A 57,671-nucleotide genomic window follows, 5' to 3' on the forward strand; every position below is an offset into this window, starting at 1 on the left:
ATCTTGGCCGACACGGTTCTAGCAGGAGCTCCGTCCCATTTCAGGCGACTTGACGCAACCGCCCAAGGCTCTATCTACACGGCGTTGGGGCTAGTACGGGCAGACGCGACGAGGGCCTCGCCTCCTTCCCGGGAAGGAGGCGAGGCCCACGCCGCGTCTGCTGACTTCTCGCTGTGCTTATTTCTTGCTGTGCTTACTTCTTGTAGAGCGCCTCGACCTCGGCGGCGAAGTCCTTCAGTACGACGTTGCGCTTGAGCTTGAGCGAGGGCGTCAGGTAGCCGCTCTCCTCGGAGAACTCGGTGTCCAGCAGGCGGAACTTCTTGACCGCCTCGGCGTGCGAGACGGCCGCGTTGCCGTCGTCCACCGCGGACTGCAGGGCGGCCAGCAGGTCCGGGTCGTCGGCGAGCTCGGCGAGGGTGGCGGTGGCGGGCTTGCCGTTGAGCTCCTTCCACTTGGGGAAGAAGTCCGGGTCGACGGTGATCAGACAGGCGATGAAGGGCTTGCGGTCGCCGACCACCATGACCTCGCCGACCAGGGCGTGGGCCCGGATCCGGTCCTCGATCACGGCCGGGGCGACGTTCTTGCCACCCGCGGTGACGATGATCTCCTTCTTGCGGCCGGTGATGGTCAGGTAGCCCTCGGAGTCCAGCGAGCCGATGTCGCCGGTGGCGATCCAGCCGTCCTTGAGGGTGTCGGCGGTGGCCTGCGGGTTGTTCCAGTAGCCGGTGAACACGTGCGGGCCCTTGAAGAAGACCTCGCCGTCCTCGCCGATCCGGACCGAGGCGCCGGGGACCGGCTGGCCGACCGTACCGATCTTCGGCTTGTCCCACGGGTTGAAGGTGGTGGCCGCGCAGGTCTCGGTCAGGCCGTAGCCCTCCAGGACGGTGAAGCCGATGCCCCGGTAGAAGTGGCCCAGCCGCTCGCCGAGCGGGGCGCCGCCGGACAGGGCGTGGGTGGCCCGGCCGCCCAGGGCGGCGCGCAGCTTGCTGTAGACCAGCTTGTCGAAGACCGCGTGCTTGATCCGCAGGAGCAGGCCCGCGCCGCCGGCGTCCAGCGCCCGGCTGTAGGCGATAGCGGTCTCGGCGGCCTTGTCGAAGATCTTGCCCTTGCCGTCGGCCTGGGCCTTGGCGCGGGCGGTGTTGTAGACCTTCTCGAAGACTCTGGGCACACCCAGGATCAGGGTCGGCCGGAAGGAGGCCAGCTCGGCGGTGACGTCCTTGATGTCGGAGACGTGGCCCAGCTTGATCGGGGCCATCGCCGGGGCGATCTCGGCGATCCGGCCGAGCACGTGGGCCAGCGGCAGGAAGAGCAGGATGGAGTTGTCGCCGGTGCCGAACAGCGGGGTCAGCCGCTCGACGATGTTGCCGCACTCGGCGAGGAAGTTGCCGTGCGTCAGCTGGCAGCCCTTCGGGCGGCCGGTGGTGCCCGAGGTGTAGACGATGGTGGCGACCGAGTCGGGGCCGGCGATCGAGCGGCGCTCCTGGACCGTCGCGTCCGGGACGTCCTTGCCCGCCTCGGCCAGCGCGGCGAGCGCGCCGCCCTCGATCTGCCAGAGGTGCTTCAGCTCCGGCAGCCGGTCGCGGACCTCCTCGACCACCTCGCGGTGCTGGTCGGTCTCGGTGAGGACGGCGACCGCGCCCGAGTCGCCGAGGATCCACTCGACCTGCTCGGCGGAGGAGGTCTCGTACACCGGCACGGTGATCGCGCCGGCCGTCCAGATCGCGAAGTCCAGCAGCGTCCACTCGTAGCGGGTGCGGGACATGATGCCCACTCGGTCGCCCGGCTCGATGCCCGAGGCGATCAGGCCCTTCGCGGCCGCGTGCACCTCGGCGAGGAACTGGACCGCGGTCAACTCCTGCCAGTGGCCGTCCACCTTCCGGCTGAGCACCGCGACGTCCGGGTGCTCCTCGGCGTTCCGGTGCACAGGGTCGGAGAGGTTACCGCCGCTCGGTACCTGATAGAGGGCCGGAAGGCTGAAGTCGAGCAAGACTGCTCCTCGTTCGCGACGCTGCGGGACGGCAGGACGTTACTGCCCGGTAGGCAGCTTCGACCAGGGGGGCGGCCCCGGTGTTCGAAGTGTCACACCCGGCCGGGTCGGACCAGGCGGTGACCGGGTCGTTCGACTGGCACCCTACGGCAGGGCCCGGGTGACCGGTCGATGGCATGCCCCGCCGCCCGGCCCGTACGGCCCGGCGCCGGTGCCCGTGCGGCCGAGTGGATCGCCGGTCGCGATAGCCTGCTCCGGGCGGATCGGGTCGAGCAGGCCTCGACCGGACCGGCAGGCAGAGGGACGACACGGAGGGTCATTCCATGGCGGAGCACACCAGGTCGAGCATCACCATCGACGCGACCCCGGCCACGGTCATGGCCGTGATCGCCGACTTCGCCGCCTACCCGGCCTGGACCGGTGAGGTCAAGGAGGTCGAGGTCCTGGGGACCGGCGAGGACGGCCGTGCCGCCGAGGTCCGGCTGCTGCTGGACGCCGGCGCCATCCGCGACGAGCACGTCCTCGCCTACACCTGGGACGGTGACCGCGAGGTCCGCTGGACCCTCGTCCGCAGCCAGATGCTCCGCTCGCTGGACGGCTCCTACACCCTCGCCCCGCTGGCCGGCGGCCGCACCGAGGTCACCTACCAGCTCGCCGTGGACGTCAAGATCCCGATGCTCGGCATGATCAAGCGCAAGGCCGAGAAGGTCATCATCGACCGCGCGCTGGACGGTCTGAAGAAGCGCGTCGAGAGCTGACGAGGGCTGACACGGCGGAACGGGGGCTGACGGCATGACGGCGACGCGCACCATCCTGGTCAGCGGCGACGCGGGCGCGCCCACCGTGGCCGCCGCCACCGCCCTGCACGCGGCCGGGCGCGGCCACCGCACCTGGCTGCTGGCCGCCGACGACCCGCACCGCGCCCTGGACTCCGTCCTCGGCACCCGCCTGGAACCCGAACCGGTGCGCTACGCACCGGGCCTGACCGTCTCCCGGATCGACGAGCAGGCCGCCTTCCGCTACGCCGTCGGCGAGCTGACCGACCGGCTCAAGCCCGCCCTCGACCTGCTCGGCGCCGAACAGCTCGACCCCGAGGAGCTGACCGCCCTCCCCGGCATCGCCCGGCTCGCCCTGCTGCGCGCCCTGCCGGCCGCCGACCAGGACGTCCTGGTGGTGCTCGCCCCGCCGCCCGCCGAGCTGATCGCCACCCTCGCCCTGCCCGAGCAGCTGACCCGCTACCTGGACCGGCTGGTCCCCGAACAGCGGCAGGCCGCCCGGGCGCTGCGCCCGCTGCTGGCCGGGCTGGCCGGCGTCCCGATGCCCGCCGAGTGGCTGTACGGGGGGCGCGCCAAGGCCGCCGCGCTGCTCGCCGAGTCCCGCGCCGCGATCGACGACCCCGGCACCAGCGTGCGCCTGGTCGTCCCGGCCGACGGCCACCCGTACCGGGAGCTGCGCCGGATCCGGGCCGGGCTCGCGCTGCACGGGCACCGGCCGGACGCCGTCGTCGTGCACGGCGCCCTGCCGCCGGCCGCCCTCGCCTCGCCCGACCCCTGGCTGGCCGAACTGGCCCGCCGCCGCCGGGAGGAGCTGGACCGGCTCACCGCCGACACCGACGCCCCGGTGCTGGTCTCCGGCCAGGCCGAGGGCACCCTGGAGGCGGTCGCCGACCACCTGTACGGGGACGGGCCCGGCCCCGAGCGGCTCGCCCCGGTGCCCTGGACGGTCGAGGACCGGCTCGCCGAGGAGGGGCTGCTGGTCTGGCACCTCGACCTGCCCGGCGCCGACCGCGCCGAACTCGACCTGGTCCGCCGGGGCGACGACCTGGTGGTCGGCCTCGGCGCCCACCGCCGGGTGCTCGCACTGCCCTCCGCGCTGCGCCGCTGCACGGTGGCCGGGGCCGGGCTGCACGAGGGGCTGCTCTCGGTGCGGTTCGCACCCGACCCTTCGCTCTGGCCGCACGGCTGACGGGTCTTCCGGCTTTTCTTCGGGCACGGGGCCGTCCGGTAGCGTCGGGCCCGAGGGCCGCGGGGTGCGGCCACGGCCGAGGAGGCGCCCGCGATGACCAGCACCGACGACCGCACCGAGCCCGGCGCCGACCGCAGCGAGTCGGCCGACGGGCAGTCCCACCCCTTCGGGCCCGAGCTGGGCCCGCTGGTGGACGAGGTGCGCCGGTTCGCCACCGCCCTCGGCGAGAAGGCGCAGGAGACCAGCGCCACCACCCTGATCACCCTCTCCGGGCTGGCCGACCGCCTGCGCACCCAGCAGCCGGAGGTCTACTCCCACCTCGCCGCCGCCGGTTCCGGGATCGCCGCCGCGGGCGCCGAACTGCTGGCCGCCTACCGCGCCGCGGTGGCCGGGCACGAGCGGCGCTGGACGGCGGGGGACGGGGCGTCGGTGGAGAAGATCGACCTCGACGTGCCGGGCGGGGCCGAGGGTGCCGACGGGGCTGACGGGCCGTCCGTCAAGCAGTGAATCCGTGAATTTCGCAGCGTGATCGCTGTGCTCTCGTGCGTCACGAAGGGGGAGATTAGATACGACTTTTGAAGCGTCGCGGCCCGGCGGTCCCAGAAATGTCTTCGGATAATGTATGCGAGCCTATGTACGGGGGCAGGGTTGGGCGGTACCGTTCCGTCCGGCGGGAACGAGTGAATAGCTGAGGGACACATGGCTCTGACCATCGGCGTCGATGTCGGCGGGACCAAGATCGCGGCAGGCGTGGTCGACGATGCGGGCGCGATCCTGGCCCGGACCCGGGTGCCCACCCCGGCCGACCCGCAGTGGGCGGTCGACGCCATCGCGCAGGCCGTGCGCGAACTCAAGGAGCAGCACCCCGACGTCACCGCGGTCGGCGTCGGCGCCCCCGGCTTCGTCGACAGCAACCGCTCCACGGTGATCTTCGCGCCCAACATCGACTGGGAGAACGAGCCGCTGCGCGGCCGGATCGAGGAGCTCACCGGCCTGTCCACGGTGGTCGAGAACGACGCCAACTGCGCCGCCTGGGCCGAGTTCCGCTTCGGCGCGGCCGCCGATCACCAGGACATGGTGCTGATCACCGTCGGCACCGGAATCGGCGGCGGCATCGTCCTGGACAGCCGACTGCACCGCGGCCGCTTCGGCGTGGCCGGCGAGATCGGCCACCTCAACATGGTCCCGGACGGCCTGCAGTGCGGCTGCGGCGGCAAGGGCTGCTGGGAGCAGTACGGCTCCGGGCGCGCGCTGCGCCGCTACGGCCGGGAGAAGGCGGCGGCCGACCCGGTGCGCGGCCGGCGGATGCTGGAGCTCAACGACGGCGTCGCCGAGACCATCCGCGGCATCCACATCACCGAGGCCGCCGAGGCGGGCGACCCGCTCGCCCTGGAGTGCTACGCCGAGCTGGCCGACTGGCTGGGCCGCGGCATGGCCGACCTCGCCGCGCTGTTCGACCCGGGCGTCTTCGTCCTCGGCGGTGGCGTCTCGGACTCGGGCCGCCTGCTGCTCGACCCGGTCGCCAAGGCCTTCGAGCACTACCTGACCGGCGGCGTGCACCGCCCGCGCGCCGAGGTCGTGCTCGCCTCGATGGGCTCCGCGGCCGGCATCGTCGGCGCGGCGGACCTCGCCCGCACTGCCTGACTGTTACACCCCCTTCGCCAAGGAGCCTCAGGGGGGCACCCCCTTCGCCAAGGAGCCTCAGGGGGAGCTTTCAAGCCCGCCGGCGGCGGTGCGACCGGGCCCCGACCAATCCCGGACGCGCCGCCGCCGTCGCAGTACGGTCGGACCCGGTGACGCACGCACACAGGGGGGACCATGACCACCGCACCCGTCGAACCGCCGCCGCCCGGCCCGCGCCGGCTGCGCCTGCTCAGCTACAACGTCCGCTCGCTGCGCGACGACCGGCGGGCACTGGTGCGGGTGATCCGGGCCTGCGCGCCCGACCTGGTCTGCATCCAGGAGTCGCCGCGCTACTGGCGGCCCGAGGGGCAGGCCGCCTGGCTGGCCCGGAGCACCGGGACGGTGGTGCTGGCCGGGGGCGGCCGCACCGCCGCGGGGCCGCTGCTGCTCGGCCGGCCCGGCGCGGTGGAGGTGCTCGGCGTGCACGACCGGTTGCTGCCCAAGACCCGCGGCCTGCACGCGCGCGGCTTCGCCACCGCGCTGCTGCGGCTGCCCGGTGCGGCGCCGTTCACCGTCACCAGCTGCCACCTCAGCCTGGACGCCGAGGAGCGGTACGGGCAGTTCGAGCTGCTGCTCGACCAGCTCGCCGTCGCCGAACAGGGCATCGTGGCCGGGGACTTCAACGAGCACCCGGACGGGCCGGGCCGGCGGCTGCTGGCCTCGCGGCTGTGGGACGGCTACCCGACCGCGCCCTGGGGCGGGGAGTTCACCTCGGTGCCCGAGAACCCGTACCAGCGGATCGACGCCGTCTTCGCCACGCCCGGGATCACCGTCCTCGGCTGCGGGGTGCCGCACGGGCTGCCCGGCGTCACCGGGGCCGACCTGCGGGCCGCGACCGACCACCTGCCGGTGCTGGCGTTCCTGGAGCTTCCCGAGGGCTGAAAGGTCAGACGACCGCGCCGTGGTCCGGGTCCTCCGGCTCGTCCTCGTCGCGGTCCTTCATCCGGGCGACCAGGGTGACGAAGCCGCCGAGGAAGGCGGTGACCCCGACCCAGGCCGGCCAGCCGGAGATCTCCCGCCACACCACCGCGTCGATCAGCAGCAGCGCCGGGCCGCCGAGCACGGCCAGCCAGGCGAACTTGGCGGTCGCGTCGGCGGCGGGCAGCGGCGGGGGCTCCGGCGGGATGTAGTGGCCCTCGTCGGTCTCCTCGTCCAGCTCGAAGTCGCGCGGGCCGGCCGCGGCGGCCGGGAGGACGGGCCGGCCGGAGCGGGAACGGGGCTGCGGGGCCAGGTCGGAGAGGTCGTCCGGGTCGGCCTTGGGGCCGACGCCGTCCTTGAAGCCGCCCTTGAGCTCGTTCTGCGCCCGGAGGTTCTCGATCTCCGGCCAGTTGGGGTTGGTGAGGTCCACCGGGTCGTCGAACTGGGCCACCAGCGCGGCGAAGATCGCATCCTGCTCGGCCTGGCTGCGCTCGGGGGTGCGGCGTGCGCGGGACTCCGCGGGGGCGGGGGCGGCGTCCGGTTCGGCGGCGCCCCCGGCGGCTGCGATGGGCGCGGCTGCGCCCGCCTCCGTACCGTTCGACTCCGTGCCGCCCGTCGGGCCGCCCATGGTGCCGTCCCCCTGGACGGTGCTGTCCTTGGGCGCGCCGTCCGTCCGCGCGCCGTCCTCGCGGGGCTTCTCGTCCCCGCCGCCCGCCGTGCTGCTCTCGTGCACTTCCGGCCCTTCAGCCCTGGTGATCGTCGGATTCGGCCCTGCCCGCCCCCGCCGCGTGCGCGGGGGCCAGCCGTCGGATGAAGTCCAGGCTCGCCGAGAATATTTCCGCCGCGTCGTGGTCCAGCGTCGCGACGTGGAAGCTGCGCTGGCACAGCCGCTCCGTCACGTCGGTCGAGGATATCCGGGCCAGCACGAGTTCCGAGTTGGCCGGCGAGACGACGTGGTCCTGCGGACTGCGGAAGAGCAGCACCGGCTGGGTCACCTGCGGCAGCCGCCGCTGGACCTCCTGCCACAGCCGGGCCAGTGACCACGCGGCGTGCAGCGGGGTGCGGTCGTAGCCGAGCTCCTTCGCGTCCGGCTTCTGGATGTCGTCGACGATCCCGGGCAGGCTCGGGACGAGGTGCCGGAGCACCGGAAGCAGCACACTCGCGGGGTTGTCCGAGCGCACCGACGGGTTGACCAGGACCAGTCCGGCCACCTTCGGGCCGTGCAGCGCGGCCAGCCGCAGCGCCAGCGCGCCGCCCATCGACAGCGCGCAGACGAAGACCTGCTCGCACTCCCCGGCCAGGGCCAGCAGTTCGCGCTCGACCTCGGCGTACCAGTCCTCCCACCGGGTGACCTGCATGTCCTGCCACCGGGTGCCGTGCCCCGGCAGCAGCGGCAGCGAGACGGTGTACCCGGCCGCCGCCAGCTCCTCGGCCCACGGCCGCAGCGACTGCGGCGAGCCGGTGAAGCCGTGGCACAGCAGCACTCCCACCGGTCCGCCGCGGTGGCGGTACGGTTCGGCACCGGGCAGCAGCGGCATGGCGGACTCCTTCGCGGGCTGGTGGCGCTGGGGGAGGGACGCGGAGAGGGGAGCTGCGGGTTTTCGCATCGTCCCACGCCCTGCGCCGGGACGTACACCCCCTACGGCGGGGCCGGGCACAACGGACGGCCGCGGGGCATTAGGATCGACCGGTCCGCATAACAGGAGGCCCGGGTTGTTCTACCGACTGATGAAGATGATCGTCGCGCCACTGCTTCGGATCTTCTTCCGGCCGTGGATCGAGGGTGAGGAGAACATCCCCACCGAGGGTGCGGCGATCATCGCGAGCAACCACCTGTCCTTCTCGGACTCGTTCTTCTTCCCCGCGCTGATCAAGCGCCGGGTCACCTTCATCGCGAAGGCCGAGTACTTCAACACCCCGGGCCTCAAGGGCCGGCTGACCGCCGCCTTCTTCAAGGGCGTAGGCCAGCTGCCGGTGGACCGCTCGGGCGTGCGCGGCGCCGGCGAGGCCGCGATCCGCAGCGCCATCGCGGTGCTGGACCGCGGCGAGCTGTTCGGCGTCTACCCCGAGGGCACCCGCTCGCCCGACGGCAAGCTCTACCGCGGCAAGGTCGGCGGTCTGGCCCGCGTCGCGCTGGCCACCGGCGCGCCGGTCATCCCGGTCGCCATGATCGACACCGAGAAGGTGCAGCCGCCCGGCCAGGTGGTCCCGAACTTCGGCATCCGCCCGGGCATCCGGATCGGCCGTCCGCTGGACTTCTCCCGCTACCACGGCATGGAGAACGACCGCTTCATCCTCCGTTCGGTGACGGACGAGGTGATGTACGAGATCATGCGGCTCTCCGGCCAGGAGTACGTGGACATCTACGCGACCGCCGCCAAGCGGCAGATCGCCGACGAGAAGAAGAAGGCCGACGCCGAGCGCCGCGCGGCCGCCAAGGCCGAGAAGGCCGAGAAGGCGGAGGCCGCCGAGGCGGAGAAGGCCGCGGAAGCCGAGAAGGCCGCCGAGGCCGGGGACGGCGAGAACACCGGTAAGCCGTAGCAGAAGGGGACCGGGTCGGACCGACCGACCCGGTCGGGTCCAGGGGAGGGCTCGGGAATGGCGGAGGGCGCGAGAGCCGGAGCGCGCGGCGGCACGGTGGCGGCCGGCGGGATGTCCGTCGAACTCCCGCTGTGGAAGGCGATCTCCTACTTCCGGGTGCTGGCCCTCTGCTACGCCCTGCTGCGGTACTTCAACGCCTACCTGCACTTCCTGCACCCGGTCTCCGGCTGGATCTTCCTCGGCGCGCTCACCCTCTGGACGCTCGCCAGCACCCGGGCCTTCGCCGACCCGCAGCGCTGCACCTGGTTCGTGCTGGGCTTCGACCTCGCCCTGGCCGTGACCGGCATCGTGATGAGCGGGATGATCGACGCCCCGGCCCGGATCAGCCACGGCGCACTCACCCTGCCGACCATCTGGGCCGCCGGTTCGGTGCTCGGCTGCGCCGCGAAGGGCGGCTGGCGTCCGTCGGCGGCGGCCGGCTCGGTGATCGGGATCGCCAACATCCTCGGGCACGGCGGTCCGACCGGCGACAACATCCACAACATCGTGCTGCTGCTGGTGGCCGGGATCGCGATCGGGTACGTGATCGAGTTGGCCCGCGCCAGCGAGGCCACCCTGGCCCGGGCGCTCCAGGTCGAGGCGGCCACCCGGGAGCGCGAGCGGCTCTCCCGGGACATCCACGACGGCGTGCTGCAGGTGCTCGCGCTGGTCCAGCGCCGGGGCGTGGAACTGGGCGAGGGCACCGGCGGCGGCGCGGACTTCGCCGAGCTGGGCCGGCTCGCCGGTGAGCAGGAGCGTGCGCTGCGGGCGCTGATGACCGGCGGTCCGCTCCCGGCCCAGCGCGCCGTGGACCTGCCGGAGGCCGACGCCGCCGAGCCCTGTGACCTCACCGCGCTGCTGCGCCCGTACGCCGACGAGCGGATCACGCTCTCCGCCCCCGGCACCCCGGTGCTGCTGCCGGGCCCGGCGGCGCGGGAGCTCGCCGCAGCGGTCGGCGCGGCCGTGGACAACGTGCGCAAGCACGCGGGGGAGCAGACCCGGGCCTGGATCCTGGTGGAGGACGAGCCGGCGGCCGTCACCGTCAGCATCCGCGACGAAGGGCCCGGCTTCGCCCCCGGCCGACTCGGCGAGGCGGAGCGAGCCGGGCGGCTCGGCGTCTCCCAGTCCATCCGCGGCCGGCTGCTGGACCTCGGCGGTACGGCCGAGCTGTACTCGGCGCCCGGGGAGGGCGTCGAGGTCGAACTGCGCGTCCCGAGGGAAGGCTTCTGATGACCGATCAGCCGACGACCGACCGGCCGGTGCGGGTGATGGTGGTGGACGACCACCCGATGTGGCGTGACGCCGTCTCCCGCGACCTGGCCGAGGCCGGGCTGGACGTGGTGGCCACGGCGGGCGACGGCGAGGAGGCCGTGCGCCGCGCCCGCGCCTGCTCACCGCAGGTCGTCGTGCTGGACCTCAACCTGCCGGGCCTGCCCGGCGTCGAGGTGTGCCGTCAGGTGGTCGCGCACGACCCGGCGGCGCGGGTGCTGGTGCTGTCGGCCAGCGGTGAGCACCAGGACGTGCTGGAGGCGGTGAAGTCCGGCGCGACCGGGTACCTGGTGAAGTCGGCCGGGCGGGACGAACTGCTGGACGCGGTGCGCCGTACGGCCGTCGGAGACGCGGTGTTCACCCCGGGGCTGGCCGGTCTGGTGCTGGGCGAGTTCCGTCGGCTGGCCGCCGAGCCGGCCCCGGCCTCGGCGCCCGCCGTCCCCCAGCTGACCGCTCGGGAGACCGAGGTGCTGCGGCTGGTGGCCAAGGGGCTGTCCTACCGGCAGATCGCCGACCGGCTGGTGCTGTCGCACCGGACGGTGCAGAACCACGTGCAGAACACGCTGGGGAAGCTGCAGCTGCACAACCGGGTGGAGCTGGTGCGGTACGCGATCGAGCGGGGGCTGGACGAGGAGCTGTGAAGCGGTCCCGGGCCGGTGCACGCCCGGGACCCTTCCACCTCCTCAGCGCGCTACGGCCGCCGCCTGCTTCAGCAGGGCCGCCACGATGTCCACGCCGTCCCGGGTGAGCACCGACTCCGGGTGGAACTGCAGGCCGGCGAAGCCGGGGCCGCGCAGGGCGTGGACGTCGCCGGTGACGGCGTCCCGGGCGACCTCGATGCCCTCGGCGGCCAGCCGGGCCGCGTCGGCCTCCGAGCAGCGCGCGGTGAAGGTGTTGTAGAAGCCGACCGTGCGCTTGCTGCCGAACAGGTCGATGCTCTCCTGCGCGCCCTGGTACGGGACGGCCTTGCGACCGAGCGCGAGACCGAGCTCGGCGGAGAGCAGCTGGTGGCTGAGGCAGACCGCGAGCAGCGGCGCGGTGCGGGCGCCGGAGCGGACGGCGGCCAGGGCGTCCGCGACGATCGGGCGCAGTACCGCCATCTTGGGGTCGTCGGCGAGCGCCGGGTCGCCCGGGCCGGGGCCGAGCACCAGCGGGCCGCGGTGCGCCGCGACCAGCTCGCGCAGGCCCGGCTCGTCGAAGCGGACCACGGTGACCCGGTGGCCGAGCGAGGTCAGCAGGTGGGCGAGCATCGAGGTGAAGGTGTCCTCGCCGTCCACGACCAGGGTCGGCTCGGCCTCGGTGACCTCGGACGGCGACTGCATCCGCAGCCAGAACGGGGCGAGGTCGGCCCGGCGGGCGTCGAGCGCGGCCTGCACCCGGTGGTCGTCGGCGAGCCGGGGCCCGGTGGAGCCGGGCAGCCGGACGGGGGCGGGCCGGGCACCGATGGCGGTGAGCACCCCGGCGGCCTTGGCGTGGGTCTCGGCCACTTCGGACTCCGGGACGGAGCGGCGCACCAGGGTGGCGCCGACCCGGACGACCAGCTGCCCGGTGGCCGGGTCGATGTCGGCGGTACGGATGCAGATCGGCGAGTCCAGCAGCTGCCCGCCGCTGGCGGAGCGGCCGATCAGGGCGAGCGCGCCGGAGTAGTAACCGCGCCCGGCGGGCTCGTAGCGCTTGATCACCCGGGTGGCGTTCTGCACCGGGCTGCCGGTGACGGTGGCGGCGAACATCGTCTCGCGCAGCACCTCGCGGACGTCCATCGAGGTCTGCCCGCGCAGCTCGTACTCGGTGTGGGCGAGGTGGGACATCTCCTTGAGCCGGGGCCCGAGCACCTGGCCGCCGAGGTCGCCGACCGTGCACATCATCTTGAGCTCTTCGTCGACCACCATGGTCAGTTCCTCCAACTCCTTCGGGTCGTGGAGGAACTGGAGCAGCGAGTCGAGGTCGGCGCCGCCGGCCGGATAGCGGTAGGTGCCGGAGATCGGGTTCATCACGACGGTGCCGCCGCTCTGCCGGACGTGCACCTCGGGGGAGGCGCCGACCAGGCAGCGACCCGGCTCGCCTCCGGCAAGACGCTCGCCGGTGTGGACCAGGAAGGTCCAGTACGCGCCGCGCTCCTGGTCCAGCAGTCGCCGGAACAGGGAGAGGGCCAGCTCGGGGGAGAAGTCGTCCAGCGTGGCGTGGAAGTCGCGTCGGATCACGAAGTTGGCGCCCTCGCCGTTGCCGATCTCGTCCTCGATCACCCGGCGGACGATGGCCGCGTACTCCGCGTCGTCCACGTCGAAGGCGCCGCCGGTCAGCGAGACCGGCAGCTGCGGCAGGGCGGCGGTGAACTCGGCCAGCGGCAGGGCGTGCTGCTCGGTGACCGAGAGGGCCTGGAGCGGGGTGCCGTCGTCGTGCGCCTCGAAGCCGCGCTCGCGGATCTGGCGGTACGGGACGAGCGCGAGCAGGTCGTGGACCGGGCCGGCGGACGGGATGCCGGCGCGGACCGGCAGGTCGGCGAGGCGGTCGTAGCTGCCGACGGTGCCCAACAGCACCTCGACGGTGTCCGGGGCGTGTCGGGGGGTACGGCGGTGCAGCAGGGCGAAGGCGGGCGCGCCGGGGGCGGTGAGGCGGGCGAGCAGCTCGGCAGGGGTGGTCACGAGTACGGCTTCCTTCCGGGAGGAACGTCGAGGGCGGTGCTGGGTTCCGCTCCAGGAGGGCCGTCTCTGCCTCAGACGTCGACGGCCGCCCCGAGGGGCGGCCGTCGTGTTCGTCTAGGAACGCGCGATCTGTGGGCCACCCATGGGGGAGGCCCACCACCAGGAGTGGGTGTGGGGCGCGTACATGGGTCGAGCGTATCGGATACTGCCGAGCGGGTGACGGTGCACACGGCTTTGTCCGAGATATGTCTCATCCCTCGGGCAATCGGCACGAATCGCTCGCGTCACCCCGTAGCCTTGGCGTTGTGACCGTGACGAATCTCCACTCCTGGCAGTCCCTGCCCGCGGCGCAGCAGCCTGAATGGCCGGACCAAGAGGCTCTGCGCAAGACCCTTGCTGAGCTCGCCTCCTATCCGCCCCTCGTCTTCGCCGGCGAGTGTGACCAGCTGCGCGCCCGGCTCGCTGCCGTGGCGCGTGGGGAGGCGTTCCTCCTTCAGGGCGGCGACTGCGCCGAGGCCTTCGACGGCGTCTCGGCCGAGCACATCCGTAACAAGCTGAAGACCCTGCTGCAGATGGCCGCCGTGCTGACGTACGCGGCCTCGGTCCCGGTCGTGAAGGTCGGCCGGATCGCCGGTCAGTACTCCAAGCCGCGCTCCAAGTCGACCGAGACCCGCGACGGCGTGACCCTGCCGGTCTACCGCGGCGACTCGGTGAACGGCTTCGAGTTCACCCCCGAGTCCCGCATCCCGGACCCGGAGCGCCTGAAGCGGATGTACAACGCCTCCGCCGCGACGCTCAACCTGGTGCGCGCCTTCACCACCGGTGGTTACGCCGACCTGCGCCAGGTGCACGCCTGGAACCAGGACTTCGTGCGCAACTCGCCGGCCGGCCAGCGCTACGAGCAGCTCGCCCGGGAGATCGACAACGCCCTGGCGTTCATGAATGCCTGTGGTGTGGCGCCGGAGGAGTTCAAGACCGTCGAGTTCTTCTCCTCGCACGAGGCGCTGATCCTCGACTACGAGACCGCGCTGACCCGCGTGGACTCGCGCACCGGCGAGCTGTACGACGTCTCCGGGCACATGGTGTGGATCGGTGAGCGCACCCGCCAGCTGGACCACGCGCACATCGAGTTCGCCTCCAAGATCCGCAACCCGATCGGGGTCAAGCTGGGCCCGACCACCTCGGTGGACGAGGCGCTCACCCTGATCGAGAAGCTGGACCCGGAGCGCGAGCCCGGCCGCCTCACCTTCATCACCCGGATGGGCGCGGGCAAGGTCCGCGACCACCTGCCCACCCTGCTGGAGAAGGTCACCGCCTCCGGCGCCCAGCCGGTGTGGATCTGCGACCCGATGCACGGCAACACCTTCGAGGCGTCCAGCGGTCACAAGACCCGCCGCTTCGACGACGTGCTGGACGAGGTCAAGGGCTTCTTCGAGGTGCACCGCGCCCTCGGCACCCACCCGGGCGGCATCCACGTGGAGCTGACCGGCGACGACGTCACGGAGTGCGTCGGCGGCGGCGACGAGGTCCTGGTGGACGACCTGCACCAGCGCTACGAGACGGCCTGCGACCCGCGGCTCAACCGCAGCCAGTCGCTGGACCTGGCGTTCCTGGTGGCGGAGATGTACCGCGGCCAGTAGCGAGTGGGGCTGCCGCCCCGAGGCGCCTCCTGGAGGCGAGCGGGCGAACAACTGTGACGAAGGCCCCTCCGGATTCGGGATTTCCGAGCCCGGAGGGGCTTCTTCGTACCCGGATCCCCAGGTAAGGTGAGGCTTAGTGAACTAAGGCGAGCCTTAGTCAAGATCCACTCTGTGTGCTTCGGCCGCGCTTCACCCCGGGAGAGACCGCGATGTACGTGTGCATGTGCCATGCGGTCACCGAGGACCAGGTGAAGAAGGCGATCGACGGGGGTGCCGGCACCCCGCGCCAGATAGCGAAGGGCTGCAAGGCGGGCACGGACTGCGGGTCCTGCGTCCGCCGCATCCAGGCGCTGCTCGGTGAGCACGGCGCCCGGCCCTGCCCGACCGCCCGGCTGGCCGCGAAGCTCGGCCTCGCCGACGCGGAGGTCCAGGACGTTCCCGCGCCGGCCGCCCCGAAGCCGGTTCCGGCGGCCCCGATCGCCCCGGTGGTCCCGCTGCGGGTGGCCTAGGACTCCGGCTGCTCGATCACCTGGGCGATGTAGAGCGCCTCGCCGAGTTTCTCCAGCAGCTCCAGCTGGGTGTCGAGGTAGTCGATGTGGTGCTCCTCGTCCGCCAGGATGTCCTCGAAGATGTTCGCCGAGGTGACGTCGTTCTTGGCCCGCATCACCAGGATCCCGCGCTTGAGCCGGTCGATCGCCTCGACCTCGATCTGGCGGTCGGCCTCGAACATCTCCTTGACCGTCTGGCCGATCCGGACGTGGAACAGCCGCTGGTAGTTGGGCAGTCCCTCCAGGAACAGGATCCGGTCGGTGAGCGTCTCGGCGTGCTTCATCTCGTCGAACGACTCGTGCCGGGTGTACTTGGCGAGCTTCGTCCACCCGAAGTTCTCCTGCATCTTGGCGTGCAGGAAGTACTGGTTGATCGCGGTGAGCTCGGCCGTGAGCTGCTCGTTGAGGAACTCGATGACCTCCGGGTCGCCCTGCATGGTGCTGCCTCCCTGCGCTACGTCCTGCGGTGAGTCCTGCGCTGCGCATCCTGGCACCGTATTGGGAGGAAATTCCAGTAAGTTCACACTCACTAGGACATGTGGCGGAATATCCGATTTGGGGTGAAGTCGGAGGGCGGGCGATCGACCATTGGCCCGTACGGGCAGGGCGTGAACCGCGCGTGAAGGGGCGCGCGCCAGAGCTTGTCCGCCGTCTGTCACCATGGAGCCATGGGTCAGTCCGAACAAGAACCGTTTCCGCCGTCTGACCCGAGGCTCCCCCCGGGCCAGCGCGTGCAGCGCGGCTGGCCCGCCCTGCACTACGGGCCGGTGCCCCGCTTCAAGCCGCTGACCTGGGACCTCCAGGTGTTCGGCGCCACCGCCTCGGCGGAGAAGCACAGCTGGGACTTCGAGGCCTTCACCGCCCTGCCGCGCACCACCGTGGTCGCGGACCTGCACTGCGTCACCAAGTTCTCGCTGCTCGGCAACGAGTGGACGGGCGTGCCCGCCGCCACCCTGCTCGACCTCGTTCCCCCGGCGCCCGGCGTCACCCACGTCATGGTCTGGGCCGAGTACGGCTACAGCGCCAACCTGCGGCTGGCCGACTTCGCCGACGAGCACACCCTGCTCGCCACCCACCGCAACGGCGAGGCGCTGACCGCCGAGCACGGCTTCCCGGTCCGGCTGGTGGTCCCGCGGCTGTACGCGTGGAAGGGCCCCAAGTGGGTGCGCGCGGTGGAGTACATGCGGGCCGACCGGCGCGGCTTCTGGGAGGAGCGCGGCTACCACAACCTGGCCGACCCCTGGCGCGAGCAGCGCTACTCCTACCAGGAGGAGCCCGGCGACGGGCCGCTGCGCTGAGGCCCGGCCCCGTCAGAACAACGAGAAGGAGACCGTCACCACGGTCTTCTGCGGGCGCCGCTCGCCGGCCGCCGGGGACTGGCCGCTCACCTTGCCGATGCCGAGGGTCCAGTCGGTGGCGGCCTTCATCGTGAAGCCCGCCGCCTGCAGCGCCTTCTGCGCGTCGTCCCGGCTCATCCCGGTGACGTTCGGGATCGCCACCATGCCCTTGCTGACCACCAGCGAGACCGCGGCGTTCTCCTGCAACTGCTGTCCGGCGGCGGGCGAGCTGCTGATCACCGAGCCCTCCGGCACCCCGTCGTCGTAGGTCTCGGTCACGGTGCCCCTGGTCAGCTGGGCGGCGGCCAGCGCGGCGGCCGCGTCGTCCGCGCTCTTGCCGGTGACGTCCGGCACCGCGATCCGCTTGGGGCCCTTGGAGACGGTGATCGTCACCGAGTCGCTCTTGCGGGTGCGCGCGCCCACCCCGGGGTCGGTGGAGATCACCTGCCCGGTCGGGACGGACTCGCTGTACGCCTCGACGAACCTGCCGTGCATGCCCTCCGCGTCCAGGATCCGCTGCGCCTCGCCCCGGTCCTTGCCGAGCACGCCCGGCACCGAGCCGTACAGCCCCTCGGAGATCCCATACGTGGCGCCGCCGACCGCCAGCACCAGGGCGGTCAGTGCGGCCGCCCAGATCATCGGCTTGCGCGGGAGGCGGCGCAGCCGGCCCGGTCGGCGGGTCCGCACCGGGGTCGGTTCGTCGTACGGGCGCGGCTCGACCAGCAGCTGGTCCATCAGCTCCGCCGGGACGTCCAGCACGCTGGTGCGCTCCGGCGGCGGGGCGTCGGCGGTCCGGGGCAGCGGCTGGATCACCGAGGTCGGCTCGCTGGTCGGGTAGCGCGGGCTGGGCCGGGTGGAGGCCGGCGGTTCGGCGTCCAGCTCGGCCGGGGTGAGGGTGCGGCGGACCCGCTGGACGGCGGCGAGCAGTTCGACCGCGTCGTACGGGCGGGCGTCGGCGGCCCGGGCGCAGGCGCCGGCCACGACGGCGTCCAGCGCCGGGGCGACGGCGGGGGCGACCAGCGAGGGGGCGGGGACGTCCTCGTGCAGGTGCTTGTACATGACCTGGACGGGGTTGTCGCCGGTGTGCGGGCGGCGGCCGGTGAGCATCTCGTACAGCAGGATGCCGGCCGCGTAGACGTCGACCCGCTGGTCGGTGGGGGCGTCCGGGAGGATCTGCTCGGGGGCCAGGTAGGAGACGGTGCCCATCACGGTGCCGCCGGTGGCGGTGCTGGTCGAGGTGGGCGCGCCGTCGGCGCTGCCGAGCACCCGGACCAGGCCGAAGTCGGCGACCTTGACCAGGCCGCTCTCGGTGATCAGCACGTTCTCCGGCTTGACGTCCCGGTGGACCAGCCCGGCCCGGTGGGCGGCGCCGAGGGCGGCGAGCACCGGCTCCAGGACGTCCAGCGCGGCCCGCACCGACAGGGCGCCGCGGTCGCGCAGCAGGTCGCGCAGGGTACGGCCGGGAACGTACTCCATGGCGAGGAAAACGTTTCCGCCGTCCGCGCCCTGGTCGAAGACGTTGACCACATTGGGGTGGGTGAGCTTGGCGACCGCCTTGGCCTCGCGGATGAAGCGGGCGGTGAAGGCCTCGTCCCCGGCCAGCTGGGGGTGCATCACCTTGAGGGCGACCACCCGGTCCAGCCGGGTGTCGGTGCCCCGGTAGACGGTGGACATCCCGCCGGTCGCGATGCGCTGCTCGACCCGGTACCTGTTGTCGAGCAGGGTACCGATCAGGGGGTCGTGCAAAGCCATGTCCACCCGGGGGAGTCTAGTGGTGAAGCCGCGCGCCGGACCCGGAGGACACCTCCTCCGGGCCCGGCTGTGCCCGGCTTGTGACACGGGACACCCGGTCTCAGAAGGCGGGCCGCTCCCGGGTGTCCAGGGCGGCGCGGCCGGCCATCGCGGAGGAGGCCTCGGCGTGGAAACGGCGCGGGATGCGGCCGGCCCGGTGGGCGAGCCGGCCGGCCTCGGCGGCGTGCCGCATCGCCTCGGCCATCAGCACCGGGTCCTGAGCGCGCGTCACCGCGGAGGCGAGCATCACCGCCGCGCAGCCCAGCTCCATCGCCAGCGCGACGTCGGAGGCGGTGCCGGCACCCGCGTCCAGGATCACCGGGACGCCCGCGCTCTCCACGATCAGCTGGAAGTTGTGCGGGTTGCGGATGCCCAGACCGGAGCCGATCGGCGAGCCCAGCGGCATGATCGCCGCGCAGCCGACGTCTTCCAGCTTGCGCGCCAGCACCGGGTCGTCGTTGGTGTACGGGAGCACGGTGAAGCCGTCGTCGACCAGGGTCTCGGCGGCGTCCAGCAGCTCGATCGGGTCGGGCAGCAGGGTGCGCTCGTCGGCGATCACCTCCAGCTTCACCCAGTCGGTGCCGAGCGCCTCGCGGGCCAGCCGGGCGGTCAGTACGGCCTCGCCGGCGGTGAAGCAACCGGCCGTGTTGGGCAGCACCCGGATGCCGTTGCGGGTCAGCACGTCCAGGACGGAGCCCTGGGTGGTGGCGTCGACCCGGCGCATGGCCACCGTGGTCAGCTCGGTGCCGGAGGCGAGCAGCGCGCGCTCCAGGACCTCCAGGCTGGGCGCGCCGCCGGTGCCCATGATGAGCCGGGAGGAGAAGGTCGTCCCGGCGATGGTGAGAAGGTCGTCGGCCATGGCTCAGCCTCCCTGGACGGCGGTGAGGATCTCGACCCGGTCACCGGTGTTCAGCGGCGTGTCGGACCACGAACTACGGGGCACCACAGCCTCGTTGACGGCGGCGGCTACTCCGGTGTTGGCCTTGCTGACGGTGGCCACCAGCTCGGCGAGGGTCGTGGCGGCGGGCGTCCGGCGGGGCTCGCCGTTGACGGTCAGGGCGATCTCGGTCATGCGGAGGCCTTCGTGGTGGAGTGGTCGGGGGAGAACCGGGCGGGCGTGAACGGCGCTGCGAGGTCCGGGACTTCGCCGGTCGCCAGGTACTCGGTGATCAGGTCGGCGGTCACCGGGGTGAGCAGCACGCCGTTGCGGTAGTGGCCGGTGGCGGCGACCAGTCCGGGCAGCGGGGTCGGGCCCAGCAGCGGGGCGTTGTCCGGCGAGCCGGGGCGCAGCCCGGCGGAGGTCTCCACCAGCGGGAGTTCGGTGATACCGGGGACCAACTCGTGGGCGTCACGGAGGAGTTCGTACACCCCGCCGGCGGTGACGGTGGTGTCGTAGCCCTGCTCCTCGGTGGTCGCGCCGATCACCAGCTCGCCGTTCTCGCGCGGCACCAGGTACAGGTGCTGCCCGCGCACGACCGCGCGGACGTTGCGGGAGAGGAACGGCCGGTAGGCGTCCGGGATGCGGAGCCGAAGCACCTGTCCCTTCACCGGGCGGATCGCGGGCAGCACGCCCTCGGGCAGGCCGGGCAGCCGGTGGCTGTAGGGGCCGGCGGCGAGCACGATCTGATCGGCGGTCACCGTCTCCCCGGTGCTGAGCCGGGCGCCGACCGCGCGGCCGTCCTCGACGAGCAGCTCGACGGCCTCGGCGCGCCGACCGACGACGCCCGCGCGCTCACCGGCCAGCAGCAGTGCGGTGAGCAGCCGCCGGGGATCCACCTGGTGGTCGTTCGCGACGTGCAGGCCGCCGCGCACACCGGGGGCCAGCATCGGCTCCAGCCTGCGGGCCTCCCGGCCGGTCAGCCAGCTCGACTCCAGACCGAGCCGCTGGTGGAAGGCGTGCAGTTCGCGCAGTTCCTCGCGGTCGTCGGAGTCCAGTGCGACGGCGATCGTGCCGCACCGGCGGTAGCCGGTGTCCTCGCCGCCGCTCGCCTCGGTGAGCTCGGCGGCGAAGGCCGCGTACCGCTCGTTCGAGGCCATGCCGAGGCGCAGCAGCGGCTCCTCGCCGTACTGCAGCTCGGTGACCGGGGCGAGCATCCCGGCCGCGACCGCGGCCGCCCCGCCGCCGGGGGAGGGGTCGACCACGACCACGTTCCCCAGCCCGCGCTGCGCGGCGCGCCACGCGACGGCGAGGCCGACGATGCCCCCGCCGATCACCAGCACGTCGGCGCGGTCGCCTGATGGCAAGCGTGACAAAGCTGCTCTTCTCCCTTCGCCGGTATGACCCGGATCAGGTTCGGACGGTCGCGGGCCGTGCCAGCCCGCCTCTCAGCCCGGTACGCCGGGCTCCCGTGTGGTGCACCCACCTTAACGCCGGGGGTCGGCCCGGCCGAAGGGCCGTGTGAGGGGTGGGACGGGTGAGCAGGATGGTTGCCGCCCGCCCCGCCCCCGCAGGGCCTGTCTTCGAACTCCCGCCTGCCGGGTGCCGCCGCGGCGCTGAGTACAGTGACGGGCGTGGCAGAGCTGAGCGGAACGGATCAGGTGGTCGTCGTCGGGGCCGGGCTGGCCGGGGCGCAGTGCGCCCTGAAGCTGCGGCAGGGCGGCTGGCGGGGGCGGATCACCCTGGTCGGCGAGGAGCCGCACGCGCCGTACGACCGGCCGCCGCTCTCCAAGGACGTGCTGCTCGGCAAGGCCGACGCCACCACCCTGGACATCGACTACGGGCAGCTCGGCATCGAGCTGCTCACCGGTCGTCGCGCCACCGGCCTCACCCCGGGCGTGCTGCACACCGACGGCGGCGACCTCCCGTACGACTCGCTGGTGATCGCCACCGGCGCCACTCCGCGCGCCCTGCCCGGTGCCGAGCGCGCCCACGTGCTGCACACCCTGGACGACGCCCTGGCGCTGCGCGCGCTGCTGCGCCCCGGGCTGCGGCTGGTCCTGGTCGGCGCGGGCTGGATCGGCGCCGAGGTGTCCACCGCCGCGCGGCAGGCCGGCTGCGAGGTGACCGTGGTGGAGGCCGGCCCGGCGCCGGTGCCGGGCGCGCTGCCGACCGGGGTCGGCTCGGCGATGGCCGCCTGGTACGCCGAGGCCGGGGTCGAGCTGCGCTGCGGGGTCGGCGTGGCCGCCGTCGAGCCGGGCGCGGTGCTGCTGGCGGACGGCTCGCACCTGCCCGCCGACGAGGTGGTGGTCGGCGTCGGCGCCCGGCCCGCGACCGGCTGGCTGGCCGGCTCGGGCGTCGAGCTGGACGAGGCCGGGGCGGTCCTGGTGGACGAGCGGCTGCGCACCGGCCTGCCCGGGGTCTTCGCGGCCGGGGACTGCGTCAGCTACCCGTCGGCCCGCTCCGGTGCCCGGCTGGCCGTGCAGCACTGGGACCACGCGCTGCAGTCCGGCGAGGCCGCGGCCGCCGCCGTGCTGGGGGCCGACGCGCCGTACGATCCGGTGCCGTACTTCTGGTCCGAGCAGTTCGGCCGGATGGTCCAGTACGCCGGCCGGCACGCCGAGGGCGACGAGCTGCTGTGGCGCGGCAGCCCGCAGGACGCGGCCTGGTCGGTGCTCTGGCTGCGTGACGGGGCGCCGAGCGCGCTGCTGGCGGTGGACCGGCCGCGCGACCTGACCCAGGGGCGGAAGCTGATCGAGCGCGGGGCGGTGCTGGACCCGGCCCGCGCGGCGGACCCGACGGTGGCGCTGAAGGCTGCCACCAGCTAGGGGGCGTGTGCGTGGCGGGGGGCAGAGGTGGCAGTCTGGTGCCGTGAGTGAGATCGATGCCAAGACTGAAGCCCTGGTCCCCGAGTGGCTGTACCTCCCCGACATCTCCGAGCGGTGGGGTGTGGTGGTCACCGAGGTCCGCAACATGGTCAAGCACGGTGACCTGATCGCCGTCCGCCGCGGCCCCAACAAGTCGCTGCAGGTCCCGGCGGCGTTCGTCGACGAGACCGGCCCGGTCAAGCACCTGGTCGGACTGCTGACGGTGCTGCGGGACAGCGGGTTCTCCGACGCGGAGATCATCGAGTGGATGTTCACCGAGGACCCGTCGCTGCCCGGCACCCCGGTGCAGGCGCTGTGGGAGAACCGTGCCACCGAGGTCAAGCGCCGCGCCCAGGCCATGGCCCTGTGATGAGCGGCCTGCGCTCCCGCTTGGCCGACGCCCGGCTCTACCTGTGCACGGACGCCCGCCGCGAGCAGGGCGACCTCGCCGAGTTCCTGGACGCGGCGCTGGCCGGTGGCGTGGACATCGTCCAGCTCCGCGACAAGGGCCTGGAGGCCAAGCAGGAGCTGGCGGCCCTGGAGGTCTTCGCCGACGCCTGCCGCCGCCACGGCAAGCTGCTGGCCGTCAACGACCGCGCCGACGTCGCCCACGCGGCCCGGCCGGACGTGCTGCACCTCGGCCAGGACGACCTGCCGGTGCCGGCCGCCCGGGCGATCCTCGGTGAGGACGTGCTGATCGGACGGTCCTGCCACGCCGAGTCCGAGGTGGACGCGGCGGTCGCCGAGCCGGGCGTGGACTACTTCTGCACCGGCCCGGTCTGGCCGACCCCGACCAAGCCGGGCCGCCCGGCGCCGGGCCTCGGCCTGGTGTCGTACGCGGCGAAGCAGCCGACCGACCGGCCGTGGTTCGCGATCGGCGGGATCGACCTCGGCAACCTGGACGAGGTGCTGGCCGCCGGGGCCCGCCGGATCGTCGTGGTCCGGGCCATCACCGCGGCGCAGGACCCGCAGGCGGCCGCCGCCGAGCTGTCCCGCCGGGTGCGCGCGGCGCTCTGACCGCCTCCGGGGCCGTCGCCGTCCGTCAGTACTTGCGGACGGTGGCGGCCTCGGCCAACGCCAGCAGCACCGTACGGGCCCGCTCGTCGGCGAGCGGCGCCGCCTCCAGCGCGGCCAGCGACTGCCGCATCAGCTCCTCGATCCGGCGCTCCACCAGCTCGGGCGCGCCGCTGCGGGCGACCAGCTCGCGCAGCTCGACGACCTCCTCGGCGGCCAGGTCCGGCGCGCCGAGCCGGGCGTCCAGGTGCCGGGCGTCGGCGGGCGACAGGGCGCGCATCGCGTGCGCGACCAGCAGGGTGCGCTTGCCCTCGCGCAGGTCGTCCCCGGCCGGCTTGCCGGTGACGGCCGGGTCCCCGAAGACCCCGAGCAGGTCGTCCCGCAGCTGGAAGGCCTCGCCCAGCGGCAGCCCGAACGCCCCGAACGCCTCGACCAACTCCGGCCCGGCCCCGGCGAGCAGGGCGCCGACCTGCAGCGGTCGCTCGATCGTGTACTTCGCCGACTTGTAGTGCAGGACGGTCTGCGCGCGGTCCAGCGCGCCCTCGTCGGTCGAGTCGCCGGCCACCGGTTCCAGCACGTCCAGGTACTGGCCGACCATGACCTCGGTGCGCATCAGGTCGAACACCGGCTTGGCGGCCAGCACGGCGGCCGGGTCCAGTCCGGAGCGCAGGAACAGCTCGTCGCACCAGATCAGCAGCAGGTCGCCGAGCAGCACCGCGGCCGAGGTGCCGTACTGCTCGCGGTCGCCGCGCCAGCCGCTGTCCCGGTGCAGGGCCTCGAAGCGGCGGTGGACGGAGGGCAGGCCGCGGCGGGTGTCGCTGCGGTCCATCAGGTCGTCGTGCACCAGGGCGCTGGCCTGCAGCAGCTCCAGCGCGGCCGCCGCGTTGGCGATCCCCTCACCGGCGGCCGGGCCGCCGGCGCCGCGCCAGCCCCAGTAGCAGAAGGCCGGGCGCAGCCGCTTGCCGCCGTCCAGCAGGAAGTCGCGCAGCGCGTCGGAGGCGGGCACCAGTTGCGGCGAGATCTTGCCGAGCAGCGCGGACTGGCCGTCCATGAACGCGGCGAGGGCGGCGTTGACGCGCGCGCGGACGTCCTCCACGTCAATGGGGTTGGCCGGCCGGTTGCTGGACGAGGTCACGATGATGCTCCGCTGGTTCGCTGGGGTGCAGCAAGCGTAGCGGGGGAGCCGGGAACGGGCGTGCGAGCGGGATCCCGGGGGCGCCCGGGAGGCAAGCGCAGAGGGGTCCACCTATTGTCCCGCATCGTGGGATCGAGTTGCCCGGCCCCTTCGACCGCCGGATAACCTGCCAGCATGGCACTCGGCATCGCTTCCACGAGACCGGATCGCGCGCAGACGGTCCGCGAGCTCCTGGCGGCCGGAAAGCGCTCCTTCTCCTTCGAGTTCATGCCGCCCCGCAGCGAGGTCGGCGAGCAGAAGCTGTGGGACGCCATCCGCCGGCTCGAACCGCTGGACCCCAACTTCGTCTGCATGACGTACGGCGCCGGCGGCTCCTCCCGCGAGCGCACCGTCAACATGGTCGGCCGGATCGCCACCGAGACCACGCTCACGCCGGTCGCCCACCTGACCGCGGTGGACCACTCGGTCGCCGAGCTGCGCAACATCATCGGCCAGTACGCCGACCAGGGGGTGCGGAACATCCTCGCGGTCCGCGGCGACCCGCCCGGCGACCCGATGGGCGACTGGATCCGGCACCCGGACGGTGTCACCTACGCGTACGAGCTGGTGGAGCTGATCAAGGGCATCGGCGACTTCTGCGTCGGCGTCGCGGCCTCGCCGAACCGGCACCCGCGCTCGGACGACTGGGACGAGGACATCCGGCACTTCGTCGCGAAGATCCGCTCCGGCGCGGACTACGCGATCACCCAGATGTTCTTCGAGGTGGACGACTACCTGCGGTTCCGCGACCGGGTGACCGCCGCGGGCTGCGAGACGCCGATCATCCCGGAGATCATGCCGGTGACCAACGCCAAGCAGTTGGAGCGCTTCCCGCAGCTCAGCGGCTCGGCCTTCCCGGCGGAGCTGGAGGCCCGGCTGCGGGCGGCCGTCGACGACCCGGCGGCGCTGCGGGCGATCGGCATGGAGCACGCCACCACGATGGCCGAGCGCCTGCTCGCCGAGGGCGCGCCCGGCCTGCACTTCATCACGCTCAACCACTCGACGGCGACGCTGGAGATCTACCAGAACCTGGGGTTGCACTGCCGGTAGGGCGTGGCGCGCCGGTCGGGCGCGTTCTTGGGCGGGTGTTCACGAGCCCGTCACCGTCTCGACGGTGGCGGGCTCGGTCGTGTGCGGCCGGTGCCGTCGGCGGCGGGAACGCAATGCGGTACCCCGGCCGTTGAACCGGTACAGTCGCCGCACACGCGCGGCGCGCGCGGGCACGCGACTGGAGGTAGCGCGCGGATGGGCATCGGATTCCTGCTGCTGTACGTCGCGTTGGCGGTGGTGGCGCTCTGGCTGATCGCCGAGGTCCTGCTGCAGAACCGGGCGCCGCTGCACTGGAGGGTGCTCGCACTGATCGGTTTCCTCGGCGTCGTCGCCGGGATGTCCCTCGGCTCGGTCGTGGTGATCGGTGTCGGCGCCGGACTGTTCGCGGTGGGCCAGGCCTTCGTCACCCTGTCGGTCAAGCGCGGCTACCGGAACGGCTGGTCCCTGCGGAAGGCCGACGGCAGCCTGCCCGGCCCGCTCGCCAAGGTGCCGCTGCTCGGCGCCCTCACCGGCGGCGCGGCGGCGGTCGCGGCCGTCGCGGCGACCGAGGACCTGGTCGGCGAGGTCAGCGCGGTCGAGGAGACCCCGGCCCCGGCCCCGGCCCCGGTTGAGGTGTCGGTCACCGAGGACGTCCCGGAGGTCGAGCAGACCGCCGCCTTCGAGATGCAGGAGCTGAGCCAGGACGGCGTCTACGCCCCCGCGTACTACGAGCAGCAGCAGGCCCAGCAGCAGCCCCAGGACCCGTACGCCGCGGCCTACCAGTCCGGCTACGACCAGCAGCAGTGGCAGACCCAGCAGCAGCCCGCCTACGCCTACGACCAGCAGGCCTACGGCGGCTACCCCCAGCAGCAGGACCCGTACGGCGGCTACGTCCAGCAGCAGGACCCGTACGCCGGCTACCAGCAGCAGCAACAACAGCACCAGCAGCAGGCCTGGGACCCGAACACCCAGCAGCAGTGGCAGCCCCAGCCCGAGCAGCCCCACCTGGACCAGCACGGCCAGGGCATCCCGCAGCAGCCGATGTACGACCAGAGCGGCTACGGCTACCAGCAGCAGAGCACCTGGCCGTCACACGGCTGAGTGGAATTTACCCGAAGGCCCAACGCGGCCGCTGCTGACCCAATAGTCTGTGCGCGTATCTGCGCCGGTGGCTGAATCCGGCCGGGGCAATGGCGACTTTTCTCGGGGGGCACGCATGGATCCGATCAGCACCGCAGCGTTGGCCGGCGCCACGCTCGCCGCGTCCGCGGCACTCCAGTCTGTTGGCGACGAGGCCGGCCGGTCCTCGTGGGCGGTGGCGTCCCGCCTGGCGGAGCGCATCCGGCAGCGGTTCGCCGGCAACCGCGAGGCCGAGGGGGTGCTGGCCCAGGCGTGCGAGCACCCGGACAACGAGGCCGCGGTGGGAGACCTGCATCGAGTGCTGTACGCGTACATGCTCCAGGACTCCGAGTTCGCGCAGGAGGTCCGTCGGCTCATCGACGAGTCGGTACGGTCAGCCGGGGGAGCGGGCGGAGTCCACGCCGCGGTCATCAAGAACGTCCAGGTGAACCAGGGGAAAGTCGTGGTCCGTGGTGACCTCAACTTCTCCTGACCGCTGCTGAGGCGGCCGCTGGGTGGCCGCGAGACCATGTGAAAGATCCAGACGTTGAGTGAGGAAGCGACGGCGTCCCACGCTGAGCGCGTCGACGGCGTTCCCGCCGCGGGCGACTGGGCCGAGACAGCGGGCGATGCGGCTACTGAGAAAGACCGGACTCCCCCGGAGAGGGCCGAGGAGGGCGAAGGCCCGCTGAACGAGGCGGACGCCCTGGTGGCGCTCAGCAAAGGAGCTGACGATCCACAGGAGTGGGCGGACGCTGCGCGGGCGGCGCAGATCGCGGACCTGATCGCCCACCGCCTGCGGGACGACCCCTCCGGGCTGCGGATCGGCACGCTCGCGCTGTTCCAGGACACCGTCAGCTTCGGAGGCGGTTTCAATGCCCACGGTCGCGCCGCCGCCGACGGCACCGGCGTGGCGGTTGAGGCGGATGGCTCGCTGGTTCGGATCGAGCCGGATGAGCAGGTCGCCCATCTCGCGTGCTACGTCCGGCCGCCCGGTTACCAGTTGGCGTTGGAGCTGCTGCGGGAGCGCCATCTGATCGTGCTGGCCCACCCGCCGGGGACCGGCCGGGCGGCAGCCGCGGTCAACCTGCTGGTGGAGGCGCTGATCGATGCGGGGGCGGCGGACGGCGGCAGTTGCCATCGGTCGACCGAACCGTCCGCGATCCTGAGTACCACTTGGGCACCGCCGAACAAGGACGCCGGCTACCTGGTGGAGTTGGACGATCGGTCGGCCCGCGGCAGCTCGGTCTACGAGGCCGTCGACTCCAGCTGGCTGACTACAGCCGCTGCGGCGCTCAAGGCCGCGAACAGCTTCATGGTCGTGATCACCGGCCCGCCCCGCGGGGTGCTCGCCTGGGCTGCGGACCGTACCCCGTACGTCTTCTCGGACCTTGGCACGGTTGAGGCCGGCGAGGTGCTGGAGCGGCATGCCTTGGGGCTGGCGCCGGACGAGGTGGAGCTGACGGAGCTCCGGGAACGGCTGGTCGGCTCCGGTGCCGTCGAAGCGCTGCACGAGCAGCCGGAACCCGCCATCGCCGTGGCGTTGGCCAGGACCGTTCGAGCGAAGGGTGACCTGGCGGAGCATGTTGCGCTGCTTCGGGACCCGAGCCAGCAGGTCCGCCAGTGGTTCAGTCGGCACGAGGATCTCGAAGCCCTGTGCTTCGCCGTCTCGGCCGCAGTGCTGGAAGGGTCCAGCTATCTGACTGTGTCGGATGCCGCGATCCGGCTGCACACGGCGTTGGTCCGCGACCCGTACACGCTGACGGGGCTGCGCTATCGGGACCGGCTGGGGTACGACCAGCCGTGGATCACGGTGAGCGGGCCGGCCGACGGCGGGGCGGGGCGGCCGTTCGGGCCGCCGCTCGTCAGCTTCCGCAGCCAGCTGGTCCGGCAGGCTGTTCTGGCCCACGCGTGGTCCTATCTGGACGGGATGCGGAACGAGCTGCTGACGTGGCTGCGGCGACTGCTGGTCCACAGCGACGTCGAGGTCCGGGCACGTGCCTCGGTCGCGGCAGGGGTGATGGCCTGGGGCGATCACGAGCACGCGCTGCACCGGTACCTGTTGTCCTGGTCCACAAGCACTGTATGGCCAGTGCGGCAGGCCGCCGCCATGGCACTCGGTGTCGTCGGCGGGCAGCCCGAGCTGGCGGAGGCGATATGGGCGAGGCTCGGGGAGTGGGTCGCCGAAGGAACGTCGGCGCCAGCCCGGCGACAGGCAAGGACGGCCGCCACCGCAGTCGGCGGACTGCTCGGCCGCGACGCCCCGGACAGGGCGCTGGCCGTTCTGCGTACCGCCCTGGCCTGGAAGGAGGACTGGGGCAACCTGGTACCGGTGGCTTGGAGCGTCGTCCGGTTGAACGACCAGGGGCGGGCCGGCGCGGTGCTGGCGGCATTGCTGGAGTGGTCGAAGGCACAGGACCTCTCTCCGATGGTGGCCAAGTCGCTGTCGGTGTTCCTGTTCAGCGCCGAGAGGACGCATCCGGCCACGGCCGGCGCGGTGGGGCGGCCTTCGGCCCTGTGGGCCATGGCTGGTGAACTCGGCTCCTCGCTCGAGGAGTTGTGGGCGAGAGCGCTCGCGCGTCAGCCCATCCAGGAACAGGCACTGGCCACTCTCCGCATTTGGCTGACCGACTACGCCGAGCAGGATCCGAGGCGGCTTCCGGCAGTGCGGGAGATGCTGATCGGAATTGCCCGCCGGCCGGGAAAGCACGGCGAACGCCTCGAGTACTGGCTGGGCGTCTGGTCGGCGGACCGCGAACGCCCGTGCCGGGCCGCCGCGTCACTGCGCGAGGCCGTCCTCGCGGCGACATCCCGGTGACCGATCCGCCCCTTCATAGACCGTTGTCGAGGGAGCCTTCGATGGACAGTTCGACGTATGACCCAGTGCTGGTGGAGGAACAGCTCGCCTGGCTGAGGCTGCGGAACCCGCTTCGGCCGCCGGCCCCCGGCCGCGCTCTGGTCCTGGTGCCGAACGACGGCCCGGCGCTAACCGTTCGTCCCGGCGAGGAGATCTCCGACGCGTGGGTCGGCCGCTACCAGACCGCGTACACGGTGGACACCACCGAGCATCGGCTGGTCCTGGGCATCCCGCTGCTCAGCCGGGACCCCACGTTCGCGTTCCGGAGCGAGGTGGCGCTGGTTTGCGCGGTGACCGATCCCGCCGAGGTGGTGGCGAGGGGCATCCGTGACATGAGTGACGCTTTGTTCGACCACATGCGGCGCATGCTGCGCACAGTCTCCCGGGACTACGACATCGCGGAGTTCCACGAGGCCGAGGCGGCGCTCAACCGCAGAGTCCGTGAATTCACCGGTGACAGCGCCGTCCGGCTCCGGAACATCCACGTCGAACTGCTGGTCGACGAGGATGAGGCGGCGACTAGCGGTCGGACGTACCGAGACGTGGTGCGCGAGACCCGACTCGCCGACATGCGGCGACAGCGGCACCTGGACATGCTCCGGTCCGACGGCTTCGAGGGGCTGATCGCGGAGATCATGGAACGGGAGGGCCCGCGCGCGGCACAGGAGCTCATCGCGAAGGCCGAGGCCGACGAACGCGAGGAGCTGATGCGCACCTTCGAACTCGTCATGGAACGCGGCGACGCCGACCGCGAGCCGTTCGAAGTCGCCAAGACCGAGCGGACGGTGCTGGGACGAGTACTCGGCGGCAGCGATGCACCATTCGGCGGGACCCGGGCCAGCCGGGTGCGCGGCAGAGGTGTGACGGACCGGCCGGTCGAGCCCAGGCCGGGTGCGTGGGCAGAGGATCGGCCGGCAACGGTACTGCCCGGGGAGGTGGTCCGTTCGCCGATCGCCGGTCCTCCGGAGGACGAGCCTTTGGCGGACAAGGTGCCTCTCGACAAGGCGTCGGCCGGTGCGGACGACGTACTGCGGCCGGGGCCTGGCCGAGTGCCGGATCGTACCGGCGGGGTCGAGCCGCCGAGGGTGAGCCGCGTCCGAGGCGTCCACCGGATGCGTTCGCCCGGCGGGGGCGACCGATGACCACACCGCACGGAGCCCTACCGCCAGTTCCGTCCGGACCGCCCGTTCCGGTGATGCCGCCGGAGGTGCCGGATTCGGCGGTGACACATGCCATTGGGCACGACTCGACGGCCGGGCTCGGCGCGCTCAGCGTGTGGACCGAACGCAAGGCCGGAGTCGGCGAGGACGCGGATCCACTGGTCCTGCACCACCGCCCGAGCCGGACGGGCTTGGTGGCGGTGTTCGACGGCGCGGGAGGTGCGGGGTCAGCCCCGAGCTGGGTCAACGGCCGAGGCCTCGCCCGTAGCGGGGCCTGGACAGGATCCAGGGTGGCGCGGCTGGCCGTGGAACTGTGGTTCCGCGACGGCGTCGAGCACGAGCGGCCGCATGCTCGGGTGCTCGAAGAGCAGTTGCGGGGCGTCCTCGACGCGGCTCGCCCCGAGATCCGCAGCAAGGTGGTCGGCACCATGCGCCGACAGCTTCCCACCACGATGGCGGCGATCTGGTACCGCGTCGGCGACGCGGAAGCGGCGGTGCACGCCCTATGGGCCGGCGATTCCCGAGCGTATGTCCTGACTCCGACTCGGGGACTTCAGGTGCTCACCCGCGATCACACCGACGAGATGGACGCCTTGACGCAGCTCACCCAGGACCCGCCGATGACCAACATGGTCTGCGCCGACCGGCCGTTCACGGTGGAGTCGCATTGGGTCACGCTCTTCGGGCCGGGCGTGCTGCTCTGCGCGACGGATGGCTTCTTCGGGTACGTGCGGACTCCTGGGGACTTCGAGTACCTCCTGCTGGAGTCCTTGCAGAGGTCCTCGGACGAGGCGGACTGGGCGGCCCGACTGAGCCGCGAGGTCCAGCGATACACCGCCGACGACGCGTCACTCGCCCTGGTGACGATCGGATTCTCCGGCTTCCACCAACTCCGCGAGCAGTTCATGGAGCGCTACCGGAAGAGCCACGAACGCTATCTGGGCATGCCGGACGACTCCGACGAGGAGAGATTGCGGCACTGGCGAGAGCAGGACTGGCGCGGATACCGGACCGAGTACGAACGGCACATGCCCGCGCTGAAGGAGGCTGGCGAATGAAACTGGGCGAGGAGATCAACGGCTACCGGATCGTCACCACGCCGACCAACAACAATGGTGGGAAGTGTGTCTGGGCGTTCGCCGAGAAGGACGGCCGGCCGTACTTCATCAAGCAGTTCCTCGAGCCGAAGCGTCCGAGGCCGGACTCGCCCGGCAGCGAGCGCAGCAAGCGTATCCGGCAGGAGGTCTGCCAGGAGTTCGAGGATCGGCACCGTGGCGTGATGTCGCGGCTGACTCCCGACATGCGGGGCGGCGGAAACCTCGTACTGGCGGAGGACTTCTTCGCCGCCGGCAGCACCTACTACAAGGTCACCGCGCGGGTCGATACCTCGAGCATCGAACGGCCCCAGGGCCTGGAGCCCCGGCAGAAGTTGGTGCTACTGCGGACGCTCGCGGTAAGCCTCCAGCTCCTGCACGGCATCGACATCGTGCATGGCGACCTCAAGCCCGCCAACGTGCTCGTGCAGGAGAACAAGGGCAACTCCTTGCACATCGCGAAGTTGATCGACTTCGACGACTCGTACCTCACGGGCAGGCCGCCGGGCCCGCACGACATCGCTGGCGATTCCCTGTACGGGGCTCCGGAATGGCGCCGCTACGTACAGGAGGACCCGACGATCGACGCCCGAATGCTCACCACCGCGGCGGACATGTTCGCCCTCGGGCTCATGACGCACTACTACTTGACCGGCTCGCTTCCGGGCCACGACGCCTGCTACGGGTCCCCGGCGGACGCGGTCAACGCGGGAGAGGAGCTCCGGCTCGACCCGAGGCTTTCCCCTACGGTCAAGGGCCTGATCACGGCCCTGACCGCTCGGACTCCGGAGAATCGGCCGCGGGTCGCCGCCTTCCTCGCGGCGCTCAAGGACCCCGAGGTCTGCACCCTGCGGCATATCCGCCCGGGGACGACGCGCCCGTTGGCTGACGCTACGGCGCCCGTCGACGCCCCGGCGTCCGGTGACGCCAGGTCGGCCTCGCCCGGGAGTACTGACACGCCTGGGCCTGCCGAGCCCCGGGTGAGCAGGTTGCGGATGAATCTCGGCGAAGGCCGGCGCAGTCGCGCCGCCACCGAGTCGGAGAGCACACCCCTCGTCTCGTCCGACAGCCCGGCCGCGGAGACGCCGCCCAGGGTTTCAAGAGTTCGAATCAACCTAGGTGACCGCCGGAAGTAGCCGCCCCTCGGCAGTCATTGGCATCGATCGTCCAATCGTGATCACGACAGGAGAACAACCCCGTGAGCTCTTCCCCCACGCCTTACCAGGGCAACCTGCAGTACGCCGTCGACATCGTGTTGTGCATTGATGCGACAGCCAGCATGGGCCCGGTTCTCGAATCCGTAAAGGCCAGTGCGCTCTCCTTCCACCAGCGGCTGGAGTCCGTGATGGCTGCGAAGGGCAAGTCGATCAGCCAGCTGAGGATCAAGACCATCGCCTTCCGGGACTTCGGGGATCGGGCCGACGATGCCCTCGAGGAGACAGGATTCATTCAACTTCCGGACCAAGCCGACCAGTTCGAGAGCTTTCTGAAGGGCCTGGAGGCGATCGGCGGTGGCGACATCCCGGAGTCGGCGTTGGAGGCCCTGGCGCTCGCGGTGGGCGCCCCGTGGGAGACCGGGCTGGACCGGCGGCGGCATGTGATCGTGATGTTCACCGACGCCCCGGCCCACCCGCTGGGCGGCCCGCACACGACGGCGTCCGGGTACCCCCAGTCGATCCCGCGCACCATGGACGACCTCTTCGAGCAGTGGGGGTACGCCCGGAGCCAGGCGGCGGTCATGGAACAGTCGGCGAAGCGCCTCGTGCTGTTCGCCCCCGACCAGCAGCCGTGGACCGGGATCGCCGAGGACTGGGACCTCACACTGCACTTCCCGTCGAAGGCGGGCGACGGCCTCCAGGAATTCGAGATGGACGAGATCATCGACACGATCGCCAACAGCCTCTGAGCGCGCGGTGGGATCACTACCGGCGATGAGACTGCGATGCGTCGGGGTTGAGGTCGTCCACCAAGGCGATTGGCTGATCCTGGACTGGGAGGACGGCGGGCAGCTTCGGATGCCGCTCCATTCGTGTACGGACCTGGACATCCAGCCGATCGAGGAGAACCAACACACCCAGATCGTGCTCGCCTTCACTCCGCTGGCCGAGAACGGGACGCGCGGAGCGGGCCGGATCAACGTCCGGCTCGAGGCGACACCCGAGCACACCGTGGACGCCCACGAGTTCCTGCAGTTCCTCAGGGTGCGGACGACGGCGGAGGATCAGGCGGCCGCCTTGCCACGGCCAGGTCAACCGCAGAGCCCTGAGGCCGACTGGATCAGCTTCCCGCCTGCCGGGGAGACCAGGGAATTGCACGAGCAGGTACTTCAGCGGATCGGTGATCACCGGCCGCTGTGACGGAGAGTCCTGGAAGGAGGGGACCACGTGGCGGGTTCCACCTGGCGTTGTGCGTCCTGCGACACGTTCAACGCCGCGAGCCGCCGCATCTGCATGGTGTGCGAGGAGAAACGTCCCGCAGCGTCGAAGGGGCCACAGCGGCCGAAGGGCGGCTGGAAGTGTACGGAGTGCGAGGTACAGAACGGTCCGACCGATCGAACCTGTCTTGCCTGCGCCACTCCCTGGCGGCCCCCGGCGCCGCGGCGAGCGGAGCCCCGGGAGGCGGCTGCTTCCAGTGGGGCAGTCGGCCGCACAGCGCCTAAGCCGCGGGCGGCGCGGCCCGCTACGCCCGGGCCCGCCGGGCCGAAACCATCGGCGAGGCCCCGGCCGGAGCCCGGCACGACCGGCCGCTCGGCGAAGCCGGAATCGCCGACGAAGAGCACGTACCGGCCGCGGGTGGCCGACACCGGTGGTGCCCGTCCCACGGAAGCCGCGGATTCGCCCCGCCGCACATCGACGGCGACCAGCCCGGCGGAGGGCTTGTTCTTCCCCAAGACCGAGCCCAGCGGCCGAAGAACGGGCAGCGGTGGCGCCTCCACGGTGGCAGCTCCGGCCGCTCCGGCGGCACCGCCACCGCCGGGTTGGAGCCCGCCCCCGTGGACGGTGCGCCCGGAGCGGCCGTCGCGGACGTCTTCGCGCCCTACGCCCGCCCGGCGGCGGGGCAACGGCTGTCTACGGACGGGGCTGGTCGTACTGGCCCTGGTGCTGTTCGGCCCCATCGTCCTCCGCAGCTGCGCGAACGCGTTTGACGCCGGGAACCGGACGGGTCCCTCCGCGACGTCGACCACCGGCGAGCAGGCCTCCGGTTCCCCGGATTCCGCAGCGTTCTGTCCGCCACGGATCGCGGAAGAACTCCCCGAGAGCGGGAAGACGACGCTGGTGGCGGCATACCGCACGAAGGACAAGCAGATCACGCTTTGCCGGACGGCTGCCGGAAATCTCTACTACTACGGCGAGTTCACCGGCCGTCCGAACACCGGCATCGCCATGCCCGCCATCCAGACCACCGACGGGTTCACCGCTCGCAACGGCGCGTACAAGTACGAGATCAGCGGAGATACGGTGGTCATCACCGTGGACGGTCGTCAGCTCGGCCGAGAGGACCTGACCCGAATCGAATCGCCCAGCTGAGCGGAATCCGGTTACGCCGGGCCGATTAGGCCGGCCGCGATGCAGGCCGACATGCCGACGCGGGCGAGCCCGCCGCCGGGGTGGGCGCCGCCGCCGATCAGGTAGAGGCCGGGGACGGGGGACTCGTTGGCGGCCTTCAGGCCGGCGTACGGCGGGAGCGAACCGGCGAGCACGGGTTGGGCGACCGCGCCGAACAGCGCGCCGGTCTCCCGGCGGGTGTCCTCCGGGGTGCGTACGACCCGCCACAGCATCCGTTCGCGCAGGCCCAGACCGGCCGCGTCGACGTGGGCGAGCAGTCGGTCGGCGTAGCGGTCGGCGAAGCCGGGCGCGGTCCAGTCGACGTCCTCCTGGGCCGGGACGGTCGCGGTCAGCACCACGCTCTCGTGCGCGTCGTCGGGGCGTAGCGCCGGGTCGTCCGGGCGGAGCACCTGCACGGTGGGGCGCTCGCAGGGCGGCTCGGAGAGGCTGAGGGCGTTCGCCTCGGCGGCCGGGTCGGCCGCGTGCACCACCGTCCGGTGCACGGTGCCCTCGGGGCGGGGGCCGCGCAGGGCCAGCAGCACGCTGAACCGGCCAGGCACCTCGACCGGCTCCCAGTCGTCGGGCCGCATCCCCGGCCAGTCGGCCAGGCCCTGCCGGAACAGGGCGGCCGTGTCCATCGCGGAGACCACCAGGTCCGCGTCGATCCGGCCGTCCGCCGTCTCGACGCCGCGCGCCCGGCCCTCCTCGACGACCACCCGGGTGACGGGCGTGTCGAAGCGGAACTCGACCTTGCGCGACTCACAGCGCCGGAACACCGCGTCCGCGAGGGCACGCAGGCCGCCCTTGACGTACCAGACGCCGAAGGACTGCTCCATGTACGCCAGCACGGCGGCCCCGGCCGGGGTTTGCCCGGGCGGCAGGCCGTGGCGCAGCGCGGGCTCGCCCAGCAGGGCGGTCAGGCCGGGGTGGCCGCCGAGCTGCCGCCGGGCCACGGTGTCGAGGGTCCACGGGACGGGCTTGCGCAGCCGGGCCAGGCCGGTGCGCGGCGGGACGGGGTACGGGTCGGTGTGCAGCGGCGCCGGGTCGGCCGGGAGGGGCTCTTCCAGCAGCGGGCGGCGGGTGGCCTCCCAGACTGCGCGGCCGCGGTTCATCACCTCGCTCCAGCGGGCGCCGGAGCCCTCGCCGAAGGCGGCGTCCAGGGCCTGGCTGACGCCACCGCGCGAGGCGTTGGGCAGGGTGACGGCGGTGCTGTCGGGGAACAGGTGCCGGCTCTCCGGGTCCACCGGCGCCAGTTCGACCAGCTGCTCCAGCGGCTCCTTGCCGGTCTTCAGCGCGAGGTCGCGGTAGACGGCGGGGAGTGTGAGCAGGCCGGGCCCGGTGTCGAAGGCGAAGCCGTCGCGCTCGTAGCGGCCGACCATGCCGCCGTACGTGCCGCCCGCCTCGCAGACCGTCACCCGGTGGCCGAGGGTCGCCAGCCGGGAGGCCGCCGCGAGCCCGCTCATTCCTGCACCGATGATGACGATCTTTGCCATGGCACCCGATCCTAGGCCTGTCGGGAGAGCACACCCGCCCCGGCCGCCCGGGCGGCCCTGCGTGCGCGGCGGCGGGCCCGGAAGGCACGGATCCTGCTGATCGCCAGCCAGACCAGCAGCAGGCCGACGGCCAGGAGCACGGCGGCGATCGAGGCCGCCAGCCAGGGGTGGAAGATCGCCAGGATGACCAGGCCGGCCACCGAGAGGTCCTCCAGCAGGCTGACCACGATGTTGCTGGCCGGCTCGGGCGAGGTGTTGACGGCCATCCGCAGCGAGGCCTTCACCAGGTGGCTGACCAGCGCCGTGGTCCCGCCCATCGCGCCGGCCGCGACCTCGCTGAGCGAGCCCGGGTCGGTGCTCGCGATCAGCACGCCCACCACGGCGCCCGCGATCGGCCGGATCACCGTGTGCACGGCATCCCAGACGGTGTCCACGTACGGGATCTTGTCCGCCACCGCTTCGAGCAGGAACAGCACCGCCGCCGCGATCAGCACATCGGTGCGCTCCAGTGCGTGCGGCACCGACTGGGCGTCGGCGAAGCGGCCCAGCAGACCGAGCAGCAGCACCACCGCGTACGCGTTGATGCCGCTGGCCAGACCGCTGGTGAAGATCAGCGGCAGGATCGTCATCGCGTCCCCCTCCTCGCAGTCCCGGGATTCGAGAAACCCCGGCCGGGCAGCTCCGGCCCCGCGTACCGTACCGGGACCCGGGACGTCGCGGCCCACCGCCGCGGTTCCGGACCGGGCGGAGGACGGCGGACTGAGTACGGATACTCAGATCCAGGGTTGAGTACCTCAGCGGATGGCCTCCGACCTGCCGGGACGGGAGAGTAGTGGCACCCGGGAGGGGCGGCGCGTCGGGCGCCGGACCGCCCGGGCGGCGGATCCGTCCGTCCCCCCGGCCGGGAGGGCCCGGGGCGACGGCGGAGTCCGCACAGGTGCCGGTCACGGACCCCGCACCGCCGACACGGGGCGGCGGAGCGGGCCGGGGGGAGACCGGCCACCGAGGGGGGAATCGCGCCCCGCCTCCCAGTGGGGGGACGGCGGAGCGACGGCACACGGCGGCGGCGCGGCACGGGGGAGGGCCCGCGCCCGCCGCCGGTACGCCGACCGGGTGAGGATTGTCAGTGGTGCCGTTCACGATGGGGGAGCACGGACCACCCGGTCCGCGCGCTGCCTCGGAACGGGGGAGACCATGACCATCAGCCGTCCTGAGCCCGTCGCCGCCCGCCTCCACTCCACCGCCCTGCCGCACTCCCCGGGCTTCCCGGGATCCCCGGGGTCCTCCGGGGGACGCCCCGCCGGGCGGGACGTCCATCCCGTGCTGCGCCGGACGGCCGCGCCGCCCGCCGCCCTCGACCTGCTCGCCGACGCCCACCGCACCCTCGCCCGCGCCCGCGTGCTGGAGGACCCGCTGGAGCGCTACGCCACCGCCCACCTGGCCGCGCTGCGCACGGTGGCGGCCGTGCTGGCCGTGCGCGGGCGGCCGGAGAAGAGCCCGCGAAGGCGCAAGGCCATCCGCAGCGCCTGGGAGGTGCTGCCCGAGGTGGCCCCCGAACTCGCCGAGTGGGCGCCCTACTACGGCGCCGGCGCCCGCCGCCGGGCCGCCGCCGAGGCCGGGATCCGGGGCGCCGCCTCGGCCCGCGACGCCGACGACCTGATCCGCAACTCCGCCCTGTTCCTCCGTCTGGTCGAGCGCCTGCTCGGCCTCCACCCGACCCCGCCCGCCCCCAGGCTCCCGCTGGACGACGACGACGAGCCCCCGGCCGTGAACGGCGCGGCCACCCGCCAGGCTCACCGACTTGATTAGCCAAATGTAGCGATCCGATGGCAGAGTGTAATCGCACGCCCGGCGCCCAGGCGACGTCGGGCACCCTCCCCGGCCATGGCGAGTTACTCGGTGGTCGGCCAGCGTCCGGAGGGACGCGCCACGCGGACCAAAGCCACAGGTTTCGGCACCAGGGCGCGAAGACGATCGGCCATGTGGCCGCCATGTGCGACCATCGGAACCCGGGGAAAGCTCGGGATCCCTTAGCCGATCAGAGACGCTTAAGGTGGAGGCATCCTGATCGAACTGCACGTGCCTAGGAGCCCGACCTTGTACCCGACGCGTCCCCGCAGTGCCCTGCGTACCGCCGTGGTGTGGGAGGTGGTGCGGGCAGCCCTGGAGAAGCGGGCGGCCGAGCTGGACCAGCCGGTGCTCGACGTGGTCGACACCGGCGGCGGCACCGGCAACTTCGCCGTGCCGGTGGCCAAGCTCGGTCACCGGGTCACCGTGGTCGACCCGAGCCCGGACGCGCTGTTCGCGCTGGAGCGCCGGGCCGCCGAGGCCGGCGTGACGGACCTGGTGCGCGCCGTCCAGGGCGACACCCAGACGCTGCCCGAGCTGGTCGCCCCCGGCACCGTGGACGCGGTGCTCTGCCACGGCGTGCTGGAGGTCGTGGACGACCCGGCCGAGTCGCTCGGCAGTCTGGCCGCCACCCTGCGCAAGGGCGGCCTGGTCAGCCTGCTGGCCGCCAACCGCAACGGCGCCGTCCTGGCCCGCGCGCTGGCCGGCCACTTCAACGAGGCCCGGACGGTACTCTCCGCCGTCGACGGCCGCTGGGGCGAGCAGGACCCGATGCCGCGCCGCTTCACCGGCGAGGAGCTCGGTCGACTGGCCGAGGGCGCGGGCCTGCGGGTCGAGTCGGTGCACGGCGTCCGGGTCTTCGCCGACCTGGTCCCCGGCGTGCTGGTGGACACCGAGCCGGGCGCGATGGAGGCGCTGCTGAAGCTGGAGGAGGCCGCCGCCGCGCAGCCCGCCTTCCACGCCGTCGCCACCCAGCTGCACCTGCTGGCCACCCTGGCCTGAGCCCTCGCCGAGCCTCCGCCGGGCCCTCGGTCCGAGCCCGGGGGCCCGCCCGCCGCCGTACGGTTCGCACGCCGTGCGGCGGCGGTTCGCTTCCCGGACGGGTGCCGGTCTCCTGCGCCTTGCCCCGGTGCGCTCGCGAATCGTCCCCGGCTCCGGGCCGATTCCACCGCATCGGGCACTTGTCCTAGCCGCCCCGCGTTGAGACGGGTGCGGCCCCGCCCGGTCGAAGTGGCCCGTCCCACGCGGCGCAGACCACCCCGTAACGGGCTCACGGACCGTATGATCTGGGTAAAGCCGGAAAGCATGACAGCCGGATGCGTGGGGCATATGGACGACACGGGCCGGGTCCCCCCGCACAGGCGTCCGACCGTGTGCCCAAGGCTGATTGGACTTGCCTCCCCGACCGGGGTGGCGGACCGGTCGCACCCGCGACCGACGAGTAGGAGGACTCCGTGCCGCTCTCGGAGCACGAGCAGCGACTGCTCGACCAGATGGAGCGAGCGCTGTATGCCGAAGATCCCAAATTCGCGACAGCGCTTGAGGGAACCGGGCTGCGCACCTACACCCGTCGGCGGGTCTATCTGGCCATCGCCGGCTTCGTGGTGGGGATCGGCCTGCTGATGGGCGGCATGGTCGTTCCGGACCAGATCTGGGTCAGCGTCGTGGGCTTCCTGGTGATGCTCGGGTGCGCGGTGTTCGCCGTGACCGGCTGGCGCCGTGGGCCCGCGGGCCAGGGCTCCGGCCCCCGTCAGGCCGCCGCCCCGCGCCGCAAGGCCGGGATGATGGACCGCGTGGAACAGCGCTGGCAGCGCCGCCGGGACGAGCAGACCGGCGGCTTCTGAGCCGCTCGACGAAAGCGTAGGACACAGGAAGCCGGGGCGGGCAGTCGATCGACTGCCCGCCCCGGCTTCTTGCCGGTTCAGGACGGCTCAGTCCTGAGGGGTGGACCGCTCGCGCCGGGTGAACACCCGCCGCACCGGCCCGGTGACCGCCTCGACGGCCCGGCCGACCCGGGTGCCGACGGCCGTACGGGCCGCCCGCACCGCGTCGGAGGTCCGCCACCACAGCTGCGCCGAGGACGGCGGCAGCAGCAGCGCCCGGGCCCGGTCCAGCCGCCCGGCGCCGGCCCACAGACCGTGCCGGGCGGTGCGGACGTCGGCGGCCAGCGCGGCCGTGGTGACCTGCCCGGCCGGGGCGTAGAGCACCCGCTCGGTGGCCAGCGCCAGGCGCCCGGCGGCCGCCGCCGCGTCCGCGTCCAGCGCCGCCTTCTCGGTGATCCTCCGGGCGGCCGAGCGCGGGGTGCGTGACTCGTCCGGGGGAATTCCGAGGTCCCAGGCGGAGTCGATCAGCTCGTCCCAGGCGGCCAGCACCTGGGCGTCGGTCAGTTCGAGCGGGCCGTCCCCGCCGGGGCGGCGCCGTCCGCCGCCGCCGAGCCGGCGGCGGCGCAGGGCCGTGCGCCAGAGCATCGGGGCGAGCAGCAGTGCGATCACCACCAGTACCGCGGTCAGGGCGCCGAGCACCTGCGAGGAGAGCGGCCAGGACTGCTCGTCGGCCTTGTCGGCGGCCTTGTTCCTGGCGCCGCAGTCACCCAGCTGGCGCTGCTTGGCGGTGCAGTCCGAGCTGCTGGTCGGCGCCGGGACGGCGGCCGCGCTCGACGCGGCGGCGGTCGGCTGCTGGGTGGGCGCCGTGGTCGGGGCGCTGGACGCCTCCTGGTAGTGGGCCGGGACACCGCGGCTCGGGGTCGGCTCGAAGCGCATCCAGCCGTAGCCGGAGAAGTACAACTCGGGCCAGGCGTGGTACATCCGGCCGGTGACCGAGTAGACGTCGCCGCCCTTGCTGTCGCCGGGGGTGAAGCCGACCGCGACCCGGGACGGGATCTTCAGTACTCGGGCCATCGCCGCCATGGTGGAGGCGAAGTGCACGCAGAAGCCCCGGTGGTCGCGCAGGAAGACCGCGATCGCGTCGCTGCCGGTGCCGCCCGCGACGTTGGTGTCGTACTTGAACTGCGGGCCGGTGAACCAGTTCACCAGTGCCGTCGCCCGGTCGTAGTCGTTCTGCGCCTTGGCGGTGACGGCCTTGGCCTGCTCGGCGACCACCGGCGGCAGGTCGGCGGGCAGGGCGGTGTAGTGGTCCCGGATGTCCTGCGGGGCGAGCGGCGCGGCGCGCAGCTCGCCGGCGGTGGGCCGCAGGTCCAGCGAGGTGACCTGGTAGTGCAGGCCGCGGATGGCCTTGTCGTTGGTCGGCACCACGGTGCGGGTCAGCGGGTCGAGCTTCCAGTCGCCGCGGTTGGGGAGCTGGACGGAGGCGGCCGGGTACGGCATCGGCAGCCAGCTCTTCTCCAACCGGTCGCTGACCTGGAAGTCGCCCTGGATCCGGGGGACGTCGGTGCTGCGCAGGCCCTCGGGGGAGGGCAGGGTGGCCGGGAGGTCGCTGACGACCGGGCTGCTGAGCTTCCAGTTGGTGCCGTCGAACTGGTCCAGGGAGCCGGTGCGCAGGTAGATCTGGTCGGCCAGGTCGCTGTCCAGGGTGTAGCTGAGCAGCTCGGTGTCGGTCGGTTTGGTGACCGCGGCCTCCAGGCTGACCAGCGGGTCGAGGCTGGTCGTCACGCTGCCCGAGGTGCCCTTGCCGGAGGACCCGCCGGAGCCGGAGTCCAGCAGCCCCAAGTCCCAGCGCGGCAGGAAGACCGGCAGCAGCATCGCCAGGGCCAGCGCCAGGACGCCGACCTGTTGGCCGCCCGGGCTGACCCGGCTGGAGCCGACCGTGCCGCGCGCGCCGCCGCGGAAGACCCGGCCCCAGCGGGAGACCCGGTCCTGGCCCTCGGCGAACAGCAGCATCAGGTAGCCGGCCGCGGCCAGGCCGAACCAGACCCAGCTGCCGTGGTCCCCGGCCAGGCCGTTGCCGATCGAGTACAGCGCCAGCAGCGGCAGCCCGGCCAGCGCGGAGCGCCGGTAGGTCACCGCGACGGTGTCCACCAGGACGGCGATCAGGCCGACCGAGGAGACCAGGATCAGCCGCAGTCCGGCGGTCGGAGGCGCCGGGATGGCGTACTGGGTGATGTCGTCGATGCCGGAGGAGAAGACCCGGCTCAGCACCCGCATCGCGTTCGGGCCGGGCAGCACGCCGCCGGTCATCCCGGAGCCGGCGAAGCCGATCAGCATCAGCAGGAGCAGCACCAGCAGCTGCGCCACCGGCACCGTCCAGCGGAACAGCGGGGAACGGCGCAGGCCCGCTCCGACCGCCGCGATCACGGCGATCACCAGGACGGCGTGGGTGAGCCAGCTCCGGGTGGTGAGCAGCGGGAACATGCACAGCGCGGCGAGGGTGGTGGCCAGAGCCGAGTACACGGTCAGTTTGGCCCGGGTGGTCACGCGCCGGCCTCTTCTCGGTAGGGGGCGGTGGTCTTGGCGCCCTCGGCGGCCCGCCACAGGTCCGGTACGGAGTCCCCGGCGCGCACCGGCAGGACCGTCCAGCCGGCCTCGCGCAGCTGCCGGACCCGCTTGCGGAACTCGTCGCCGCCGGTGTTCGGGGCGAGCATCCGCAGGCCGGCCCAGGTGTCGGTGTCGAGCAGGAAGGCGATCGCCCCGCCGGTACGGCTGCGCAGCCGCGCCAGTCGGGCGGTCTGCGCCTCGTCCAGCGCGCCGATGACGGCGACCAGCAGGCCCTCGCCGCCGGACCGCAGCGGCTCCTCGGCGCGGGAGAGCCCGCCGCCGTCGGAGAGGTCGGCGACCGCGAGGGCGTCCAGGATCAGCCCGGAGGTGTCGGCGGCGACGTTGTTGCCCCCGGTGCCGGGGCCGGGCACCCACTGGCCGGTGTCGGTCAGCAGTTGGGTCTGGTAGCCGCGTTCCAGCAGGTGCACGGCGACGGAGGCGGCGCAGCTGACCGCCCACTCGAAGGAGGAGGCCGGGCCGCTGCCGCGGTGGCCGACCTCGCGGGTGTCCAGCAGGACGGTGGCCCGGGCCTTCTGCGGCTGTTCCTCGCGGCGCACCATCAGCTCGCCGTACCGGGCGGTGGAGCGCCAGTGCACCCGGCGCAGGTCGTCGCCGGGCCGGTACTCGCGCAGGATCACGTCGTCGTCGCCGGCCAGCGCGAGGGTGTGGGCGTGGCTCTCGCCCTGGCCGATCCATTCGCCGCTGAGCCGCACCTGCGGCAGCGCCTGGACCTGCGGGACGACGGTGAGCACGTCGGAGGCGGTGAAGGAGCGGCTGACCTCGCACATCCCGAACGGGTCGGACAGCCGCAGGTGCAGCGGCCCGAGCGGGTAGCGGCCGCGCAGGTCGGAGCGGACCCGGTAGGAGACCTCGCGGAAGCCGCGCGGCTCGACCCGGTCCAGCACGAAGCGCGGGCGCGGCCCGAGCACGTACGGGACCTTGTCCTCCAGGAGCAGCAGGCCGGTGGGCACCCGGGAGACGTTGTCGACCCGCAGGTGGACCCGGGCCTCCTGGCCGGCGATCGCCCGGTGCGGGTTGAGCCGGCGGCCGCTGGCCACCCGGTAGCGGGTGTTGGCGACCACCAGGGCGGCGACCAGCGGCAGCGCGGCGAGCAGCACGCCGACCCGCAGCAGGGCGTCCTGGTTGAGCAGGTAGGCGCAGACCACCGCGGTCAGTCCGGCCGCGAGGAAGGAGCGGCCGCGGGTGGTGAGGCCGCGCAGTCCGGCCCGCAGTCCACCCGTCTGATCGGATGAGGCCACCTCAGCCCCTCCGGACGGCCGGGCCGCCCTGCGGACGCGGCAGCGGCAGCCGGGCGACCAGGTCGGTCACGATCTGCTCGGAGGTACGGCGGCTGAGCTGGGTCTCGGCGGTCGGCATCAGGCGGTGCGCGAGGACCGGGACGGCCAGGCGCTGGATGTCGTCCGGGGTGACGTAGTCGCGTCCGTCCAGCGCGGCGGCGGCGCGGGCGGCCCGGACCAGGTGCAGGGTGGCGCGCGGCGAGGCGCCCAGGCGCAGCTCGGGGCTGGTGCGGGTGGCGGAGACCAGGTCGACGGCGTAGCGGCGCACCGGGTCGGCGATGTGCACGGTGCGGACCAGGTCGACCAGCTTGAGGATGTCGGTGGCGTGCGCGACGGGCTGGAGGTCGGCCAGCGGGTTGGCGCCGGCGTGCACGTCGAGCATCGCGAACTCGGCCTCGGGGCTGGGGTAGCCCATCGAGATCCGGGCCATGAAGCGGTCCCGCTGGGCCTCCGGGAGGGCGTAGGTGCCCTCCATCTCGACCGGGTTCTGGGTGGCCACGACCATGAACGGCGAGGGCAGCTCGTAGCTGGTGCCGTCGATGGTGACCTGGCGCTCCTCCATGGACTCCAGCAGCGCGGACTGGGTCTTGGGCGAGGCGCGGTTGATCTCGTCGCCGACCACGATCTGGGCGAAGATCGCGCCCGGGCGGAACTCGAAGTCGTGCCGCTGCTGGTCGTAGATGTTGGTGCCGGTGACGTCCGAGGGCAGCAGGTCGGGCGTGAACTGGATGCGGCGCACGGTGCAGTCGACCGAGCGGGCGAGCGCCTTGGCCAGCATGGTCTTGCCGACGCCGGGCACGTCCTCCAGCAGCAGGTGGCCCTCGGCGAGCAGGACGGTCAGGGCGATCCGGACGGCCTCCGGCTTGCCCTCGATCACGCTCTCGATGTTGGCGCGGACACGGTCCACGACCGCGGCGAGCTCGGGGAGTCCGACCTGGCGGTACCCGTTCGCCCTCTGTTCGCCCCCCGCAGGACTGCCGAGACCGGCCTGGTCGTTGTAGCTCGTCACCCGTTTACGCTCCCTGGCACCCTGTGCCAGCCTCACCCGAGGCCGGACCCCCACCCCATGCTTGACGCGGCCGTCCCGGGGGCGGTTCCGACGGCGGATCCGGCGCCGGGGTGGCGGCCTGCGGCCCGGCCGCCCCAGGTGGTTCGGGGTCCGACCGGCAGGCGCATTCTCCCCCGGGCGGTGGCCCGAAGTCACCATTCGGCTGTTCCCGAATGCCCGGAGGAGAGCGGGCGAGTATCAGACGATCTCGCGCAGCAGCCCGGTGTGGACGTCGAAGACGAAGCCGCGCACGTCGTCGGTGTGCAGCAGGAACGGGGAGGTGCGCACCCGCTGCATGGACTGGCGGACGTCGCCGTCCAGGTCGACGAAGGACTCCACCGCCCACTGCGGGCGCTGGCCGACCTCCAGCTCCAGCTCGCGGCGGAAGTCCTCGGTGAGTCCGAGCAGGCCGCAGCCGGTGTGGTGGATCAGTGCGATCGAGCGGGTGCCGAGGGCGCGCTGGCTGATGGTCAGGGAGCGGATGGTGTCGTCGGTGACGACGCCGCCCGCGTTGCGGATGACGTGCGCGTCGCCCAGTTCGAGGCCGAGCGCCGCGAACAGATCGAGGCGGGCGTCCATACAGGCCACCACGGCGATCTTCTGCACCGGGCGGGCGTCCATGCCGCCGTCCCGGAAGGTCACCGCGTACTCGCGGTTGGCCGTCACGAAACGGTCGATGATGACGGGTCGGGTGGTGTCGGCAGCGGCGTTCGGCGTGGGCCGGTCGGGGGTCACTGTCATGGTGGCGACGTTAGTGCGATTCCGGGCCCCGCGGTGGGGTCGGGAGCTACAGAACCGGCCGCTGTGATCGAGTGCATAGCGACAACGGGAGGGTTTGTCCGAGCTGGTCCCGGAGTGGGTTCGTACCCGGTCGCTCGACGGGGGCGCGTGGCGCTCGTCGGGGCTCGCCGGCCGGGGCCTCCACCGGACCGCTCCGACGGCCGCGACCTGCGGTGATCCGTACCGCCGCCCGGGTGGTGCGCCGGAGCGGACCATTGACTGCCGGGGGCCGCGCGATAGAGTTGCGCCGCAGTGGAGCACACCCGCCGGAGCCCGTCAACCGGGCCTTGTCGGCCGGTGTGGACCGGTCGATGCGGCTCATGGCCTCCACCCGCTCCGTGCCCACCTGGCGCACCTTCCCCGGCGCCGGGCGGTCACGACCTTCCCCCTGAGCGGGCGGGGACCACGGGCCGCGTCGTCGTGTCGGGGGACGGTGGGCGAGAATGGTCGGAGCTCCCGGAGATCGGGCTGCTCCGCACCGAGGAAGGGCGCCACCGCGCATGACCACCAACGAACCGGGTCCCAAGCACGTTCCGGTGATGCTGCAGCGGTGCATGGACGCCCTCGCCCCCGCGATCTCGCGCCCCGGTGCCGTGGTGGTGGACGCCACCCTCGGACTCGGCGGGCACAGCGAGGCGCTGCTCACCCAGTTCCCGGAGGTCCGGCTGGTCGCGGTGGACCGCGACCCGCAGGCGCTGAAGCTGTCCGGCGAGCGGCTGGCCCCGTTCGGCGACCGGGCCACCCTGGTGCACGCGGTGTACGACGAGATCCCCGAGGTGCTGGAGCGCCTGGGCATCGACGAGGTGGACGGCATCCTGTTCGACCTCGGCGTCTCCTCGATGCAGCTGGACGAGGCCGACCGCGGTTTCGCGTACGCCCAGGACGCGCCGCTGGACATGCGGATGGACCAGACCCGTGGGATCAGCGCGGCAGAGGTGCTGAACACCTACAGCCACGGTGACCTGGCCCGGATCCTCAAGGTGTACGGCGAGGAGCGGTTCGCCGGGAAGATCGCCTCGGTCATCCTGCGGGAGCGGGCCAAGGAACCGTTCACCAACAGCGCGCGTCTGGTCGAGTTGGTGCGCAACGCCATTCCGGCGGCGACCCGTCGGACCGGCGGGAACCCGGCCAAGCGGACGTTCCAGGCACTGCGGATCGAGGTCAACGGCGAGCTGGAGGTCCTGGACCGGGCGATCCCGGGGGCGCTGGACGTCCTGGCGCTCGGCGGCCGGATGGTCGTGATGTCGTACCAGTCGCTGGAGGACCGGCTGGTGAAGCAGTACTTCGCCGCCGGGGCGACCAGCACTGCCCCGCCGGGGCTCCCGTTCATCCCGGAGGAGCACCAGCCCTGGCTCAAACTGATCACCCGAGGTGCCGAGCTGGCCACCGAGCAGGAGATCGAGGAGAACCGGCGCGCCGCGCCCGTCCGACTGCGGGTGGCGGAGAGGATCAGGGACCGAAGCAAGCGGGGCTGAGTCCCGGCGGGGTCCGAAGGGCGGAGGAAAGCGGTGGGGCCGGTGGCCGGTGAGGTCCGGGCGGGGCGGGGAGGACTCCCCGGACAGGGCAGGGCGCGCATCACGGTCCGGCCGGGGCGGCGCCCCGTGCGGGGGCGCACGCCGTTCGCGGTGCTCGTGGTGATGCTGCTGGCCGGCGGCCTGTTCGGGCTGCTGGCGCTGAACACCGCGCTCAACGAGGGCTCCTTCGAGCTGTCCCGGCTGCAGAAGCAGACCACCAAGGCGACCGACGAGCAGCAGAGCCTCCAGCACGAGATCGACCAGAGCTCGGCCCCGGACGCGCTGGCCAAGCGGGCCGGGGAGCTGGGCATGATCCCGGCCGGGGGGATGGCCTTCCTGGACGTGCCGAACGGAGGCAAGGTGATCGGCACGCCCGGACCGGCGCAGGACAGCCCGCCGGTGAAGAAGTCGACGGTCGATCCGTGGCCGATGAAGGCCTCCCCGGCCGCGCAGGGCGCCCCGGCGCCTTCGGCGCGGCCCACCGCGCAGCCGAGCGCCCAGCCGACCGCCCCGGCCGCGGCCCCGTCGGCGCCGACCCCGGCGGCCTCGGCCGGTGACTCGGTGATCCAGCTCAACCCGGTCTCGCCCGCGCCGCACGGGGGTGGCAACCGGTGACCACTCCCCGTCAGCCGTCGGGCTCGGGCTCCGGCTCCGGTTCGGGCCGTCGTCAGCCGCCGCGCACCGGTGCGCCCCGGCCCGCCGCGGGCCGCAGCCAGCCGGCGAAGGGCCAGTCCGCGAAGCCGCAGCCCGCCAAGCCTCAGCCCGCCAAGCCGCAGGCCGCCAAGGGCCAGCCCGCGCGCGGCCAGTCGGCCAAGGCCCAGCCCGCCAAGGCCGCCGCTGCCCGTACCCCGCGCGCGCCGCAGCAGCGCCGCCCCGAGGGCCGTCCGCCGGCCCGCAGCCAGGCGGCGGTGCGGCCGCGTCCGAAGACCCGCCCGCCGCAGCGCCCCAAGGCGCTGAAGCTGGCCGAGCCGAAGCGCCGGCTGCGGGTGATCACCGTGGTGCTGTCCCTGGTGTTCTCGGTCTTCGCCGGGCGTCTGGTGCAGCTCCAACTGGTGGACGCCGACGCGCTGGCCGCCGACGCCAACACCAACCGTTACCTGAACATCCCGATCACCGCCGAGCGTGGCTCGATAACGTCCTCCGACGGGGTCGCGCTGGCGGCCACCGTCGACGCGTACGACATCACCGCCGACCCGGCGATGTTCACCCCGGAGGCGACCGGCATCCCGGACGCGCCGGAGCAGGCGGCCGCCCTGCTGTCGCCGATCCTCGGCGTGCCCAAGGAGAAGCTCGCCACCGATCTGCACACCCCCAAGACCCGCTACAAGCGGCTCGCCGCCCAGCAGACCCCGGCTGCCAAGAACCAGATCAGCGACCTGAAGTCGACCCTGGAGAAGCAGGCCGGCTCGCGCACCTGCCTGGCCCAGAAGAAGCTGCTCGGCAAGCCCGCCGACCAGGGCGGGCGGGCCCGGGTGGACAACGAGTGCGCCAACCCGCTGGCCGGGGTGTTCAACCAGGAGACCCAGAAGCGGGTCTACCCGGCGGACGGCCTGGCCGCCAACCTGATCGGCTTCGTCAACGGCGAGGGCGCGGGCGCGGGCGGTCTGGAACTGCAGTACCAGAAGCTGCTGGCCGGCAAGGACGGCCACAGCAGCTACGCCCAGGCGGGCGGGCGGCTGGTGCCCACCGCCGGGGGCTCGATGGACGAGGCCGTGCCCGGCAGCGACGTCAAGCTGACCGTCAACCGGGACATCCAGTGGGCCGCCCAGCGGGCGATCACCGACCAGGTGGCCAACTCCGGCGCGGAGAAGGGCTACGTGGTGGTCCAGGACGTGAAGACCGGTCAGGTCCTCGCGATGGCCACCGCGCCCGGTTTCAACCCGAACGACCTGAGCCTCTCCAAGCAGTCCCAGATGGGCAACCCGGCCCTGGTCGACGCCTACGAGCCGGGCAGCACCGCCAAGCTGATGAGCCTGGCGGCCGTCCTGGACTCCGGCAAGGCCAACTGGGACACCAAGGTCACCGTGCCCGGCACGCTCGTCCGGGCGGGCCAGCAGTTCAAGGACGACGTTCCGCACGGCGACTGGTACCTGACCCTGGCCGGGGTGCTGGCCAAGTCCTCCAACATCGGCACCATCGAGGCGGTCGAGACCCTCGGCGACGGGGACCAGCTGAAGGCCAACCAGGTGCTGGACGGCTACATGCGCAAGTTCGGCGTGGCCCAGCCGACCGGCCTGAACTTCCCCGGGGAGACCACCGGGATGCTCAAGAAGCCGGAGGACCTGGTCGCCTCGGAGAAGTACAACATCTCCTTCGGCCAGGGCCCGCTGCAGATGAACGCGCTGCAGGCCACCTCGGTGTACTCGACGATCGCCAACGGCGGGGTGCGGGTCGCGCCCAGCATCGTCCAGGGCACCACCGGGCCGGACGGCAAGTTCACCCCGACCCCGCCGGGGGAGCAGGCCCGGGTGGTCAGCGAGCAGACCGCCAAGACCCTCACCTCGATGCTGGAGTCGGTCGTCGACGACGAGCAGGGCACGGGCGGCAAGGCCGCCATCCCCGGCTACCGGGTCGCCGGCAAGACCGGTACCGCCAACCGGGGGGCCGCCAACGGGGTCGGCTACGACGGCTACACCGCCTCCTTCATCGGCTTCGCCCCGGCCGACGCCCCCCGCTACACCGTCTCCTGCACCCTCCAGGGCCCGGTCAACGGCCACTTCGGCGGCCAGCTGTGCGGGCCGGTGTTCAAGCAGGTGATGGAGTTCACCTTGAAGACCATGCAGGTCCCGCCGAGCGGCAGCCAGGCGCCCAACCTGCCCGTCGAGTGGAAGCCGTGAGCACGGATGAGCAACCAGCGGGCCGCTGCGGCCGGCGACGCCGAGAAGGCCCGGTTTGGCCCTGGGCACCCTTCGGCGGATAGCCTTCCCGCCGTGCCGAAACCCGATCAAACCACCGTGAGTCCGCCCCGCCCGACCGGGGCCGCCGCCCTGCCGCTCGCCGAGCTGGCCGCTCAGCTGGGCCTGCCGCCCGTCGAGGGCGGCGCCGTCACCGGCGTCACCCACGACTCCCGCGTGGTGCGCCCGGGCGACGTGTACGTGGCCTTCCCGGGCGCCAACCACCACGGCGCGGCCTTCGCGGCCAAGGCCGCGGACGCCGGCGCGGTGGCCGTGCTCACCGATCCCGCGGGCGCCGAGCTGGCCGCCCCCACCGGCCTGCCGCTGCTGGTCGTCGACCGGCCGCGGGCCCGGATGGGCGAGCTGGCCGCGATCGTCTACGGCCGCCCGTCCGAGCGGCTGCTGATGATCGGGCTGACCGGTACCAACGGCAAGACCACCACCTCGTACCTGGTCGAGGGCGGTCTGCGTGGCGCCGGACGCAGCCCCGGCGTGATCGGCACCGTGGAGATGCGGGTCGGCGAGGAGCGGATCAAGAGCGAGCGCACCACCCCCGAGGCCACCGACCTGCACGCGATCCTCGGCGTGATGGCCGAGCGCGGCGCGGACGCGGTGACCATGGAGGTCTCCAGCCACGCCCTGGTCTTCGGCCGCACCGACGGGGTGGCGTACGACGTCGCGCTGTTCAACAACCTCACCCCCGAGCACCTCGACTTCCACCCGGACATGGAGGACTACTTCCAGGCGAAGGCCCGGCTCTTCCAGCCCGGCAAGTCCCGCCACGGCGTGATCAACCTGGACGACGAGTACGGCCGCCGACTGGCCGCCGAGGCCAAGATCCCGGTGACCACCTTCTCGGCCGCCGGCGCCGCTGAGGCCGACTGGCGGGCCGTGGACGTCCAGCTCGGTCCGACCGGCTCCACCTTCCGGGTGCTCGGCCCGGACGGCGCGCAGGCGGACGCCGCCGTCCCGCTGCCCGGCCCGTTCAACGTCTCCAACGCGCTGGCCGCGATCACCGTGCTGGTCGCCGCCGGGCTGCCGCTGGAGCTGGCCGTGGCCGGCGTCGCCGCCGTCCCCGGCGTGCCGGGCCGGCTGGAGCGGGTGGACGCCGGACAGCCGTTCGTCGCCGTCGTGGACTACGCCCACAAGCCGGACGCCCTGCAGGCCGTCCTCGCCTCGCTGCGCGAGGTCACCAAGGGCCGCCTGCACGTGGTCGTCGGCTGCGGTGGCGACCGCGACCCGCACAAGCGCGGCCCGATGGGCGCCATCGCCGCCCGCCTCGCCGACACCGCCCTGCTGACCAGCGACAACCCGCGCAGCGAGGACCCGCTGGCGATCCTCGCCAGCATGCTGACCGGCGCCGCCGCGGTGCCCGAGGCCGAGCGCGGGGCCGTCCTGGTCGTCCCCGACCGGGCCGAGGCGATCCAGCTCGCCGTCGCCCGCGCCCAGGCGGGGGACACCGTGCTGGTGGCCGGCAAGGGCCACGAGCTCGGCCAGTACGTACGAGACGAGATCCGCCCCTTCGACGACCGGGAGGTGCTGCGTGAATCCATCGCGCGGACCACGGCCGCCCGGGGCGACCGAGGAGTAGAGCAGCAGTGATCGCACTGACCCTCGCCGAGGTGGCCGCCGCGGTCGGCGGCACCCTGGACGGCGCGGACCCGGACGTCCTGGTCACCGGCCCGGTCGAGGTCGACTCACGGAAGGTGTGCCCCGGCGGCCTGTTCGCGGCCTTCGTCGGCGAGCGCGTGGACGGCCACGACTACGCCGTCACGGCGGTCGAGGCCGGCGCCGTCGCGGTGCTGGCCTCCCGCCCGGTCGGCGTGCCCGCCGTCCTGGTCGACAGTGTGGTGGAGGCGCTCGGCAAGCTGGCCCGCACCGTGGTCGCCCGCGCCGAGGGCACCGCCGTGGTCGCACTGACCGGCTCGGCCGGCAAGACCAGCACCAAGGACCTGATCGCCCAGCTGCTCCAGCGCCACGGCGAGACCGTCTTCCCGCCCGGCTCGCTCAACAACGAGATCGGCCACCCGATGACCGCGCTGCGGGTCGAGGCCGGCACCCGGCACCTGGTCATGGAGATGGGCGCCCGGCACAAGGGCGACATCGAGTACCTCACCTCGATCACCCCGCCCCGGATCGGCCTGGTGCTCAACGTCGGCACCGCCCACGTCGGCGAGTTCGGCTCCCAGGAGGCGATCGCCGAGGCCAAGGGCGAGCTGGTCGAGGCGCTGCCCGCCGAGGGCGCCGCGATCCTCAACGCGGACGACCGGCTGGTGCGCGCGATGGCCTCCCGGACCAGGGCGAAGGTGGTCTTCTTCGGGGAGTCCCCGGAGGCCGACGTGCGGGCGACCGACGTTCGCCTGGACGCCACCGGACGGCCATCGTTCACGCTCACCACCCCGGCCGGTTCCGCTCCCGTGCAGCTGCGCCTGTACGGTGAGCACCACGTCTCGAACGCCCTCGCCGCCGCCGCGGTGGCGATGGAGCTCGGGATGACCGTCGACGACACCGCGGCAGCCCTGGGCGAGGCGGGTGCGCTGTCCCGCTGGCGCATGGAGGTCGTCGACCGGGCCGATGGTGTCACCGTCGTCAACGACGCCTACAACGCGAACCCCGACTCGATGCGGGCCGCGCTGCGGGCGCTGGTCTCGATGGGCGGCCGCGGTCCGGAGCGCCGCCGCACCTGGGCGGTGCTCGGCGAGATGCGGGAGCTCGGCGAGGACAGCCTGGCCGAGCACGACGCCATCGGGCGGCTCGCCGTCCGGCTGGACGTCACCAAGCTGGTGGCGGTCGGCGGACGCGAGGCGGCCTGCATGGAACTCGGCGCGAGGAACGAAGGTTCGTGGGGTGAGGAGTCGGTGCTGGTGTCCGACGCGGACGCGGCGGTCGAGCTGCTGCGCAGTCAGCTGCGGCCGGGGGATGTGGTCCTGGTGAAGGCGTCCCGTTCGGTGGGGCTGGAGAAGGTGGCCGAGGCCCTCCTGGCGGACGGTGCTGCCCGATGATGAAGCAGATCCTCTTCTCCGGGATGATCGGCCTGATCCTCTCGCTGGTCGGCACGCCCGCCCTGATCAAGCTGCTCGCCCGGCAGGGCTACGGCCAGTACATCCGCGATGACGGCCCCAAGGCGCACCACAGCAAGAAGGGCACGCCCACCATGGGCGGCATCGCCTTCATCCTGGCGACCCTGATCGCCTACTTCGGGACGAAGGCGATAACGGGCGAGAGCCCGACCGCCTCCGGGCTGCTGGTGCTCTTCCTGACCACGGGCCTCGGCCTGGTCGGCTTCCTGGACGACTACATCAAGGTGGTCAAGCGCCGCTCGCTGGGCCTGCGGGCCAAGGCGAAGCTGGCCGGCCAGTCGATCGTCGGCCTGGTGTTCGCCATCCTGGCGCTGCAGTTCCACGACGACCGCGGGCTCAGCCCGGCCTCCCAGTCGCTGTCCTTCGTGCGCGACTTCAAGTGGTCGATCGGCCCGGTCCTGTTCGTCATCTTCGCCTACTTCATGATCGCCGCGACCTCCAACGGTGTGAACCTGACGGACGGTCTGGACGGCCTCGCCGCCGGTGCCTCGGTGATGGCCTTCGGCGCCTACACCTTCATCGGCGTCTGGGAGTACGGGCAGAGCTGCGCCTACTTCCTCTCCGCCACCAACGCCTGCTACGACGTCCGCGACCCACTGGACCTCGCGGTGGTGGCCGCCGCCCTGATGGGCTCCTGCTTCGGCTTCCTGTGGTGGAACACCTCGCCCGCCAAGATCTTCATGGGTGACACCGGCTCGCTGGCCCTCGGCGGCGCCCTGGCCGGTCTGGCGATCTGCTCCCGCACCGAGCTGCTGCTGATCCTGCTCGGCGGCCTCTTCATGATCATCACCCTGTCGGTGATCATCCAGGTCGGCTCCTTCCGGATGACCGGCAAGCGCGTCTTCAAGATGGCACCACTGCAACACCACTTCGAACTCAAGGGCTGGAGCGAGGTCCTGGTCGTGGTCCGCTTCTGGATCATCCAGGGCCTGTGCGTGGCCGTCGGCCTCGGCCTCTTCTACGCGGGATACCGGACCGGATGACGAATCCCCAGATGATCAATTCACAGTTCAATGACCTGCCCGTGGTGGTCGCCGGCCTCGGCGTCTCGGGCATCAGCGCCGCGCGCGCCCTGTTCGGGCTCGGCGCGAGCGTCACCGTGGTGGACGGCGGCAGCGGCGAGGGCCTCAAGGCCCGCGCCGCCGAGCTGGAGGCGCTGGGCGTCACGGTGCGCCTGGGCGACGGCGCGAGCCTGCCCGAGGGCACCCGGCTGGTTGTCACCTCGCCCGGCTGGGCGCCCGACAGCCCGCTGTTCGCCGCCGCCGAGGCGGCCGGCGTCCCGGTCTGGGGCGACGTCGAGCTGGCCTGGCGGCTGCGCAAGCCGCTGCCGGGCACCGGCGAGCCCGCCCCCTGGCTGGCCGTCACCGGCACCAACGGCAAGACCACCACCGTCCAGATGCTCGCCTCGATCCTCACGGCGGCCGGCAAGCGCACCGCCGCCGTCGGCAACGTCGGGGTCTCGGTGCTGGACGCGGTGCTCGCCGAGGAGCCGTACGACGTGCTCGCCGTCGAGCTCTCCAGCTACCAGCTGCACTGGGCGCCCTCGCTGCGCCCGTACTCGGCGGCGGTGCTCAACCTGGCACCCGACCACCTCGACTGGCACGGCTCGATGGAGGCGTACGCCGCCGACAAGGGCCGGATCTACGAGGGCAACGTGGTCGCCTGCGTGTACAACCTGGCCGACCCGGCCACCGAGGCGCTGGTTCGTGAGGCCGACGTCGAGGAGGGCTGCCGGGCGATCGGCTTCGGGCTCGGCGCGCCGAGCCCGTCGAACTTCGGCGTGGTGGACGGCCTGCTGGTGGACCGCGCCTTCGTCGAGGACCGGACCAAGAACGCGGCCGAGCTGGGCTCCGTCGAGGACGTCAACCCGCCGGCCCCGCACAACATCGCCAACGCGCTCGCCGCGGCGGCGCTGGCCCGGGCCTACGGGGTCGAGCCGAAGGCCGTCCGGGAGGGCCTGCGGGCCTTCCGCCCGGACGCCCACCGGATCGCCGAGGTCGGCGTGGTCCGCGAGGTCACGTACATCGACGACTCCAAGGCCACCAACACCCACGCCGCGGCCGCCTCGCTGGCCGCCTACCGGCCGATCGTCTGGATCGCCGGCGGCCTGGCCAAGGGCGCGACCTTCGACGACCTGGTCCAGGGCGCGGCCGAGCGGCTGCGCGCGGTCGTGCTGATCGGCCAGGACCGGGCGCTGATCCGCGAGGCGCTGGAGCGACACGCTCCGGATGTGCCGGTGATCGAGGCGGCCGAGGGCCAGACTGGCGCGGTGGCGATGACCGAGGTGGTTCGCACGGCCGCGTCGCTCGCCCGATCGGGTGACACGGTGCTGCTGGCCCCGGCCTGCGCCTCGATGGACATGTTCACCAACTACGGCGAGCGCGGCGACCTGTTCGCGGCGGCCGTCCGGGAGCTGGCGAACCTCGGCGAGTGAGCCGAAGGGCCGCGCCGGCTGTCCGGGACGGTCGAACCTCGGTGAGTGAGCCGAAGGGCCGCGCCGACGCCGAAAGGGAGGAGCGAGGAGGCCCCGAGGTACGAGGGGCATCGGAGCGACGACCGTCGGCGTCGGGTCTGAGCGGCCCGGAGGCGAACGAGCCGCAATGAAAGGAAGCGGGGAGCGGTGGCGGGGCAGGGCAGGGCGGATTCCGGCGTTTCCAAGCAGGATGCCGCCGAGCCGTGGCGAGTGATCTCCGCCACCACGACCAAGTACAAGTCGGCCGGTCCGCTGGGCCGCCTGCAGGCCTTCCGGGCCCGCGTGCGGTACTGGCTGGACCGGCCGCTCACGCCGTATCTGCTGGTCGTCGGCACCACGCTGCTGCTGGTGGTGCTGGGCCTGATGATGGTCTTCTCGGCCTCGCAGATCCTGGCCCTGAACCAGCACCACACGGCGCAGTACTACTTCCTCAAGCAGCTGATCGCGGCCATCCTCGGCCTGGTCCTGCTGGTCGGCTTCGCCTCCGTCCCGGTGGCGGTGCTGCGGGTGATCGTCTATCCCGTGATGTTCGGGGTGATCGGCGCGCTCGCGCTGGTCGCCGTGCCCGGCATCGGGGTGCGGATCAACGGCAACCAGAACTGGCTGGACTTCGGGTTCTTCCAGTTCCAGCCCTCCGAGTTCGCCAAGCTCGCGCTGGTGCTCTGGGGCGCCGACCTGCTCGCCCGCAAGCAGAAGGCCGGCACCCTCACCTCGTGGAAGCACCTGCTGGTGCCGCTGGTGCCGGGCGCTCTGCTGCTGCTCGCGCTGATCATGATCGGCGGCGACATGGGCACCTCGATGATCCTGGTGGCCATGGTGTTCGCGCTGCTCTGGATGGTCGGCGCGCCGCTGCGGCTGTTCGTGGCCACCCTCGGGGTGGCGGTCGTGGTCTGCACCGCCCTGGTGATCACCGTTCCGCACCGGGCCGAGCGCCTGGGCTGCATCGGTGTCACCAAGCTCGACCCGGAGGGCGCCTGCTTCCAGGCCCTGCACGGCGTGTACTCGTTCGCGCTCGGCGGCGGCTTCGGCACCGGCCTCGGCGCGGGCGTGGAGAAGTGGGGCCAGCTGCCCGAGGCGCACACCGACTTCATCTTCGCCGCGACCGGCGAGGAACTGGGCCTGGTGGGGACGCTGTCGGTGATCGGTCTCTTCGCGGCACTAGGCTACGCGGGTATCCGTGTGGCCATCGGTACGAAGGACACCTTCGTCAGGTACGCCGCGGGAGCCGCCACCACCTGGATCATGGCGCAGGCCATGATCAACCTGGGGTCGGCGCTGGGACTGCTGCCCATCGCGGGCGTCCCGCTCCCGCTGTTCTCCTACGGCGGTTCCGCCATGCTGTCGGCCATGTCCGCGATCGGAGTGCTGCTGTGCCTGGCACGCAGCTCCTCGGGCGCGAAGGCGGCCCTGGCCGCCCGGAGCAAGAACTCCCGGATCAGGAAGCGACTGGCCCGGGTGCTGCCACGACGACGAACCACAGCGCGCCCGGCCCCCGGGCCGGCACGCAGGGAGCGGTGAATTTCGGTGCATGTCGTACTCGCCGGCGGGGGGACCGCCGGTCACATCGAGCCGGCCATGGCCCTCGCGGACGCCCTCCGCAGGCACGACCCGTCCATCGGGATCACCGCCCTGGGCACCGAGAAGGGTCTGGAGACCCGGCTGGTGCCCGAGCGCGGCTACCAGCTGGAGCTCATCCCGGCCGTCCCGCTGCCCCGCA

Annotated in this window: 52 protein-coding genes and 1 riboswitch (1 of these 53 running past the window's edge); of the genes, 36 read left to right on the top strand and 16 right to left on the bottom strand. The window is 72.7% G+C overall.

Going from position 1 to position 57,671, the window contains the following annotated elements:
- Positions 1-193: 193 nt before the first annotated feature.
- Entirely contained in the window at positions 194-1,987 is a 1,794-nt protein-coding gene (locus ACGF12_RS06455; RefSeq protein WP_393026352.1) for an AMP-dependent synthetase/ligase, read from the bottom strand.
- A gap of 323 nt (positions 1,988-2,310) precedes the next feature.
- Here ACGF12_RS06455 and ACGF12_RS06460 point away from each other — a divergent pair, with 323 nt between their 5' ends.
- The 5 genes from ACGF12_RS06460 to ACGF12_RS06480 all read left to right on the top strand — a co-directional run bounded on the left by ACGF12_RS06460 (position 2,311) and on the right by ACGF12_RS06480 (position 6,517).
- Positions 2,311-2,745, top strand: a complete 435-nt coding sequence (locus ACGF12_RS06460) for an SRPBCC family protein (protein ID WP_393026355.1) — start codon at positions 2,311-2,313, stop codon at positions 2,743-2,745.
- Between the two features lie 34 nt (positions 2,746-2,779).
- Entirely contained in the window at positions 2,780-3,952 is a 1,173-nt protein-coding gene (locus ACGF12_RS06465; protein ID WP_393026358.1) for an ArsA family ATPase, read from the top strand.
- Between the two features lie 93 nt (positions 3,953-4,045).
- On the top strand, positions 4,046-4,459 hold the full coding sequence (locus ACGF12_RS06470) for a DUF5304 family protein (protein ID WP_393026360.1): 414 nt from the start codon (positions 4,046-4,048) through the stop codon (positions 4,457-4,459).
- Between the two features lie 192 nt (positions 4,460-4,651).
- A complete protein-coding gene (locus ACGF12_RS06475; RefSeq protein WP_393026363.1) occupies positions 4,652-5,596 on the top strand; it encodes an ROK family glucokinase in 945 nt (314 codons plus the stop codon).
- A gap of 174 nt (positions 5,597-5,770) precedes the next feature.
- On the top strand, positions 5,771-6,517 hold the full coding sequence (locus tag ACGF12_RS06480; protein ID WP_393026365.1) for an endonuclease/exonuclease/phosphatase family protein: 747 nt from the start codon (positions 5,771-5,773) through the stop codon (positions 6,515-6,517).
- 4 nt (positions 6,518-6,521) lie between these two features.
- Here ACGF12_RS06480 and ACGF12_RS06485 read toward each other — a convergent pair whose 3' ends face one another.
- Both ACGF12_RS06485 and ACGF12_RS06490 read right to left on the bottom strand, forming a co-directional pair.
- Positions 6,522-7,286 carry a hypothetical protein gene (locus tag ACGF12_RS06485; RefSeq protein ID WP_393026367.1) on the bottom strand — a complete coding sequence of 255 codons (765 nt, stop codon included), beginning with the start codon at positions 7,284-7,286 and terminating at the stop codon, positions 6,522-6,524.
- Between the two features lie 10 nt (positions 7,287-7,296).
- Positions 7,297-8,091, bottom strand: a complete 795-nt coding sequence (locus ACGF12_RS06490; RefSeq protein ID WP_393026370.1) for an alpha/beta hydrolase — start codon at positions 8,089-8,091, stop codon at positions 7,297-7,299.
- 175 nt (positions 8,092-8,266) lie between these two features.
- Between ACGF12_RS06490 and ACGF12_RS06495 the strand changes: the two genes are divergently transcribed.
- From ACGF12_RS06495 to ACGF12_RS06505, 3 genes are read left to right on the top strand one after another with little or no spacing between them, the layout of a single operon-like run.
- Positions 8,267-9,094 (top strand): lysophospholipid acyltransferase family protein, encoded by an 828-nt coding sequence (locus ACGF12_RS06495; protein ID WP_393026373.1) that lies wholly within the window; start codon positions 8,267-8,269, stop codon positions 9,092-9,094.
- A 57-nt stretch (positions 9,095-9,151) separates the two neighbouring features.
- On the top strand, positions 9,152-10,363 hold the full coding sequence (gene macS, locus ACGF12_RS06500; RefSeq protein WP_393026376.1) for a MacS family sensor histidine kinase: 1,212 nt from the start codon (positions 9,152-9,154) through the stop codon (positions 10,361-10,363).
- Positions 10,363-11,043, top strand: coding sequence for a response regulator (locus tag ACGF12_RS06505; RefSeq protein WP_387623443.1), 681 nt, complete (start codon positions 10,363-10,365; stop codon positions 11,041-11,043). Before macS ends, ACGF12_RS06505 begins: the two co-directional genes overlap by 1 nt.
- 42 nt (positions 11,044-11,085) lie before the next feature.
- On the opposite strand, the gene ACGF12_RS06510 is transcribed toward ACGF12_RS06505, so the two are convergent.
- Positions 11,086-13,044, bottom strand: coding sequence for an anthranilate synthase family protein (locus ACGF12_RS06510; protein WP_393026379.1), 1,959 nt, complete (start codon positions 13,042-13,044; stop codon positions 11,086-11,088).
- Positions 13,045-13,349: 305 nt separating this feature from the next.
- Here ACGF12_RS06510 and ACGF12_RS06515 point away from each other — a divergent pair, with 305 nt between their 5' ends.
- On the top strand, positions 13,350-14,684 hold the full coding sequence (locus ACGF12_RS06515) for a class II 3-deoxy-7-phosphoheptulonate synthase (protein ID WP_393026382.1): 1,335 nt from the start codon (positions 13,350-13,352) through the stop codon (positions 14,682-14,684).
- Positions 14,685-14,893: 209 nt separating this feature from the next.
- Positions 14,894-15,193, top strand: coding sequence for a bacterioferritin-associated ferredoxin (locus ACGF12_RS06520; protein WP_393026385.1), 300 nt, complete (start codon positions 14,894-14,896; stop codon positions 15,191-15,193).
- On the opposite strand, the gene bfr is transcribed toward ACGF12_RS06520, so the two are convergent.
- The gene (bfr, locus tag ACGF12_RS06525) at positions 15,190-15,669 is read right to left on the bottom strand and encodes a bacterioferritin (RefSeq protein WP_393026388.1); all 480 of its coding nucleotides are present in this window, start codon (positions 15,667-15,669) and stop codon (positions 15,190-15,192) included. The two genes, ACGF12_RS06520 and bfr, sit on opposite strands and share 4 nt — an antisense overlap.
- Positions 15,670-15,900: 231 nt before the next feature.
- Between bfr and ACGF12_RS06530 the strand changes: the two genes are divergently transcribed.
- On the top strand, positions 15,901-16,530 hold the full coding sequence (locus ACGF12_RS06530) for a sulfite oxidase-like oxidoreductase (RefSeq protein ID WP_387623431.1): 630 nt from the start codon (positions 15,901-15,903) through the stop codon (positions 16,528-16,530).
- Positions 16,531-16,542: 12 nt separating this feature from the next.
- On the opposite strand, the gene pknB is transcribed toward ACGF12_RS06530, so the two are convergent.
- The 4 genes from pknB to thiO all read right to left on the bottom strand — a co-directional run bounded on the left by pknB (position 16,543) and on the right by thiO (position 20,604).
- Positions 16,543-18,321 carry a Stk1 family PASTA domain-containing Ser/Thr kinase gene (gene pknB / locus ACGF12_RS06535; RefSeq protein ID WP_393026391.1) on the bottom strand — a complete coding sequence of 593 codons (1,779 nt, stop codon included), beginning with the start codon at positions 18,319-18,321 and terminating at the stop codon, positions 16,543-16,545.
- A gap of 100 nt (positions 18,322-18,421) precedes the next feature.
- Positions 18,422-19,219, bottom strand: a complete 798-nt coding sequence (locus tag ACGF12_RS06540; RefSeq protein ID WP_393026394.1) for a thiazole synthase — start codon at positions 19,217-19,219, stop codon at positions 18,422-18,424.
- 3 nt (positions 19,220-19,222) lie between these two features.
- Entirely contained in the window at positions 19,223-19,432 is a 210-nt protein-coding gene (gene thiS / locus ACGF12_RS06545; RefSeq protein WP_393026397.1) for a sulfur carrier protein ThiS, read from the bottom strand.
- Entirely contained in the window at positions 19,429-20,604 is a 1,176-nt protein-coding gene (thiO, locus tag ACGF12_RS06550) for a glycine oxidase ThiO (protein WP_393026400.1), read from the bottom strand. The genes thiS and thiO overlap by 4 nt, the downstream gene beginning before the upstream one ends.
- Positions 20,605-20,607: 3 nt before the next feature.
- Positions 20,608-20,720, bottom strand: a riboswitch (TPP riboswitch).
- 142 nt (positions 20,721-20,862) lie between these two features.
- Between thiO and ACGF12_RS06555 the strand changes: the two genes are divergently transcribed.
- The 3 genes from ACGF12_RS06555 to thiE are packed head-to-tail and all read left to right on the top strand — an operon-like array spanning position 20,863 to position 23,121.
- Positions 20,863-22,065 (top strand): NAD(P)/FAD-dependent oxidoreductase, encoded by a 1,203-nt coding sequence (locus ACGF12_RS06555; RefSeq protein WP_393026403.1) that lies wholly within the window; start codon positions 20,863-20,865, stop codon positions 22,063-22,065.
- 43 nt (positions 22,066-22,108) lie between these two features.
- A complete protein-coding gene (locus ACGF12_RS06560; RefSeq protein ID WP_393026406.1) occupies positions 22,109-22,474 on the top strand; it encodes an Rv2175c family DNA-binding protein in 366 nt (121 codons plus the stop codon).
- A complete protein-coding gene (gene thiE / locus ACGF12_RS06565; protein WP_393026409.1) occupies positions 22,474-23,121 on the top strand; it encodes a thiamine phosphate synthase in 648 nt (215 codons plus the stop codon). Before ACGF12_RS06560 ends, thiE begins: the two co-directional genes overlap by 1 nt.
- Before the next feature lie 25 nt (positions 23,122-23,146).
- Here thiE and ACGF12_RS06570 read toward each other — a convergent pair whose 3' ends face one another.
- Entirely contained in the window at positions 23,147-24,253 is a 1,107-nt protein-coding gene (locus tag ACGF12_RS06570; protein WP_393026412.1) for a polyprenyl synthetase family protein, read from the bottom strand.
- A 174-nt stretch (positions 24,254-24,427) separates the two neighbouring features.
- On the opposite strand from ACGF12_RS06570, the gene metF reads away from it, so the two are divergent.
- From metF to ACGF12_RS06620, 10 genes are all read left to right on the top strand, one after another.
- A complete protein-coding gene (gene metF, locus ACGF12_RS06575; protein WP_393026415.1) occupies positions 24,428-25,342 on the top strand; it encodes a methylenetetrahydrofolate reductase [NAD(P)H] in 915 nt (304 codons plus the stop codon).
- A 195-nt stretch (positions 25,343-25,537) separates the two neighbouring features.
- Positions 25,538-26,422 (top strand): hypothetical protein, encoded by an 885-nt coding sequence (locus ACGF12_RS06580; protein WP_393026418.1) that lies wholly within the window; start codon positions 25,538-25,540, stop codon positions 26,420-26,422.
- Between the two features lie 115 nt (positions 26,423-26,537).
- Positions 26,538-26,933 carry a hypothetical protein gene (locus tag ACGF12_RS06585; RefSeq protein WP_393026421.1) on the top strand — a complete coding sequence of 132 codons (396 nt, stop codon included), beginning with the start codon at positions 26,538-26,540 and terminating at the stop codon, positions 26,931-26,933.
- 54 nt (positions 26,934-26,987) lie between these two features.
- Entirely contained in the window at positions 26,988-29,258 is a 2,271-nt protein-coding gene (locus ACGF12_RS06590) for a hypothetical protein (protein ID WP_393026424.1), read from the top strand.
- Positions 29,255-30,439, top strand: a complete 1,185-nt coding sequence (locus ACGF12_RS06595; protein WP_393026427.1) for a hypothetical protein — start codon at positions 29,255-29,257, stop codon at positions 30,437-30,439. Before ACGF12_RS06590 ends, ACGF12_RS06595 begins: the two co-directional genes overlap by 4 nt.
- A 131-nt stretch (positions 30,440-30,570) precedes the next feature.
- The gene (locus tag ACGF12_RS06600) at positions 30,571-31,515 is read left to right on the top strand and encodes a protein phosphatase 2C domain-containing protein (RefSeq protein ID WP_393026748.1); all 945 of its coding nucleotides are present in this window, start codon (positions 30,571-30,573) and stop codon (positions 31,513-31,515) included.
- Positions 31,512-32,687, top strand: coding sequence for a protein kinase (locus ACGF12_RS06605; protein WP_393026430.1), 1,176 nt, complete (start codon positions 31,512-31,514; stop codon positions 32,685-32,687). The genes ACGF12_RS06600 and ACGF12_RS06605 overlap by 4 nt, the downstream gene beginning before the upstream one ends.
- Positions 32,688-32,749: 62 nt before the next feature.
- Positions 32,750-33,457, top strand: coding sequence for a vWA domain-containing protein (locus ACGF12_RS06610; protein ID WP_393026432.1), 708 nt, complete (start codon positions 32,750-32,752; stop codon positions 33,455-33,457).
- A gap of 25 nt (positions 33,458-33,482) precedes the next feature.
- Positions 33,483-33,908, top strand: coding sequence for a hypothetical protein (locus tag ACGF12_RS06615; RefSeq protein WP_393026435.1), 426 nt, complete (start codon positions 33,483-33,485; stop codon positions 33,906-33,908).
- Between the two features lie 741 nt (positions 33,909-34,649).
- Positions 34,650-35,078, top strand: coding sequence for a hypothetical protein (locus ACGF12_RS06620; RefSeq protein ID WP_393026438.1), 429 nt, complete (start codon positions 34,650-34,652; stop codon positions 35,076-35,078).
- A gap of 11 nt (positions 35,079-35,089) precedes the next feature.
- Here ACGF12_RS06620 and ACGF12_RS06625 read toward each other — a convergent pair whose 3' ends face one another.
- Entirely contained in the window at positions 35,090-36,589 is a 1,500-nt protein-coding gene (locus ACGF12_RS06625) for a phytoene desaturase family protein (RefSeq protein ID WP_393026440.1), read from the bottom strand.
- 11 nt (positions 36,590-36,600) lie between these two features.
- Positions 36,601-37,218, bottom strand: coding sequence for a DUF4126 domain-containing protein (locus ACGF12_RS06630; RefSeq protein ID WP_393026443.1), 618 nt, complete (start codon positions 37,216-37,218; stop codon positions 36,601-36,603).
- Positions 37,219-37,783: 565 nt separating this feature from the next.
- Between ACGF12_RS06630 and ACGF12_RS06635 the strand changes: the two genes are divergently transcribed.
- The 3 genes from ACGF12_RS06635 (at position 37,784) to ACGF12_RS06645 (ending at position 40,281) form a co-directional block, all read left to right on the top strand.
- A complete protein-coding gene (locus ACGF12_RS06635; RefSeq protein WP_393026446.1) occupies positions 37,784-38,398 on the top strand; it encodes an SAV_6107 family HEPN domain-containing protein in 615 nt (204 codons plus the stop codon).
- A 288-nt stretch (positions 38,399-38,686) separates the two neighbouring features.
- Positions 38,687-39,439 (top strand): methyltransferase domain-containing protein, encoded by a 753-nt coding sequence (locus ACGF12_RS06640; protein WP_387623391.1) that lies wholly within the window; start codon positions 38,687-38,689, stop codon positions 39,437-39,439.
- Positions 39,440-39,891: 452 nt separating this feature from the next.
- On the top strand, positions 39,892-40,281 hold the full coding sequence (locus ACGF12_RS06645; protein ID WP_393026449.1) for a DUF3040 domain-containing protein: 390 nt from the start codon (positions 39,892-39,894) through the stop codon (positions 40,279-40,281).
- Positions 40,282-40,368: 87 nt separating this feature from the next.
- Here the strand turns inward: ACGF12_RS06645 and ACGF12_RS06650 are convergent, their stop codons facing one another.
- The 4 genes from ACGF12_RS06650 to ACGF12_RS06665 form a co-directional block, all read right to left on the bottom strand.
- Entirely contained in the window at positions 40,369-42,807 is a 2,439-nt protein-coding gene (locus tag ACGF12_RS06650; protein ID WP_393026452.1) for a transglutaminaseTgpA domain-containing protein, read from the bottom strand.
- Entirely contained in the window at positions 42,804-44,126 is a 1,323-nt protein-coding gene (locus tag ACGF12_RS06655) for a DUF58 domain-containing protein (RefSeq protein ID WP_393026455.1), read from the bottom strand. Before ACGF12_RS06655 ends, ACGF12_RS06650 begins: the two co-directional genes overlap by 4 nt.
- A gap of 1 nt (position 44,127) precedes the next feature.
- A complete protein-coding gene (locus ACGF12_RS06660) occupies positions 44,128-45,072 on the bottom strand; it encodes an AAA family ATPase (protein ID WP_393026751.1) in 945 nt (314 codons plus the stop codon).
- 339 nt (positions 45,073-45,411) lie between these two features.
- Complete coding sequence (locus ACGF12_RS06665) at positions 45,412-45,954, bottom strand: beta-class carbonic anhydrase (RefSeq protein WP_380609288.1); 543 nt, start codon at positions 45,952-45,954, stop codon at positions 45,412-45,414.
- A gap of 539 nt (positions 45,955-46,493) precedes the next feature.
- On the opposite strand from ACGF12_RS06665, the gene rsmH reads away from it, so the two are divergent.
- The 9 genes from rsmH to murG form a co-directional block, all read left to right on the top strand.
- Entirely contained in the window at positions 46,494-47,468 is a 975-nt protein-coding gene (rsmH, locus tag ACGF12_RS06670) for a 16S rRNA (cytosine(1402)-N(4))-methyltransferase RsmH (protein WP_387620623.1), read from the top strand.
- Between the two features lie 126 nt (positions 47,469-47,594).
- Positions 47,595-48,122 (top strand): cell division protein FtsL, encoded by a 528-nt coding sequence (locus ACGF12_RS06675; RefSeq protein ID WP_393026458.1) that lies wholly within the window; start codon positions 47,595-47,597, stop codon positions 48,120-48,122.
- The gene (locus tag ACGF12_RS06680; RefSeq protein WP_393026461.1) at positions 48,119-50,344 is read left to right on the top strand and encodes a penicillin-binding transpeptidase domain-containing protein; all 2,226 of its coding nucleotides are present in this window, start codon (positions 48,119-48,121) and stop codon (positions 50,342-50,344) included. Before ACGF12_RS06675 ends, ACGF12_RS06680 begins: the two co-directional genes overlap by 4 nt.
- Positions 50,345-50,437: 93 nt before the next feature.
- A complete protein-coding gene (locus tag ACGF12_RS06685) occupies positions 50,438-52,003 on the top strand; it encodes a UDP-N-acetylmuramoyl-L-alanyl-D-glutamate--2,6-diaminopimelate ligase (protein WP_393026464.1) in 1,566 nt (521 codons plus the stop codon).
- Positions 52,000-53,403 (top strand): UDP-N-acetylmuramoyl-tripeptide--D-alanyl-D-alanine ligase, encoded by a 1,404-nt coding sequence (gene murF, locus ACGF12_RS06690; RefSeq protein ID WP_387620613.1) that lies wholly within the window; start codon positions 52,000-52,002, stop codon positions 53,401-53,403. The genes ACGF12_RS06685 and murF overlap by 4 nt, the downstream gene beginning before the upstream one ends.
- Positions 53,403-54,464 (top strand): phospho-N-acetylmuramoyl-pentapeptide-transferase, encoded by a 1,062-nt coding sequence (gene mraY, locus ACGF12_RS06695; RefSeq protein ID WP_393026754.1) that lies wholly within the window; start codon positions 53,403-53,405, stop codon positions 54,462-54,464. The genes murF and mraY overlap by 1 nt, the downstream gene beginning before the upstream one ends.
- Before the next feature lie 11 nt (positions 54,465-54,475).
- Positions 54,476-55,915, top strand: a complete 1,440-nt coding sequence (gene murD, locus ACGF12_RS06700) for a UDP-N-acetylmuramoyl-L-alanine--D-glutamate ligase (protein ID WP_393026469.1) — start codon at positions 54,476-54,478, stop codon at positions 55,913-55,915.
- 249 nt (positions 55,916-56,164) lie between these two features.
- A complete protein-coding gene (ftsW, locus tag ACGF12_RS06705) occupies positions 56,165-57,472 on the top strand; it encodes a putative lipid II flippase FtsW (RefSeq protein ID WP_393026472.1) in 1,308 nt (435 codons plus the stop codon).
- Between the two features lie 6 nt (positions 57,473-57,478).
- Positions 57,479-57,671 carry the start of an undecaprenyldiphospho-muramoylpentapeptide beta-N-acetylglucosaminyltransferase gene (murG, locus tag ACGF12_RS06710; RefSeq protein WP_380609295.1) on the top strand. The gene runs 914 nt beyond the window's last position, so only the first 193 of its 1,107 coding nucleotides appear in the window; its start codon is at positions 57,479-57,481; the stop codon falls past the right edge of the window.

It is taken from the genome of Kitasatospora sp. NPDC048296 (assembly GCF_043201815.1).
GTDB lineage: Bacteria > Actinomycetota > Actinomycetes > Streptomycetales > Streptomycetaceae > Kitasatospora.

Bases quoted from the DNA above. Each gene is read 5' to 3' on its own strand.
- ACGF12_RS06460 (WP_393026355.1), top strand. From the start codon at position 2,311: ATGGCGGAGCACACCAGGTCGAGCATCACCATCGACGCGACCCCGGCC.
- ACGF12_RS06465 (WP_393026358.1), top strand. From the start codon at position 2,780: ATGACGGCGACGCGCACCATCCTGGTCAGCGGCGACGCGGGCGCGCCC.
- ACGF12_RS06470 (WP_393026360.1), top strand. From the start codon at position 4,046: ATGACCAGCACCGACGACCGCACCGAGCCCGGCGCCGACCGCAGCGAG.
- ACGF12_RS06475 (WP_393026363.1), top strand. From the start codon at position 4,652: ATGGCTCTGACCATCGGCGTCGATGTCGGCGGGACCAAGATCGCGGCA.
- ACGF12_RS06480 (WP_393026365.1), top strand. From the start codon at position 5,771: ATGACCACCGCACCCGTCGAACCGCCGCCGCCCGGCCCGCGCCGGCTG.
- ACGF12_RS06490 (WP_393026370.1), bottom strand. From the start codon at position 8,091: ATGCCGCTGCTGCCCGGTGCCGAACCGTACCGCCACCGCGGCGGACCG.
- macS (WP_393026376.1), top strand. From the start codon at position 9,152: ATGGCGGAGGGCGCGAGAGCCGGAGCGCGCGGCGGCACGGTGGCGGCC.
- ACGF12_RS06505 (WP_387623443.1), top strand. From the start codon at position 10,363: ATGACCGATCAGCCGACGACCGACCGGCCGGTGCGGGTGATGGTGGTG.
- ACGF12_RS06520 (WP_393026385.1), top strand. From the start codon at position 14,894: ATGTACGTGTGCATGTGCCATGCGGTCACCGAGGACCAGGTGAAGAAG.
- bfr (WP_393026388.1), bottom strand. From the start codon at position 15,669: ATGCAGGGCGACCCGGAGGTCATCGAGTTCCTCAACGAGCAGCTCACG.
- ACGF12_RS06530 (WP_387623431.1), top strand. From the start codon at position 15,901: ATGGGTCAGTCCGAACAAGAACCGTTTCCGCCGTCTGACCCGAGGCTC.
- pknB (WP_393026391.1), bottom strand. From the start codon at position 18,321: ATGGCTTTGCACGACCCCCTGATCGGTACCCTGCTCGACAACAGGTAC.
- ACGF12_RS06540 (WP_393026394.1), bottom strand. From the start codon at position 19,219: ATGGCCGACGACCTTCTCACCATCGCCGGGACGACCTTCTCCTCCCGG.
- thiS (WP_393026397.1), bottom strand. From the start codon at position 19,432: ATGACCGAGATCGCCCTGACCGTCAACGGCGAGCCCCGCCGGACGCCC.
- thiE (WP_393026409.1), top strand. From the start codon at position 22,474: ATGAGCGGCCTGCGCTCCCGCTTGGCCGACGCCCGGCTCTACCTGTGC.
- metF (WP_393026415.1), top strand. From the start codon at position 24,428: ATGGCACTCGGCATCGCTTCCACGAGACCGGATCGCGCGCAGACGGTC.
- ACGF12_RS06580 (WP_393026418.1), top strand. From the start codon at position 25,538: ATGGGCATCGGATTCCTGCTGCTGTACGTCGCGTTGGCGGTGGTGGCG.
- ACGF12_RS06585 (WP_393026421.1), top strand. From the start codon at position 26,538: ATGGATCCGATCAGCACCGCAGCGTTGGCCGGCGCCACGCTCGCCGCG.
- ACGF12_RS06605 (WP_393026430.1), top strand. From the start codon at position 31,512: ATGAAACTGGGCGAGGAGATCAACGGCTACCGGATCGTCACCACGCCG.
- ACGF12_RS06615 (WP_393026435.1), top strand. From the start codon at position 33,483: ATGAGACTGCGATGCGTCGGGGTTGAGGTCGTCCACCAAGGCGATTGG.
- ACGF12_RS06625 (WP_393026440.1), bottom strand. From the start codon at position 36,589: ATGGCAAAGATCGTCATCATCGGTGCAGGAATGAGCGGGCTCGCGGCG.
- ACGF12_RS06630 (WP_393026443.1), bottom strand. From the start codon at position 37,218: ATGACGATCCTGCCGCTGATCTTCACCAGCGGTCTGGCCAGCGGCATC.
- ACGF12_RS06635 (WP_393026446.1), top strand. From the start codon at position 37,784: ATGACCATCAGCCGTCCTGAGCCCGTCGCCGCCCGCCTCCACTCCACC.
- ACGF12_RS06665 (WP_380609288.1), bottom strand. From the start codon at position 45,954: ATGACAGTGACCCCCGACCGGCCCACGCCGAACGCCGCTGCCGACACC.
- rsmH (WP_387620623.1), top strand. From the start codon at position 46,494: ATGACCACCAACGAACCGGGTCCCAAGCACGTTCCGGTGATGCTGCAG.
- mraY (WP_393026754.1), top strand. From the start codon at position 53,403: ATGAAGCAGATCCTCTTCTCCGGGATGATCGGCCTGATCCTCTCGCTG.
- murD (WP_393026469.1), top strand. From the start codon at position 54,476: ATGATCAATTCACAGTTCAATGACCTGCCCGTGGTGGTCGCCGGCCTC.